Source organism: Pseudomonas sp. NPDC087814, assembly GCF_044742865.1.
GTDB lineage: Bacteria > Pseudomonadota > Gammaproteobacteria > Pseudomonadales > Pseudomonadaceae > Aquipseudomonas.
Genome location: NZ_JBIUVK010000034.1, coordinates 1 through 57,671, shown reverse-complemented (window position 1 = coordinate 57,671; position 57,671 = coordinate 1). Strand labels below are relative to the sequence as shown.

Annotated in this window: 45 protein-coding genes (1 of these 45 running past the window's edge); 26 read left to right on the top strand and 19 right to left on the bottom strand. The window is 63.0% G+C overall.

What is annotated here, in order from left to right:
* Nucleotides 1–671, bottom strand: partial view of a cysteine desulfurase family protein gene (locus ACIOMR_RS21735; protein ID WP_087695274.1) — the 5' portion only. It extends 490 nt beyond the left edge of the window; the window shows 671 of its 1,161 coding nt (coding positions 1–671); its start codon is at nt 669–671; the stop codon falls past the left edge of the window.
* Nucleotides 672–899: 228 nt separating this feature from the next.
* Nucleotides 900–1,169, bottom strand: coding sequence for a hypothetical protein (locus ACIOMR_RS21730; RefSeq protein ID WP_003210133.1), 270 nt, complete (start codon nt 1,167–1,169; stop codon nt 900–902).
* 397 nt (nt 1,170–1,566) lie between these two features.
* On the opposite strand from ACIOMR_RS21730, the gene msuE reads away from it, so the two are divergent.
* From msuE to ACIOMR_RS21710, 4 genes are read left to right on the top strand one after another with little or no spacing between them, the layout of a single operon-like run.
* Entirely contained in the window at nt 1,567–2,130 is a 564-nt protein-coding gene (gene msuE / locus ACIOMR_RS21725) for an FMN reductase (protein WP_003210131.1), read from the top strand.
* Between the two features lie 9 nt (nt 2,131–2,139).
* Complete coding sequence (ssuD, locus tag ACIOMR_RS21720) at nt 2,140–3,285, top strand: FMNH2-dependent alkanesulfonate monooxygenase (protein WP_003210130.1); 1,146 nt, start codon at nt 2,140–2,142, stop codon at nt 3,283–3,285.
* A 47-nt stretch (nt 3,286–3,332) separates the two neighbouring features.
* Nucleotides 3,333–4,520, top strand: coding sequence for an acyl-CoA dehydrogenase family protein (locus ACIOMR_RS21715; protein WP_003210129.1), 1,188 nt, complete (start codon nt 3,333–3,335; stop codon nt 4,518–4,520).
* 11 nt (nt 4,521–4,531) lie between these two features.
* Nucleotides 4,532–5,635 carry a sigma-54-dependent Fis family transcriptional regulator gene (locus ACIOMR_RS21710; RefSeq protein ID WP_003210127.1) on the top strand — a complete coding sequence of 368 codons (1,104 nt, stop codon included), beginning with the start codon at nt 4,532–4,534 and terminating at the stop codon, nt 5,633–5,635.
* Here the strand turns inward: ACIOMR_RS21710 and ACIOMR_RS21705 are convergent.
* Nucleotides 5,627–5,989 carry an antibiotic biosynthesis monooxygenase gene (locus ACIOMR_RS21705; RefSeq protein ID WP_032898632.1) on the bottom strand — a complete coding sequence of 121 codons (363 nt, stop codon included), beginning with the start codon at nt 5,987–5,989 and terminating at the stop codon, nt 5,627–5,629. The genes ACIOMR_RS21710 and ACIOMR_RS21705 overlap by 9 nt on opposite strands.
* A 90-nt stretch (nt 5,990–6,079) precedes the next feature.
* Here ACIOMR_RS21705 and soxR point away from each other — a divergent pair, with 90 nt between their 5' ends.
* Nucleotides 6,080–6,523 (top strand): redox-sensitive transcriptional activator SoxR, encoded by a 444-nt coding sequence (soxR, locus tag ACIOMR_RS21700; protein WP_008430848.1) that lies wholly within the window; start codon nt 6,080–6,082, stop codon nt 6,521–6,523.
* A gap of 146 nt (nt 6,524–6,669) precedes the next feature.
* Here soxR and ACIOMR_RS21695 read toward each other — a convergent pair whose 3' ends face one another.
* From ACIOMR_RS21695 to ACIOMR_RS21685, 3 genes are read right to left on the bottom strand one after another with little or no spacing between them, the layout of a single operon-like run.
* Nucleotides 6,670–7,440, bottom strand: a complete 771-nt coding sequence (locus ACIOMR_RS21695; RefSeq protein ID WP_003210120.1) for a MetQ/NlpA family ABC transporter substrate-binding protein — start codon at nt 7,438–7,440, stop codon at nt 6,670–6,672.
* 29 nt (nt 7,441–7,469) lie between these two features.
* Complete coding sequence (locus tag ACIOMR_RS21690; RefSeq protein WP_008430846.1) at nt 7,470–8,135, bottom strand: methionine ABC transporter permease; 666 nt, start codon at nt 8,133–8,135, stop codon at nt 7,470–7,472.
* 3 nt (nt 8,136–8,138) lie between these two features.
* Nucleotides 8,139–9,362, bottom strand: coding sequence for an SfnB family sulfur acquisition oxidoreductase (locus ACIOMR_RS21685; protein ID WP_177055873.1), 1,224 nt, complete (start codon nt 9,360–9,362; stop codon nt 8,139–8,141).
* Nucleotides 9,363–9,597: 235 nt separating this feature from the next.
* On the opposite strand from ACIOMR_RS21685, the gene ACIOMR_RS21680 reads away from it, so the two are divergent.
* From ACIOMR_RS21680 to ACIOMR_RS21665, 4 genes are all read left to right on the top strand, one after another.
* Nucleotides 9,598–10,059 carry a VOC family protein gene (locus ACIOMR_RS21680; RefSeq protein ID WP_003210114.1) on the top strand — a complete coding sequence of 154 codons (462 nt, stop codon included), beginning with the start codon at nt 9,598–9,600 and terminating at the stop codon, nt 10,057–10,059.
* A 238-nt stretch (nt 10,060–10,297) separates the two neighbouring features.
* The gene (locus ACIOMR_RS21675; RefSeq protein ID WP_008430843.1) at nt 10,298–11,173 is read left to right on the top strand and encodes an alpha/beta fold hydrolase; all 876 of its coding nucleotides are present in this window, start codon (nt 10,298–10,300) and stop codon (nt 11,171–11,173) included.
* A 98-nt stretch (nt 11,174–11,271) separates the two neighbouring features.
* Nucleotides 11,272–12,576, top strand: a complete 1,305-nt coding sequence (gene dctA, locus ACIOMR_RS21670; RefSeq protein WP_003207293.1) for a C4-dicarboxylate transporter DctA — start codon at nt 11,272–11,274, stop codon at nt 12,574–12,576.
* Nucleotides 12,577–12,802: 226 nt separating this feature from the next.
* On the top strand, nt 12,803–13,717 hold the full coding sequence (locus tag ACIOMR_RS21665; RefSeq protein WP_173883068.1) for a LysR substrate-binding domain-containing protein: 915 nt from the start codon (nt 12,803–12,805) through the stop codon (nt 13,715–13,717).
* Between the two features lie 384 nt (nt 13,718–14,101).
* Here ACIOMR_RS21665 and leuD read toward each other — a convergent pair whose 3' ends face one another.
* Nucleotides 14,102–14,716, bottom strand: coding sequence for a 3-isopropylmalate dehydratase small subunit (gene leuD / locus ACIOMR_RS21660; RefSeq protein ID WP_003208984.1), 615 nt, complete (start codon nt 14,714–14,716; stop codon nt 14,102–14,104).
* Nucleotides 14,713–16,134, bottom strand: coding sequence for a 3-isopropylmalate dehydratase large subunit (leuC, locus tag ACIOMR_RS21655; protein WP_003208986.1), 1,422 nt, complete (start codon nt 16,132–16,134; stop codon nt 14,713–14,715). The genes leuD and leuC overlap by 4 nt, the downstream gene beginning before the upstream one ends.
* A gap of 251 nt (nt 16,135–16,385) precedes the next feature.
* Here leuC and ACIOMR_RS21650 point away from each other — a divergent pair, with 251 nt between their 5' ends.
* From ACIOMR_RS21650 to ACIOMR_RS21615, 8 genes are read left to right on the top strand one after another with little or no spacing between them, the layout of a single operon-like run.
* Entirely contained in the window at nt 16,386–17,588 is a 1,203-nt protein-coding gene (locus ACIOMR_RS21650) for a PepSY domain-containing protein (RefSeq protein WP_087695105.1), read from the top strand.
* A complete protein-coding gene (locus ACIOMR_RS21645; RefSeq protein WP_008431660.1) occupies nt 17,585–18,124 on the top strand; it encodes a hypothetical protein in 540 nt (179 codons plus the stop codon). The genes ACIOMR_RS21650 and ACIOMR_RS21645 overlap by 4 nt, the downstream gene beginning before the upstream one ends.
* A complete protein-coding gene (locus ACIOMR_RS21640; RefSeq protein WP_003208992.1) occupies nt 18,121–18,450 on the top strand; it encodes a hypothetical protein in 330 nt (109 codons plus the stop codon). The genes ACIOMR_RS21645 and ACIOMR_RS21640 overlap by 4 nt, the downstream gene beginning before the upstream one ends.
* Entirely contained in the window at nt 18,447–19,007 is a 561-nt protein-coding gene (locus ACIOMR_RS21635; RefSeq protein WP_008431663.1) for a DUF6162 family protein, read from the top strand. Before ACIOMR_RS21640 ends, ACIOMR_RS21635 begins: the two co-directional genes overlap by 4 nt.
* A 26-nt stretch (nt 19,008–19,033) precedes the next feature.
* On the top strand, nt 19,034–19,954 hold the full coding sequence (locus ACIOMR_RS21630) for a metal ABC transporter substrate-binding protein (RefSeq protein ID WP_401196291.1): 921 nt from the start codon (nt 19,034–19,036) through the stop codon (nt 19,952–19,954).
* Nucleotides 19,951–20,697, top strand: a complete 747-nt coding sequence (locus tag ACIOMR_RS21625; protein ID WP_102369603.1) for a metal ABC transporter ATP-binding protein — start codon at nt 19,951–19,953, stop codon at nt 20,695–20,697. Before ACIOMR_RS21630 ends, ACIOMR_RS21625 begins: the two co-directional genes overlap by 4 nt.
* The gene (locus ACIOMR_RS21620; protein WP_003208998.1) at nt 20,694–21,593 is read left to right on the top strand and encodes a metal ABC transporter permease; all 900 of its coding nucleotides are present in this window, start codon (nt 20,694–20,696) and stop codon (nt 21,591–21,593) included. Before ACIOMR_RS21625 ends, ACIOMR_RS21620 begins: the two co-directional genes overlap by 4 nt.
* Nucleotides 21,593–22,540 carry a metal ABC transporter solute-binding protein, Zn/Mn family gene (locus tag ACIOMR_RS21615; protein WP_401196287.1) on the top strand — a complete coding sequence of 316 codons (948 nt, stop codon included), beginning with the start codon at nt 21,593–21,595 and terminating at the stop codon, nt 22,538–22,540. Before ACIOMR_RS21620 ends, ACIOMR_RS21615 begins: the two co-directional genes overlap by 1 nt.
* Before the next feature lie 149 nt (nt 22,541–22,689).
* Here the strand turns inward: ACIOMR_RS21615 and ACIOMR_RS21610 are convergent, their stop codons facing one another.
* The 5 genes from ACIOMR_RS21610 to ACIOMR_RS21590 all read right to left on the bottom strand — a co-directional run bounded on the left by ACIOMR_RS21610 (nt 22,690) and on the right by ACIOMR_RS21590 (nt 27,442).
* Entirely contained in the window at nt 22,690–22,914 is a 225-nt protein-coding gene (locus ACIOMR_RS21610) for an MbtH family protein (RefSeq protein WP_003209001.1), read from the bottom strand.
* A gap of 80 nt (nt 22,915–22,994) precedes the next feature.
* Complete coding sequence (locus ACIOMR_RS21605; RefSeq protein ID WP_087695097.1) at nt 22,995–24,395, bottom strand: aspartate aminotransferase family protein; 1,401 nt, start codon at nt 24,393–24,395, stop codon at nt 22,995–22,997.
* Between the two features lie 150 nt (nt 24,396–24,545).
* A complete protein-coding gene (locus ACIOMR_RS21600; RefSeq protein WP_003209007.1) occupies nt 24,546–25,319 on the bottom strand; it encodes an N-acetylmuramoyl-L-alanine amidase in 774 nt (257 codons plus the stop codon).
* A gap of 123 nt (nt 25,320–25,442) precedes the next feature.
* Nucleotides 25,443–26,762, bottom strand: coding sequence for an ATP-binding protein (locus ACIOMR_RS21595; RefSeq protein ID WP_008431673.1), 1,320 nt, complete (start codon nt 26,760–26,762; stop codon nt 25,443–25,445).
* Nucleotides 26,762–27,442: a response regulator gene (locus tag ACIOMR_RS21590; RefSeq protein ID WP_003209011.1), complete on the bottom strand. Its 681-nt coding sequence runs from the start codon at nt 27,440–27,442 to the stop codon at nt 26,762–26,764. Before ACIOMR_RS21590 ends, ACIOMR_RS21595 begins: the two co-directional genes overlap by 1 nt.
* A gap of 175 nt (nt 27,443–27,617) precedes the next feature.
* Here ACIOMR_RS21590 and dsbD point away from each other — a divergent pair, with 175 nt between their 5' ends.
* The 3 genes from dsbD to dsbG are packed head-to-tail and all read left to right on the top strand — an operon-like array spanning nt 27,618 to nt 30,954.
* Nucleotides 27,618–29,348: a protein-disulfide reductase DsbD gene (gene dsbD, locus ACIOMR_RS21585; protein ID WP_023659271.1), complete on the top strand. Its 1,731-nt coding sequence runs from the start codon at nt 27,618–27,620 to the stop codon at nt 29,346–29,348.
* Nucleotides 29,348–30,217 (top strand): TlpA disulfide reductase family protein, encoded by an 870-nt coding sequence (locus ACIOMR_RS21580; RefSeq protein WP_087695093.1) that lies wholly within the window; start codon nt 29,348–29,350, stop codon nt 30,215–30,217. The genes dsbD and ACIOMR_RS21580 overlap by 1 nt, the downstream gene beginning before the upstream one ends.
* Complete coding sequence (gene dsbG / locus ACIOMR_RS21575; protein ID WP_003209017.1) at nt 30,193–30,954, top strand: thiol:disulfide interchange protein DsbG; 762 nt, start codon at nt 30,193–30,195, stop codon at nt 30,952–30,954. Before ACIOMR_RS21580 ends, dsbG begins: the two co-directional genes overlap by 25 nt.
* A gap of 61 nt (nt 30,955–31,015) precedes the next feature.
* Here the strand turns inward: dsbG and ACIOMR_RS21570 are convergent, their stop codons facing one another.
* The 3 genes from ACIOMR_RS21570 to ACIOMR_RS21560 form a co-directional block, all read right to left on the bottom strand.
* Nucleotides 31,016–33,604 (bottom strand): hypothetical protein, encoded by a 2,589-nt coding sequence (locus ACIOMR_RS21570; RefSeq protein ID WP_401196280.1) that lies wholly within the window; start codon nt 33,602–33,604, stop codon nt 31,016–31,018.
* A 132-nt stretch (nt 33,605–33,736) separates the two neighbouring features.
* Nucleotides 33,737–46,675, bottom strand: a complete 12,939-nt coding sequence (locus ACIOMR_RS21565; protein WP_401196277.1) for a non-ribosomal peptide synthetase — start codon at nt 46,673–46,675, stop codon at nt 33,737–33,739.
* Nucleotides 46,676–46,735: 60 nt separating this feature from the next.
* A complete protein-coding gene (locus ACIOMR_RS21560) occupies nt 46,736–47,494 on the bottom strand; it encodes a thioesterase II family protein (protein ID WP_003209023.1) in 759 nt (252 codons plus the stop codon).
* A gap of 278 nt (nt 47,495–47,772) precedes the next feature.
* Between ACIOMR_RS21560 and ACIOMR_RS21555 the strand changes: the two genes are divergently transcribed.
* Complete coding sequence (locus ACIOMR_RS21555; RefSeq protein WP_003209024.1) at nt 47,773–48,324, top strand: RNA polymerase factor sigma-70; 552 nt, start codon at nt 47,773–47,775, stop codon at nt 48,322–48,324.
* Nucleotides 48,325–48,462: 138 nt separating this feature from the next.
* Here the strand turns inward: ACIOMR_RS21555 and ACIOMR_RS21550 are convergent, their stop codons facing one another.
* The 3 genes from ACIOMR_RS21550 to ACIOMR_RS21540 all read right to left on the bottom strand — a co-directional run bounded on the left by ACIOMR_RS21550 (nt 48,463) and on the right by ACIOMR_RS21540 (nt 51,054).
* Nucleotides 48,463–49,476: a GNAT family N-acetyltransferase gene (locus tag ACIOMR_RS21550; RefSeq protein WP_003209026.1), complete on the bottom strand. Its 1,014-nt coding sequence runs from the start codon at nt 49,474–49,476 to the stop codon at nt 48,463–48,465.
* A gap of 66 nt (nt 49,477–49,542) precedes the next feature.
* Nucleotides 49,543–50,331, bottom strand: coding sequence for an ABC transporter substrate-binding protein (locus ACIOMR_RS21545; RefSeq protein WP_083853176.1), 789 nt, complete (start codon nt 50,329–50,331; stop codon nt 49,543–49,545).
* Between the two features lie 99 nt (nt 50,332–50,430).
* Nucleotides 50,431–51,054, bottom strand: a complete 624-nt coding sequence (locus ACIOMR_RS21540) for a TetR/AcrR family transcriptional regulator (protein ID WP_087695088.1) — start codon at nt 51,052–51,054, stop codon at nt 50,431–50,433.
* Between the two features lie 154 nt (nt 51,055–51,208).
* Here ACIOMR_RS21540 and ACIOMR_RS21535 point away from each other — a divergent pair, with 154 nt between their 5' ends.
* The 5 genes from ACIOMR_RS21535 (at nt 51,209) to ACIOMR_RS21515 (ending at nt 57,491) form a co-directional block, all read left to right on the top strand.
* Nucleotides 51,209–52,987 (top strand): acyclic terpene utilization AtuA family protein, encoded by a 1,779-nt coding sequence (locus tag ACIOMR_RS21535; protein WP_401196271.1) that lies wholly within the window; start codon nt 51,209–51,211, stop codon nt 52,985–52,987.
* Nucleotides 52,988–52,999: 12 nt separating this feature from the next.
* Nucleotides 53,000–53,872, top strand: a complete 873-nt coding sequence (locus ACIOMR_RS21530; RefSeq protein WP_177117221.1) for an SDR family oxidoreductase — start codon at nt 53,000–53,002, stop codon at nt 53,870–53,872.
* A 3-nt stretch (nt 53,873–53,875) separates the two neighbouring features.
* Nucleotides 53,876–55,492 (top strand): geranyl-CoA carboxylase subunit beta, encoded by a 1,617-nt coding sequence (gene atuC / locus ACIOMR_RS21525; RefSeq protein ID WP_003209036.1) that lies wholly within the window; start codon nt 53,876–53,878, stop codon nt 55,490–55,492.
* A 71-nt stretch (nt 55,493–55,563) separates the two neighbouring features.
* Nucleotides 55,564–56,721 (top strand): citronellyl-CoA dehydrogenase, encoded by a 1,158-nt coding sequence (atuD, locus tag ACIOMR_RS21520; protein WP_177081317.1) that lies wholly within the window; start codon nt 55,564–55,566, stop codon nt 56,719–56,721.
* Nucleotides 56,718–57,491 carry an enoyl-CoA hydratase/isomerase family protein gene (locus ACIOMR_RS21515; protein WP_401196267.1) on the top strand — a complete coding sequence of 258 codons (774 nt, stop codon included), beginning with the start codon at nt 56,718–56,720 and terminating at the stop codon, nt 57,489–57,491. Before atuD ends, ACIOMR_RS21515 begins: the two co-directional genes overlap by 4 nt.
* Nucleotides 57,492–57,671: the final 180 nt, after the last annotated feature.

The window sequence follows — 57,671 nt, the reverse complement described above, 5'->3', positions numbered from 1 at the left end:
TGCGCACGTGGGCCGACGTACAACGCGCCGATACCCTTGGGACCATAGAGTTTGTGTGCGGAAAATGACATCAGGTCCACTGGCCATTCGGCCAGGTCAATCTCGACCTTGCCTGCGCCCTGCGCCGCATCCACGTGAAACAGCGCGCCATGCTCGCGCACGCGTGCGCCAATCGCCCGGATATCGTTAAGAGTGCCCAGCTCGTTGTTCACCAGCATCAGCGACACCAGGAAGGTGTCCTCACGCAATGCTTCGCTCACCGCCTCGACACTGATCAAACCCTCGGCGTCCGGCACCAGGTACGTCACGGCAACCCCGGCTTCCTGCAACTGGCGAGCGGTGTCGAGCGTGGCCTTGTGTTCAATCTGGCTGGTGATGATGTGCCCGCCGGCCACGCCGCGCGCCTGGGCAACGCCCTTGATGGCGAGGTTGTTGGACTCGGTGGCACCAGAGGTCCAGACAATCTGTGCCGGCTCGGCGCCGACCAACTCAGCCACCTGGCCCCGTGCCTGCTCAACCGTTTGCCGGGCCTGTTGGCCGAACGCGTGGGAACTGGACGCAGGGTTGCCGAAGTTGGCATTGAAGCCCAGACACTCAACCATCACCTGGATGACCCGCTCATCCACCGGCGTGGTGGCGGCGTAGTCGAAATACAGCGGACGTTTATTCATGACGTTAAAGACTCGCAGAGCAGGTTCCCGAGAACAACGTCTCAGGGGCCGCAATCAGGAAGGAAGATGGTTTACCTGATCCCGTGCCGTTAAAGAAAGACCACTTTATTTAAAAGTGCGTAGGAACGCTCCTGAAATTCAGCTTAACAGGCTCGGGGAAACGGATGGCAAACAAAAAGCCCGAGGTTCCTGTGGGAAACCTCGGGCTTTTCAGACCTCGCCACTGACTCAACTGGGGCGACCGTGCAGCGTCATGCTGCGCTCGGCATTCATCTCGCCCTGACGGTCGAAACCGAAGGTGTTCTGTGGCCGGCCGGTCAGTTCGGCTTTCTTCTGTTGGTATTCATCAAATGACAGGCCTCGACGGCTCAGGGCTTCAAGCGCCAGTTCCTTGCTCTCCTCGGCCGAGTAGCCACGCAGTTCGGGCGACGAATGTGTCGCACAACCGGCAAGGACTGAGGTGACAAGCAATACGGAAATGGCGAGAAAACGGTTCATGGCGAAGGTCCTGCGAAACGGGCTGAAGTCAATGAGTACAGGCTACTCCCGCCCCTGCACGGTGAAAAATCATCAGCCGTGATAGTCGCTATCAACCTTTGCGACACTTCTGATAGTCGCGCCTTATATTCCATGTAGGTCTATAAATATGGAAATACGTTCATTTACGGAATAAACACAACCCTCTATAAATGGCCTCAACACTCACGCCACTGTTCGCCTGGCAACTGTTGCCCAGGCAACAGTCATTCAACAAAACACCAGGCAGACAACACCACCATTTTCCAACACCTGGCACAGAGGCCACGCCAGTCAAGGGCTGCACAGCTTGGTACAGCTCTTGCTCAAGCCCTGCTACTGCTCTTGCCCTGAGCCACTGTTGAAAAAGGAACTGTTGATGACCCGTCCACTGAATGTCGTTGCCCTCTCCGGCGGAACCTGGCGTCCGTCCCGCACCCTGGTGTTGACCCAGGCGGTGCTGGCCGAACTGGCCGATCAATTGCCGATCCAGGCCACCCTGATCGAACTGGGCGACATTGCCCGGCCGCTGGGCGGCGCACTGTCGCGCCAGGAATTGCCCGCCGACGTCGAAGCGCAACTGCAGGCCATCGAACAGGCCGACTTGCTGATCGTTGCCGCGCCGGTGTATCGCGGCTCCTACCCCGGCCTGCTCAAGCACCTGTTCGACCTGGTCGACCTCAACGCCCTGATCAACACCCCGGTGTTGCTGGCGGCCACCGGCGGCAGCGAACGCCACGCCCTGGTACTCGATCACCAGTTGCGCCCGCTGTTCAGTTTCTTCCAGGCCCTGACCTTGCCCATTGGCGTGTACGCCACCGAGGCCGATTTCACCGATTACCACATAACCAGTGAGCCCTTGAAGGCCCGCATTCGCCTTGCTGCAGAACGCGCCGCGCCGTTGTTTGCCGCGCATCCCACCTCTCTGCTGAAAATCGCTTAAGGATTTGTCATGGATGTTTTCTGGTTTCTGCCTACACACGGTGACGGCCACTACCTGGGCACCACCCAGGGTGCTCGCCCGGTCACCCTCAACTATTTGAAACAAGTCGCCCAGGCCGCCGACAACCTCGGCTACCACGGCGTGCTGATTCCCACCGGCCGCTCCTGCGAAGACTCCTGGGTGATTGCCTCGGCGCTGGTGCCGTTGACCGAACGCCTGCGTTACCTGGTGGCGATTCGTCCGGGGATCATCTCGCCAACCGTCTCGGCCCGCATGGCCGCCACCCTCGACCGGCTGTCCAATGGCCGCCTGTTGATCAACGTGGTGACCGGCGGCGACCCCGACGAAAACCGCGGCGACGGCAGCTTCCTCGATCACAGCGAACGCTACGAAGTGACCGACGAATTCCTCAAGATCTGGCGCCGCGTGCTGCAAGGCGAATCGGTGGATTTCGAAGGCAAACACCTGCGCGTGCAGAACGCCAAGGCACTTTACCCACCGGTGCAGAAGCCATATCCACCGCTGTACTTCGGCGGTTCCTCGGACGCTGCCCACGACCTCGCCGCCGAACAAGTCGACGTGTACCTGACCTGGGGCGAACCACCGGCCGCCGTCGCCGAGAAACTCGCCGACGTGCGTGAGCGCGCCGCCCGCCACGGGCGCACCGTCAAATTCGGGATTCGCCTGCATGTGATCGTGCGCGAAACCGAAGAAGACGCCTGGAAAGCCGCGGCCAAACTGATCGAGCACATCAGCGACGAGACCATCGCCGCCGCGCAAAAATCCTTCTCGCGCTTTGACTCCGAAGGCCAGCGGCGCATGGCCGCCCTGCACGACGGGCGCCGCGACAACCTTGAGATCGCCCCCAACCTGTGGGCCGGCGTCGGCCTGGTACGTGGCGGCGCGGGCACGGCCCTGGTGGGCAACCCTCAGCAAGTCGCCGAGCGCATCAAGGAATACGCAGACCTGGGCATCGAAAGCTTCATCTTCTCCGGCTACCCGCACCTGGAAGAGGCGTATCGCTTTGCCGAACTGGTGTTCCCGCTGCTGCCGGAACCCTACGCCAGCCTGGCCGGGCGCGGCGTCACCAACCTCACCGGACCGTTCGGCGAAATGATTGCCAACGACGTCCTGCCGGCAAAAGCCAAGGCCTGACCTGCCGTCTGCCGGGGCACGCCCCGGCACACCATGAGGAATACCGCGTGACAGCCAAACCCAACAGCGTCCTGCCCTCACCCTTGCAGACCGCCAAACTGCTGGCCGCCGAATTTGCCCTCACTGCCGTCGAACGCGACGAGCGCGGCGGCACACCGAAGACCGAACGTGACGCCCTGCGCCAAAGCGGCTTGCTGGCCCTGAGCATTCCCACCCAGTACGGCGGCCTCGGCGCCCGCTGGAGCGAAACCCTGGAGATCGTGCGCGAATTCGCCAAGGTCGACAGCTCCATCGCCCACGTCTTCGGTTTTCATCACCTGATGCTCGCCACCGTTCGCCTGTTCTCACGCCCGGAGCAATGGCAACCCTGGTTCGAACAAACCGCGCGCAAGAACTGGTTCTGGGGCAACGCCCTCAACCCGCTGGACACGCGCACGGTGGTCAAAGCCTACAACGGCTGGCGCGAATTCTCCGGCAAGAAGAGCTTTTGCTCCGGAGCCAGCGACTCGGAAATGCTGATCGCCTCGGCGGTGGATGAAAGCGCCGGCGGCAAGCTGCTGATCGCGGCCATCCCCAGCGGGCGCAGTGGCATCACCCTGCACAATGACTGGAACAACATCGGCCAGCGCCAGACCGACAGCGGCAGCGCCAGCTTCGAACGGGTACGCGTGGAAGAGTCGGAATTGCTCCTCGATCCCGGCCCGCTGAGTACGCCCTTCGCCTGCCTGCGCCCGCTGATCGCTCAACTGACCTTCACCCACATGTTCCTCGGCATCGCCGAAGGCGCGTTTGCCGAAGCCCGGAATTACACTCTGACCGAAACCCGGCCCTGGCATAAATCCACGGTGCAGGACATTCGCCAGGACCCGTACGTGCTCAACCACTACGGCGAATTCTGGGTCGCGCTGGAGGGCGTGCGCCTGCTGGTAGAACGCGCCGCCGAACTGCTGGACCAGGCCTGGGCCAAGGGCCCGAGCCTCAGTGAAAGCGAGCGCGGCGAGCTGGCCATCGCCATCGCCACGGCCAAGGTCGCTGCCACCCGCAACGGCCTGGAGCTGTGCAGCCGCCTGTTCGAAGTCACCGGCGCGCGCTCCACCCACGCCTCGCTGCGCCTGGACCGGCACTGGCGCAACCTGCGCACGCAAACCTTGCACGACCCGGTGGACTACAAGCTCCACGAACTGGGGGACTGGGCGTTGAACCAGTCCCTGCCGATTCCCACGTTCTACTCCTAGAAGAGGTGCCCATGCAGCTTTTAACCTTACCGCCCTCGCCCGCTCTTGCGACCTCGATCCGCGCCACGGCCCAGGTCTTCGAAGACCCCAAATCCCAGGCGCTGCTGGCGCACATCCAGCAAGTCGCGCCCAGCGAAGCCAGCGTGTTGATCATCGGCGAAACCGGCACCGGTAAAGAGCTGGTGGCGCGCCATATCCACAACCTCAGCGCCCGGCGCAACCGGCCCTTCGTGGCCGTGAACTGCGGCGCGTTTTCCGAATCCCTGGTGGAAGCCGAGCTGTTCGGCCATGAAAAAGGCGCCTTCACCGGCGCCCTCAGTGCCAAGGCCGGCTGGTTCGAAGAGGCGGACGGCGGCACCCTGTTCCTCGATGAAATCGGCGACTTGCCGATGGCGATCCAGGTCAAGCTGCTACGGGTACTGCAGGAACGCGAAGTGGTGCGCCTGGGCTCACGCAAAAGCATTCCCATCGACGTGCGGGTATTGGCGGCCACCAACGTTCAGTTGGAGAAAGCCATCAATGCCGGGCATTTCCGCGAAGACCTGTACTACCGCCTAGACGTGGTCAGCCTCGAACTCAGCCCCCTGCGGGATCGGCCCGGTGACATCCTGCCACTGACCCGGCATTTCATCGAAGCCTACAGCCAGCGCCTGGGTTACGGCCCGATCACCATCAGCCGCGAGGCCGAGCAGAAACTCAAAAGCTACAGCTGGCCGGGCAACATCCGCGAGCTGGAAAACGTGATCCACCACACCCTGCTGATCTGCCGCAACGGGGTGATCGAGCGCGACGACCTGCGCCTGTCGAACATGCGCATCGAGCGTCAGGACGACAGCCAGCACGGCACCGACAACAGCGCCGAAGCCCTGCTGGAACGCGCCTTTCAAAAGCTCTTCGAGGAACAGGCCGGGGCCCTGCATGAAAAGGTCGAGGATGCGCTGCTGCGCGCCGCCTACCGCTTCAGCCATTACAACCAGGTGCACACCGCCAACCTGCTGGGCCTGAGCCGCAACGTGACCCGTACCCGCTTGATCAAGATCGGCGAGCTGGCGGTGAACAAGCGACGCCCCGGCGAAAACGTACAGGGCGAGCGCATGCTGCACCTGTCAATTTAGGCGGCAGTGCAGAGCGTTGTCATGGCTGCGCTCGATGCTGCGCAGCACCTGGAACGAACCGAAGGTCACCGCCGTGGCCTGGTGGGCGCGGATCAGCGTCCAGAAATCTTCCTCACCGTGCTCAAAACACTTGAAGGCCGCTTCCCCCTCCTCGCGGGAGCGCCATTGCAGGTAGCTGAGCACCCGGCGTCCATCATCACTGACCTGCACGCTGGCATTGATGAAGCCACCATGGCCCTGGGCCAGGCGCTCGCTTTGCGATGACAGGGCCGCCACCAAAGCCGATTGCTGCTGAGGCTCGATGTGGAATTCGACCATCTGGGTAAAACTCAGACTCTTCTCTAATACCTGCATGAACATTCCCCTCTCACTGTAGGCACAATCTTGCGATTCGATGCCACGCAGGGTAAAACCTCTAGTTAAGTCAAGGTCAAGGGCTTTTTCATGGTCACCAAAGAACTCACCGTCGGCCAATTGGCAGCCCGCAGTGGCGTGGCGGTTACCGCGCTGCACTTTTATGAAACCAAGGGGTTGATCAAGAGCCACCGCAACGCCGGCAACCAGCGGCGCTATCCGCGGGATGTGTTGCGCCGGGTGGTGGTGATCAAGATTGCCCAGCGTTTGGGCATTCCCCTGGCGACGATCCATGACGCGCTGCAAACCTTGCCCGATGGCCGCACGCCCAACGCTGCCGATTGGGAGCGCCTGTCTGCGCTATGGCGTGAGGACCTGGACCAGCGCATCGAAAAACTGATGTTGCTGCGGGATAAACTCAACGGCTGTATTGGCTGCGGGTGCCTGTCGCTGGAGGCGTGCCCGTTGCGCAATCACGACGACGTACTGGGTGAGCGCGGGCCTGGGGCACAACTCTTGGAGCCGTCCACATAATGGCGGGGTAAAACTCGATCAATGTGGGAGCGGGCTTGCTCGCGAAAGCGGGGTGTCAGTCGCCAGATGCAGTGGCTGATCCACCGCCTTCGCGAGCAAGCCCGCTCCCACACAAGCCCGCTCCCACATTTTGATCGCCGTCAGACTTAGAATCCCGGGGCAATCTGGCCTTTATAGCGGGTCAGGATGAACTGGCGCACTTCATCGGAGTTCAACGCCTTGGCCAGTTTCTGGATGCCAGGGTCATTGATGTTGTCCGGGCGCGCGACCAGGTACTCCACATACAGGCTCTTGCCCTTCTCGACGATCAACGCGCTGTTGGTGTCGATCCCCGCTTCCAGGGCGTAGTTGGCAAACACGAACGCCAGGTCCACCTGGCTCACCGAGCGGGCCAGCAACGCACCTTCCAGTTCACGAATTTTCAGGTGCTTGGGGTTTTCAACGATATCCCGCGGCGTGGCCAGGGTGTTGCTCGGGTCCTTGAGCTTGATCAGGCCGGCTTCGTCCAGCAGCACCAAGGCGCGGCCAGTGTTGACCGGGTCGTTGGGGATCGACACTGTCGCGCCGTCTTTCAACTCCGAGATATTTTTGATCTTGGTCGAGTACGCGCCGAAAGGCTCGATGTGCACACCGACCACCGGCACCAGGTTGGTATTCCGGGTCTTGTTGTAGTCATCCAGGAATGGCCGGTACTGGTAGTAGTTGGCGTCGATGTTCTTCAGCGCCAGTTGCTGGTTGGGCTGGATGAAATCGGTGAAGACCTTGATTTGCAGGTCCACGCCTTCCTTGGCCAGCACCGGCTTTACGAACTCGAGGATCTCGGCGTGAGGCACGGGCGTGGCGCCGACGACCAGCGTCTCGTTGGCAAAGGCATTGAAGGACAAGACAGCGGCCAAGATGGCCAGGGATTTTTTCATGGTTGCTCCGAAGGCATTAGTTATAGGAATCAACGGCGGCTGTAATGCGCCACCAAACGGTCACCGGTCATCTGCAGGGCCTGCACCAGCACCAACAGCAGCAACACGGTGACCACCATCACGTCGGTCTGGAAACGCTGATAGCCGTAGCGGATAGCCAGGTCGCCCAGGCCACCGCCACCGATCACCCCGGCCATGGCGGTGTAGTCCACCAGCACAATCGCGGTGACAGTGACCGCTGCCAGCAGCCCGCCCCGGGCTTCCGGCAACAGCGTGTGGCGGATCACCTGCCAGGTGCTGGCGCCCATGGATTGGGTGGCCTCCACCACGCCACGGTCGACTTCGCGCAAGGCGGTTTCCACCAGCCGCGCAAAGAACGGCGTACAGCCCACCACCAACGGCGGAATCGTACCGGCCACGCCCAGGGAGGTGCCCACCAGCAGGGTGGTCACCGGGATCAGCACAATCAGCAGGATGATGAACGGCAGCGAGCGCAGCACGTTGACCACCACCGACAGCGCCCGATACACCACCAGGGTTTCGTGCAACTGGCGCTTGCCGGTGAGGAACAACAGCACCCCCAGCGGCAACCCCAGCAGCACGGTAAAACCCAGGGCCGCGCTGAGCATGCTCAGGGTTTCCAGGCAGGCTTGGCCGATGTCGGCCCAATAGATGTTTTTAAACAGCTCGGCCATGGGTCAAGACCAATCGTGACGCGGTGGCTTGGCGCCGTTGAGCAGCCAGTTGCCCACCACGTGATACTTCCAGCGCACCGGGTCATGCAGGGTATGCACCCGCGCATTGCGCCAGTGACGGTCGAAGTTGTGCTTCTTCAGGGTGGAGCGGGTGCCGCCGAGTTCGAAGAGCTTGTTGCTGGCTTCAATGGCGATTTCAGTGGTCAGTACCTTGGCTCGCGCGACAGCCAGGGAGGCGTGGGCAACGTTGTCTTCATCGGGTGCCGGGCGCGCGGCGTCCAGGGCCTTTCCGGCCCGCTCCAGCAAGGCTTCCGCCGCTTCCAGGCGAATATCCAGCGCGCCGACCTGGATGATAGTCAACGGGTCTTCACTGGCTTTTTCCACCCCGGCATCGATCCATGGACGGGCGAATTGCCGGACGAACTGCACCGTGTCACGCAACGCGGCACGGGCGATGCCGGCATCGATGGCGGCGGTGGTCAATTGAGCGAAAGGCCCGGCCAGGGTCGGCGAATCGTAGGAGCGATGGGTAGGAAACAGATTGAACGCCGGCACCTTCAAGCCTTCGGCCAGCACCGTGCCGCTGGAGGTGGTGCGTTGGCCCATGCTGTCCCAGTCGTCGACCACCACCAGGCCTGCGGTGCCGCGCGGCACGAACGCCAATTGCGCATTCTGCTGTTCATCCAGCGCCAGCACCGCCAGCCAGTGGGCATACAGCGAACCGGTGCAATAACCCTTGCGACCGTTGATCACATAGCCATCGCCTTGCCGGCGAATGGTCGCCTGGATGTCCTGGACGTTCTTGCCGCCGGTTTCCGACAGCGCATTGGCAAACCGATGCCCTTCCAGCGCCAGGCCAAAAAAGTACGCCTGCTGCTCGGGCGTGCCTTGCAGGCGGATATCTTCCAGCAGGCAGTAATGGTTCTGCGGGATTTGCCCCAGCGAAGGGTCGGCCGCCGAGATAATCGCAATCACCTGGGCCAACACCGCGTATGACACCTGGGCACCACCAAACTCGCGGGGCACGCTGATGCCCCACAGACCGCTGTTGGAATACAGGTCGACGACCTCCGCAGGCACCTGGCGGGTGCGATCGCGCTCGGCGTCCTGTTCCAGCAACACGGCAGCGACTCGGCGGGCAACGGCCAGTGCGTGGGCCTCGTCGCGGATCAACTCGGCGTGGGGCGTGTGAATCGGGTAATCGGCAGATACAGGCAGTACAGACATACAACGCTCTCGGGCGAATGGTTTGCCAGAGGCATTGCAGCTTCTGTGCCTGAGGCGCCTGGCCTTCAAACACAAGGGTTTGCTCCCGATATACGCGCGGCAGACCGCCCTTGGCGCAGCAAACTGCCGGTTTGCTGTTGCCTGGGCAACACCTCGTCGGCTGCCCGCAAGCCACGGCGCACGTGGCCTATAGTGAAAAAGCCGTCCCTCCACAACCACCATCAAGGAGAACGATATGAGCGTTAAACCCATTCCCGAGGGCTACCACAGCATCACGCCGTACCTGGGCATCGACAAAGCCGCTGAAGCCATCGAGTTCTACAAACGAGCCTTTGGTGCCACCGAAGTCATGCGCCTGGACATGCCCGACGGCAAGATCGGCCATGCCGAACTGCGCATTGGCGATTCGGCGATCATGATGGCCTCGCCCTGTGGCGAAATGTCGTTCGGCAGCCCGGGAAAAGAACACCCCAGCGTGTGCCTGCATCTCTATGTGCAAGATGTCGACCAACAGTTCGCCCAGGCCATCAAGGCTGGCGGCACGGCGATTTCAGAACCCAAGGATCAGTTTTACGGTGACCGTTCCGGGACGCTGAAAGACCCCTTCGGGCATGTGTGGTTCCTGGCCACGCGCAAGGAGGACTTGACCGAGGCGCAAGTTCGCCAGCGGGCCGAGGCGTTGTTCAAGCAAGGATGAAGTCGCCTGGGCGACGCAACCCAACGGTAGGAACTGGCTCGCCTGCGATGGCATCACCTCGGTGCGACTGATACACCGAGTTGCCTGCATCGCAGGCAAGCCAGCTCCCACCGTTGACCTGCACTGCCTGAAAGATCGGGCTTCAACACACTTCATGAACAACCCCTCCACGCTTTCCCCCTTGCCCCGGGCGCCGTGTGATTTCAGGATGCAGGCAATCATCACAAGGAGTCATTCCATGTTCGCCGGATTCCAAAAAGACCAGCGCCACGTCAACGGTGTGGACATCAGCTACCGCAAAGGCGGCGCGGGTCCCGGCCTGCTCCTGCTGCACGGGCACCCGCAGACCCACGTCATCTGGCACAAGGTCGCCGAGCAACTGGCCGAACACTTCACCGTGGTCGCCGCCGACCTGCGCGGTTATGGCGACAGCAGCAAGCCCGCCGCCATTGACCATCACACCAATTATTCAAAACGTGAAATGGCCCGCGACGGCGTCGAGCTGATGAAAGCCCTGGGCTTCGACGAGTTCTCGGTGCTGGCCCACGACCGTGGCGCCCGCGTCGCCCATCGCCTGGCCCTGGACCACCCCAAGGCCGTGCAGCGCATGGTGCTGCTGGACATCGCACCAACCCTGTCCATGTACGCCCAGACCGACGAAGCCTTTGCCCGCGCCTACTGGCACTGGTTCTTCCTGATCCGCCCGGCGCCGTTGCCCGAGAGCCTGATTGAAGGCAACCCGGAACTCTACCTGCGCAGCGTCATGGGCAGCCGCAGTGCCGGGCTCAAGCCGTTCACCGATGAAGCCTTCGCCGAATACCTGCGTTGCCTGAAACTGCCCGGCACCGCCACCGGGATCTGCGAGGACTATCGCGCCGCCGCCGGCATCGACCTTGAGCACGACCGCGCCGATATCGACAAGGGCAACCACCTGGAGCTGCCGCTGCTGGTGATGTGGGGCGCCGAAGGCACCGTCGGGCGCTGCTTCGAACCCCTCAAGGAATGGCAGAAAGTCGCGACCGACGTACGTGGCAAGGCCCTGCCGGCCGGCCACTACATCGCAGAAGAAATCCCTGAAGTGCTGCTCGGCGAAGTCCTGACCTTCCTTCGCTGAGCCTTTATGAACCGCTGACCTGACCGATCCCGCCCCGCAGGCTTGAAACAGCCTGCGACGGGATCTGCTTGCCCAAAAAACGTCTCGAGATAATAAAAATGACAATCAGAAAACTGCTGGGAACCCTGTATGTGCAGGTGATCATCGCCATTGTGCTGGGCGTGTTGATCGGCAACCACTGGCCTCAGGTGGGCATCGACCTCAAGCCGTTGGGCGACGGGTTTATCAAGCTGATCAAGATGATCATCGGCCCGATCATCTTCTGCACCGTGGTCTCCGGCATCACCAGCATGCACGACGTGAAGCAGGTGGGCCGCGTCGGCGGCAAGGCGCTGCTGTACTTTGAGATCGTCTCCAGCATCGCCCTGGTAATCGGCATCCTCGCCGCGCACCTGCTGCACCCCGGCGTGGGTTTCAATATCGACGTGAAGACCCTCGACACCTCCGCCATCGCCGGTTTTGTCGGCCAGGCCGAACACGGCGAAGGCGTCACCGGGTTCCTGATGCATGTGATCCCCACTACCTTCTTCGACGCCTTCTCCAAAGGCGAAATCCTCCCGGTACTGTTTGTGTCGGTGCTGTTTGGCCTCGGGCTGGTGATGATCGGCGAGAAGGGCCGGCCCCTGGTCGGCGTGATCAACCAGGCCAGCGAAGTGTTCTTCCGCATCGTCGGGATGATCAGCCGCGTCGCGCCGATCGGGGCCTTCGGGGCCATCGCCTTCACCATCGGCAAATACGGCCTGGGCTCGCTGCTGCCGCTGTTGAAACTGGTGGGTACGTTCTACGTCACCGCGTTTTTCTTCGTCGCCGTGGTGCTGGGCAGCATCGCCCGGTATGTGGGGTTCAGCATCTTCAAGCTGCTGACCTACATCAAGGCTGAACTGTTGATCGTGCTGGGCACCAGCTCCTCCGAATCTGCGCTGCCGCAACTGATCCAGAAACTTGAAAGCCTTGGCGCGTCCAAAGGCGTGGTGGGGATCGTGGTGCCCACCGGCTACACCTTCAACCTGGACGGCACCAACATCTATATGACCCTGGCGGTGCTGTTCCTGGCCCAGGCGACCAATATCGACCTGACGCTGGAGCAACAACTGACCCTGCTGGCGGTGGCGATGCTTACCTCAAAAGGCGCCGGTGCGGTGGTGGGCGCAGGTTTTGTCGCGCTGGCCGCCAGCCTCGCGGTGGTGCCGACGGTGCCGGTGGCGGCGATGGTGCTGATCCTGGGTGTGGACCGGTTCATGGCTGAATGCCGCTCACTGACCAACATCATCGGCAATGCCGTGGCGGCGCTGGTGGTGGCGGCCTGGGAAGGTGAACTGGATCGCGAGAAAATGGCGCCCATCGCCCTCAAGCACGGCCGCCATGCACGGGCCGCCGCCCAGGCGAAGATCGCCGCCGAGTAACCCTTAAACACCAATCCCCTGTGGCGAGGGAGCTTGCTCCCGCTGGGCTGCGCAGCGGCCCCAAGATCTTTGGGAGCGCTACGCACTCCAGCGGGAGCAAGCTCCCTCGCCACAGCAAGCTCCCTCACCACAGAAGCTCCCTTGCCACAGCAAGCGCCCTCACCACAGAAACTCCTTCGCCATACCGGTGCTATTCTGGCGGTTCATGCCGCCATGCCTGTTTCTGATGAACAACAAGAAAGATACCGTGCCCCTACCTGAAGACCTGCGGGTATTCCTGACCGTGATCCGCAAGGCCGGCTTTGCTGCGGCTGCCGACGAGCTGGGTTTGTCCCCGGCCTACGTCAGCAAGCGTATCCAGATTCTCGAAACCACCCTCGCCACCCGCCTGCTGCACCGCACCAGCCGCCGTATCGCCCTGACCGAAGACGGTGAGCGCGTGCAGCGCTGGGCCGTGCGGATTCTCGAAGACTTCCAGCAGTTGTCCGACGAGCTTTCCGACGCCCACGACAGCCCGCGCGGCCACCTGCATTTGTGCAGCAGCTTCGGTTTCGGTCGTAACCATGTGGCACCGGCCTTGTCGCTATTGGCCGAACAATACCCGGACCTGGAGATTCGCCTGGACCTGTTCGACCGGGTGGTGGATATCGTCAGCGAGGGTTTCGACCTGGAGATTCGCGTGGGCGACGACATCCCCGGGCAACACATCGGTCGCCGGCTGGTGAGTAACCGGCGGGTGCTGTGTGCGGCGCCCGCCTACCTCGAACGCCGTGGTGTGCCGCAGCACTTGAGCGACCTGGAACAGCACGACTGCCTGGTGCTCAAGGAGCGCGACAACGCGTTTGGCATCTGGCACCTGGAGCGCGATGGCGTGCAGGACAGCGTGCGCGTGCGCGGGCCGTTGTCGTCGAATAACGGCGAGATCGTCTTGCAATGGGCCCTGGACGGGCGCGGCGTGTTGCTGCGTTCGATGTGGGATGTGAAGCCGCTGCTGGAGCAAGGGAAACTGGTGCAGGTGCTGCACGACTACACCCAGAGCGCCAACGTGTGGGCGGTGTACCCGACGCGGCTGGCCTACTCCGGGAAGTTGCGGGCGTGTGTGGAGTTTTTGCAGGAGCACTTCAAGGGGTTGTCGATTTAGCGTGCCGGGTTTGAGTACATATCCGTTGCTGCGGTAACGGCCGCTGACGGTTCTGCTTACAGCGGCCTACCGGCCGGCTTGAGTGTTGTAGAGCAAAAAGCCAAATCAAAAGCGGGCACCGTCCAAATGTGGGAGCGGGCTTGCTCGCGAAGGTCGTTAACGATGACGCTGGCATTCTGGATGAACGCGGCGCTCTCAGGTTTTTCGCGAGCAAGCCCGCTCCCACAGAAAAGCAGATCTGTTTTCGCTCTGGTCTTTGCTTTTGCTTTTAACACTCAAGCCGGCCGGGAGGCCGCTGGGCTCTTGATTTTGATCTGACTGCCCCATCCAGCCCGAGGCCGAACGCAGGCAGTGCGCAGCAGCCAACCTGCAACTACAGCCCCATCACCCGAGCCAAGGATTGGCCGCCAGATGCTCACGCTCAAACGCCTTGATCTGCTCACTGCGCTGCAACGTCGTACCAATAGCATCCAACCCCAGCAACAACGCAGTCTTGCGCAACGTATCGATCTGGAACGCAATCACCTGCCCGTCCGCCAAAAGAATCTCCTGCGCCTCAAGGTCCACACTGATCTGCGCCTGCTCAGGCTGACTCACCATCTGCCCCAACCGCTGCAACACCGCCTCCTCCAGCGTGATCAACAACACCCCGTTACGCTGGCAGTTGTCATAGAAAATCCCCGCAAAGCTGCTGCCGATCAACGCGCGAATGCCCATCTGCTTCAAGCCCCACACCGCATGCTCCCGGCTGGACCCACAGCCGAAGTTCGGCCCCACTACCATAAAGCTCGCGCCCTGCCAGGCCGGCTGGTTCAGCACAAATTGCGGGTCAGGCTCACCCGAGGGCAAAAAGCGCAAATCAAAGAACAACCCGCGGTCCAGCCCGTTGCGGTCGATGCCCTTGAGAAACTGCTTGGGCATGATCACGTCGGTGTCGATATTGGCCGCCAGCATCGGCGCCGCCTTGCCGGTGATCCGAGTGAAGGGTTGCAAGCTCATGTGCGGTCTCCAAAGTGGCGAATATCCGTCAGCCGGCCAGTGATGGCCGCAGCGGCGACCATGGCCGGGCTCATCAGGTGCGTGCGGGCACCCGCACCCTGGCGGCCTTCGAAATTGCGGTTGGTGCTGGAGGCGCAGCGGTCGCCCGGCTCCAGCACGTCGTCGTTCATCGCCAGGCACATCGAGCAGCCCGACTGGCGCCATTCAAACCCGGCGTCGATAAAGATCGCGGCAAGGCCTTCGGCTTCGGCCTGGTCACGCACTTCGGTGGAGCCCGGCACGATCATCGCCCGCACATGGTCGGCCACGTGCTTGCCGCGCACCACGCTGGCGGCGTCGCGCAGGTCTTCGATGCGGGCGTTGGTGCAGGAGCCGATAAACGCGTGGCTGATCACAATGTCGCTCAACGGCATGCCCGCTTCCAGGCCCATGTAGTTCAAGGCACGGCGCATGTCCTGGCGCAGGATCAGGTCGCTGATGTCTTGCGGGTCCGGCACGCGGGCACCGATGGGCGCGGCCTGGTCGGGGCTGGTGCCCCAGGTGACCATCGGCTCAAGGGCGCTGGCATCCAGCTGCACTTCGAGGTCGAACACCGCGTCGGCATCCGAGTGCAGTTGGCGCCAGCCCACCAGGGCGCGTTCCCACAACTCGCCCTTCGGCGCGCGTGGCTTGCCCTTGAGGTAGGCGAAGACTTTTTCATCCGGCGCCATGAACGCTCCACGTGCGCCGGCTTCCACCGCCATGTTGCAAATGGTCATGCGCGCCTCGACGCTCAAGGCATCGATGGTCGACCCACAAAACTCAATGGCGTAGCCGGTGGCTCCCGAAGCGCCGATCTTGCCGATCAGCGCCATGATCACGTCCTTGGAGGTCAGCCCACGGGCCAGTTCGCCGTCCACGGTCACACGCAGGCTTTTCAGACGCTTGTAGACCAGGGTTTGCGAGGCCAGCAAATGCTCGATTTCCGAGGTGCCAATGCCAAAGCCGAACGCGCCCAAGGCACCGTAGGTGGTGGTGTGGCTGTCGCCGGCGGCGATTACCATGCCCGGCAGGATAAAACCCTGTTCCGGGGCGATCACGTGTTCGATGCCCTGGCGCTTGTCGAGGATATCCAACAGCTCGATCCCGAAATCCCGGCAGTTTTCCGCCAGGTACGACACCTGGCGCGCACCGCCCGCATCCGGCATGGTCGCGATGCGCTTGGGCGTGGTGGGGTTCACATGGTCGACCACCGCCAGCGCCGTACCGGGCCGCCACACACCACGGCCCGCCTCGCGCAAGCCGCTGAAAGCTTGCGGGCTGGTGTATTCATTGATCACCTGGCGGTCGATGTACAGCAGCACATGGCCCTGGTCATCCAGGCGGCACACCGTGTGGGAATCGATGTGTTTGTCGTAGAGGGTTCTGGCAGAAGTCATTATGGGGCTCGCTCAACGGTATGACCCCATCATAGGCAGCGCCCCCGCCCCATCAATCCCGCCTTGGTGATGGCTCGGAACATGTTTCGTGTTGCATGAATGCGTATCTGAAACATTTACTTTCATATCCGCCTTAGGGTTTTGTGTTTCTCATCCGTCTTAACTTAGATACAGCCGCTCGCGTCAGCAAAAGCTACGGGTGGCGTTTTCCGGGCCTTTACCGCCTCCCTCCGATCAAGACCCTCATTCACATGTCGAAGAAGTCACGCTCAAAACTCTGGTTTCTCGTGCACAGCTGGCTGGCATTGCCCATCTGGTTCTTTGTGCTGATCGTCTGCGTCACCGGCACCCTGGCGGTGGTCAGCCAGGAGATCGTCTGGCTGGCCAACCCGGACATCCGCGCCAGCAAGCCGTCGGACGATGCCGAACCGCTCACCTACGACCAGGTGATCGGCGCCATCAAGCGCGCCGAACCCCAGGTGATCGTCGAATCCCTGAGCCGCCCGGACGAATCGCACTTCGCCCTCAGCGCCGACCTCAGCTACCCCGACGGGCGCTCGCTGGAGGTCTACGTCAACCCATACACCGGGGTGATCCAGGGCATCAGCCCATCGTTCAACTTCCAGCAATTTACCCGTGCCCTGCATGGCTGGTGGCTGGTGCCTTTCACCAATGGCTACAGCTGGGGCTGGTACCTGGTCTCGCTGCTGGGCTTGCCGCTGCTGGCCTCGCTGGTCACCGGCCTCGTGGTCTACAAGCGTTTCTGGAAAGGTTTTTTCAGGCCGACCCTGCGCATTCGTCACGGTGCGCGGATTTTCTGGGGCGACTTCCACCGGTTGAGTGGCATCTGGTCGATCTGGTTTATCGCGGTGATTTCCATCACAGGCACCTGGTTCCTGATCCAGGCGATCCTGGGTGATAACCAGATCACCATTTCCAGCGAGCCGATCGTCCCGGCGATTGCCCGCGACAAAGTGCCGATGTCCGCCCCGGGCGTACCGGCGCCCATGATTCCCCTGGACGAGGCGATCAACATCGCCACCCAGCGCATTCCCGGGCTTGAGGCCAGCTTCGTGAGCCTGCCCAGCAACGCCTACAGCCACCTGCGCATCGGCGGGCGTGGCTGGTACCCGCTGATGTTCCAGACCGCGGAAATCAACCCGTACAACGGCGAAATCGCCGCCTCGCACCTGCTGTCCGACCGTTCGGCCCTGGAGTTCGTCACCGAATCCATGCGCCCGTTGCACACCGGGGACTTTGGCGGGATCTGGATCAAGCTGATCTGGGCCTTCTTCGGCCTGGTGCTGAGCATGATGGTCTTGAGCGGCTTGCTGATCTGGACCAAACGCACGGCTCTGGCCACCCTCAATGCGCTGAAACGCGAAGCCAAGGCAGCCCGTCAACCGGCGAAAACCCAGGCCTTGCAGGCTGAGACCACGGAGGCCAACCCATGAACAAGGCCATGACGGTTCAACCCCCCTCGCCCCTGCGGGCCTTCTGGCTCAAATGGCGCTTCCACATCAATATCCTGCTGTTGCTGGTGCCCCTGGGCTTCATGCCCAAGTACTTTGCCGACGCGGCACTGTTTCGCGGCGACAGCGGCCTGGGCGAACGGGAGATCGGCGAAGTACAGGTCGGCCCCTGGAGCCTGAAGCTCGCCGAGCTACGCAACGAGCCGCCGCGCCCGGACCCGGCAGGCCCGATGAAATCCTTCAACGCTGCCCTGTGTGCCACGTGCATCGACCAGGTCAAGGCGACCTACCTGCGTATCGGCAAGCCCCGCAGCCTGCGGGCGGCCGGGGTGATTTTCTTTGGCACCCCATACCGCATGGGCGCCGCGTTGCCGATCCCTGAGCGCACCCCGCTGGACGCCGAAGTGTGGATCACCATGGAAGGCTGGGACGGCGCCATGCACCAGGCCTCCATTCCCTTGAGCCAGGCATCGCCGGCCACCATCGACTGGCTGAAAAAACGAGGAGTTAAACCATGACTTTGCCGCAACTGGCCCGCACCGTTGGCGCGCTGATCCTCAGTGCCGGTTTCAGTACCGTCGCCCTGGCCCACAACCCGATGTGCGAATGCAAGGAAATCGCCGGCGAGCAGATCCAGTGCACCGGTGGTTTCTCCGATGGCAGCGGTGCCCCCGGCGTGACCCTGGACGTGATCGGCTACGACGAGACCATCCTGGTGCCCGGCAAGCTGGGAGAAGACTCGAAGCTGACCTTCAAGAAACCCTCCGCCGAGTTCTACGTGCTGTTTGATGCCGGCCCCGGCCACGTGGTGGAAATCGACCAAGCGGATATCCAGCCCCAATGAGCCGTACAACCCAAGTCGTGCGCCCGGCCGGCGCCGGGCACGAAACCCTGTATGTCCTGCTGTTGTGCCTGATCATCCTCGCCGTTGCCGGCACGGTGGTGGCCTTGCGCGGTGAAAACCAGGAGATCGCCGCCGTGCCCAGCCACCAACTGGACGCCCGCCGCGACCTCAGCGCCGCCGAGCAAGGCATCTACGCCGACCTGCGGGTGACCCTGGATGAAATCCACTTGCTGCAGGAGGAACACAGCGCTCTGCCGACGCCTGAACAGCTGGCCGAAGAGGGCTTCGCGCCCTTTGCCCAGGACGCCAGTTCGGTGAGCCGTGGCGACCACCGCTGGCAGTTGCTGGACGCGGCCTATCTGGGCCTGAGCCAGACGCCGGACCTCAGCGGTTCGCTGTTGATGCGCATCCGCGGCGCCGAGCCGGATATCTGGCTCAACCGCAGCGCCCACCTCACCGCCCCCACCGACCTCACTGACCAGGCGCTGATCAGCGCGGGCTGGCAGCAGGTAGTCGCGCAATTCGATGCCGGTGTCACCCGCCAGCATCGTCACTGAATTCACGTTGCAGCCGAGAGAAGACCATGTCTATTTCATCTCCATTATTACGTCTGGTGCTGGTCGGCCTGATCACCGTGCTGCTGGCCCCGTTCGCCAGTGCCGACCCGGCAAAGCGCCTGCGCATCGGCATCACCCTGCACCCGTATTACAGCTACGTCGCCAATATCGTCGGCGACAAGGCTGAAGTTGTCCCGCTGATCCCGGCCGGTTTCAATCCCCATGCCTACGAACCCCGCGCCGAAGACATCAAACGCATCGGCACCCTCGATGTGATCGTGCTCAACGGCGTCGGCCATGACGATTTCGCCGACCGCATGATCGCCACCAGCGAGCGCCCGGACATCCCGGTGATCGAGGCCAACGCCAACGTGCCGCTGCTGGCCGCCACCGGCAACGCTGCGCGCGGTGCGGGCAAGGTGGTCAACCCGCACACTTTCCTGTCCATCAGCGCCTCGATTGCCCAGGTGAACAACATTGCCCGGGAACTGGGCAAGCTCGACCCGGACAACGCCAAGACCTACACCCAGAACGCCCGCGCCTACGGCAAGCGCCTGCGCCAGATGCGCGCCGACGCCCTGGCCAAGCTCACCAGCGCGCCCACCCCCGACCTGCGGGTGGCCACCGTGCACGCGGCATATGACTACCTGCTGCGGGAATTCGGCCTGGAAGTCACCGCCGTGGTGGAACCGGCCCACGGCATCGAGCCGAGCCCCAGCCAGTTGAAGAAGACCATCGACCAACTGCGGGAACTGGACGTGAAAGTGATCTTCTCGGAGATGGATTTCCCGTCCAGCTACGTCGACACCATCCAGCGTGAATCCGGGGTGAAGCTGTACCCGCTGTCGCATATTTCCTATGGCGACTACAGCGCGGAAAAATACGAAGTGGAAATGACCGGCAACCTCAACACCGTGGTGCGGGCGATTCAGGAGTCCGGGGCATGACGGCGGCTGAACACCTCAGTGTGGCCAGCGTTGGCCCGACCCTCGACTTCGATAACGTCGCGCTGACCCTGGGCCGTACGGTGATCCTCGATGCAGTGAGTTTCCAGGTGCAGCCCGGCAGCATCCATGCGCTGGTGGGCCCCAACGGCGGCGGCAAAAGCTCGCTGATCAAGACCCTGCTGGGGCAAACGCCGCACCAGGGCCAGTTGAGCCTGCATTGGCCGGATGCACCCGGCACCATCGGCTACGTGCCCCAGGCGCTGGAGTTCGACCGGGGCTTGCCGATGACCGTCGACGATTTCATGGCCGCGATGTGCCAGCGGCGTCCGGCGTTTCTCGGGCTGTCCAAACATTACGCCGCCGCGATTGGCGACGCACTGGAACGGGTCGGCATGCAGGACAAGCGCAAGCGACGCATGGGTGCGCTGTCTGGCGGTGAACGCCAGCGGGTGCTGCTGGCCCAGGGGTTGATCCCGGCGCCGCAATTGCTGGTGCTGGACGAGCCGATGTCGGCGCTGGACGAAGCCGGGATCCAGGTGTTCGAGCGGCTGCTGAACGACTGGCGCCAGGCCGGGATCACCGTGCTGTGGATCGAACACGACCTGGAAGCCGTCGGCCGCCTGGCCGATCGCGTCACCGGCCTGAACCGCCGTGTGCTGTTCGACGCCACGCCGAAAGAGGCGCTGACCCCGGACCGCCTGCTGACCCTGTTCTCCACCCACCCACGGAGCCCGGCCTTATGAGCTATGAAGCCTTTCGCCTGATGGTCCAGGGCTGGGCGTCTTCCGGGTATCTGCCGGAAGCGCTGGCCTATGGATTTGTAGTCAACGCCCTGCTCGCCGGCCTGCTGATCGGCCCGGTGCTGGGTGGTTTGGGCACCCTGGTGGTGGTCAAGCGCTTTGCGTTCTTTTCCGAAGCCGTGGGCCATGCCGCACTGACCGGCGTGGCCGTGGGCATTCTGCTGGGGGAACCCTACACCGGGCCTTACGGCAGCCTGTTCGGCTACTGCCTGCTGTTCGGGATCCTGCTCAACTACCTGCGCAACCGCACGGGCCTGGCGCCGGACACGCTGATCGGTGTATTCCTCTCGGTGTCCCTGGCCCTGGGCGCGAGCCTGCTGCTGATTCTGGCGGGCAAGATCAACGTGCACATTCTCGAAAACGTGCTGTTCGGCTCGGTGCTGACCGTCAACGGCAATGACCTGCTGGTGCTGGCGATTGTCGGCGCATTGGTGATGGCCCTGGCCCTGCCGCTGTACAACCGCATCATGCTCGCCAGCTTCAACCCGCAGTTGGCAGCGGTGCGCGGGGTGGCGGTGAAGACCCTGGACTACCTGTTCGTGATCCTGGTGACCCTGATCACCGTGGCGGCGGTCAAGGTCATCGGCGCGATCCTGGTGGGTGCGTTGCTGGTGATTCCGGCGGCCGCCGCACGCCTGTTGAGCCAGTCGCTCAAGGGCTTCTTCTGGATCTCGGTGGTGATCGCCACCGTCAGCACCCTGTGCGGGATCCTGCTGCCGATCATCTTCGACCTGCCGATTCCGTCCGGTGCCGCGATCATCCTGGTAGCCGGTATCGCCTTCGCCCTCGCCGCCATCGCCCGCGGCACGGTCCCCAGCCTGAAAGGGAATCTTGGATAATGCGCCCGATGTTTCGACCACTGCTTCTGGCCCTGGCCATTGCCACACCGGCATTTGCCGCCGACGGCGTCAAGCCACTACAGATCACCGCCAACCAAGGCGTTGGCCATGCTGCCTTGAACCAGGCCAAGGCGACAAAACCGGTGAAAGTCCTCGCCGCCTTGCCGATCACCTATGGCTTGGCGCAGGTGTTGCTCAAAGGCACTGATGTGCAGCTTGAGCGCGCGGCACCGGCCAACCTGCCCGGCTCGCGGCAAGTCGCCTATTTCACCGGGCGCGGTGCGCAGGCGCTGAACACCCTGGCGCTGGACGCCGATGCAGCCATCGGCCTGCGCTCGCTGTGGCCCGACGACCCGCTGTACCCGGTGGCCCGGCGCAGCAATATCCGCATCGTCGAAGTCGACGCCGCGCGCCCGGTGGACGGCAGCTTGCCGGGGATTGCCGTGCAGCCGGGCGCCACCGACGGCCTGAACAGCCAGCCGTGGCAAGCCAGCAACAACATGGGGCGCATGGCCGATGTGATGGCCGCCGACCTGAGCCGCCTGGCGCCCGAGGCCAAGCCGCAGATCGAAGCCAACCTGGCCGCGCTCAAGCAACGCCTGCTCAAGCTCACCGCCGACAGCGAAGCGCGACTGGCCAAGGCCGATAACCTGACGGTGGCCAGCTTGAGCGATCACTTTGGTTATCTCGTCAGTGGCTTGAACCTGGAGCTGGTCAGCACCGATGCAAGGGCGGATACCGAATGGACACCCGAGGCGTTGCAGCAACTGAGCGAAGGCTTGAAGGAGAATGAGGTGGCCGTGGTGCTGCATCACCGCAAGCCAAGCGATGCAGTGCAGGCGGCGGTCACGGCGGGCGGGGCGAAGTTGCTGGTGCTGGGCACCGATGGCGCCGACCCGGTGGCGGAACTGGAAGGCAATGTGGATCAGGTGATCAAGGCGCTGTAACGCGCCTCTCACCGGCGAAACACAGTAAATGTGGGAGCGGGCTTGCTCGCGAATGCGGTGTGACAGTCAACACATACGGTGACTGAAACAACGCCTTCGCGAGCAAGCCCGCTCCCACATTTGAGTCGGTGTTATGCCCGAGGTCCGGGTCAGCCGGCAAGTGCCTGGCTATCCATCTTCTGGCGCAGGCTCAGCGGACGCATGTCGGTCCACACTTCTTCGATGTAGGCCAGGCACTCTTTCTTCATCCCGCTCTTGCCCACGGTGCGCCAGCCTTCCGGCACGGCCTTGTAGTCGGGCCAGATGGAATATTGTTCTTCATGGTTGACCACTACCTGAAACAGGATGTCTTCGCGGTCGAATACTGAGGTCATTGCTGTTCTCCGTCGGGGTAAGGCTGGCTGCGCACCACGCACAGCTGATGTAAGAAGGAACGTGCCAGCCCGATAAAAAATTAGAGGCTGGTGACCGACGCCGCCAGGGCGCGACCAAAAATCTCGGCCACACGGTCGATTTCTGCGGCAGTAATCACCAGCGGCGGCAGGAAACGCACGACGCTGCCGTGTCGCCCGCCCAGTTCGAGAATCAACCCGCGCTTGAGGCATTCACGCTGCACCAGCGGCGCCAGTTGGCGATGCACCGGCGGGTGGCCCTGGGCATCAGGCGCACCGGCGGGGTCCACCAGTTCCACACCGAGCATCAGCCCACGGCCACGAATGTCTCCCAACTGCGGGAAGTCGCGCTGCAGGATGCGCAGGTGTTCGCCGAGGCGCTCGCCCATGGCGGCCGCGTGGGCGGGAATGTCGTGGTCCTTGAGGTAACGCATCACCGCCGAGCCGGCCGCCATGGCCATCTGATTGCCACGGAAGGTCCCGGCATGGGCGCCCGGCAACCAGGTGTCGAGCCAGTCGCGATACACCACCACCGCCAGCGGCAGGCTGCCGCCGATGGCTTTGGACAGCACGACCACGTCCGGGACAATGCCGGCATGTTCGAAGGCAAACATCTTGCCGGTGCGACCAAAGCCGCTCTGGATTTCGTCGACAATCAACGCCACACCAGCCTGCTCGGTAATGCGCCGCAGGCCGCGCAGCCAGTCGAGATCAGCCGGGATCACGCCGCCCTCGCCTTGCACCACCTCGACGATCACCGCCGCCGGCAGCAATACACCGGCCTCGGGATCGTTGAGCAGGTTTTCCAGATAATGCAGGTTGACCTTCACCCCTTCCGCGCCGCCCAGCCCGAACGGGCAACGGTAGTCGTACGGGAATGGCAGGAATTGCACGCCATTGCCGAGCAACGCGCCCAGTGGCTTCTTCGGCCCCAGGCTGCCCATCAGGCTCAGGGCGCCCTGGCTCATGCCGTGATAACCGCCCTGGAATGACAACACCGTGCTCCGCCCGGTGGCGGTGCGCACCAGTTTCAGCGCGGCCTCCACCGCATCGGTGCCGGTGGGGCCGCAGAACTGGATCTTGGCTTCCTGCGCCAGCGCCGGCGGCAGCAGGCCGAACAGGTCCTGCACGAATTGGTCCTTGACCGGCGTGGTCAGGTCCAGGGTGTGCAACGGCAATTCATCGCTCAGCACCTGGCGAATGGCATCGATCACCACCGGGTGGTTGTGCCCCAGCGCCAGGGTGCCGGCACCGGCCAGGCAATCGATAAAGCTGCGGCCTTCGACGTCCTCGACATAGATCCCTCGGGCGCGCTTGAGCGCCAGGGGAATGCGCCGTGGGTAGCTGCGGGCATTGGATTCCTGCTGGCGCTGGCGGGCCAGCAGCGGGGTTTCATCGAACTGGTAAAGCGTTTCCGCAGGGACCGCCTGGGTCTCTTCGATACGGCTGGTAGCGACTGACATCTCTCGATCCCTCAATACGCTGATGATGGTGACCAAACTGCCCACCCGTTGGCGCCAGGCCCAAGGGCCGCGCACGGATTTCCTGTTCTGGAAACGCATCAGCGAAGGGAGGATTTACACCTGTGGTCGTTAAAAACAGCTTTAGCGGATTTACCCGGCCACCCCGGTGTATTTTTCATTCAACGCATACAGGATCGCGCAGGTCTGCGCATCCAGCCGCCCACTGTAGTCAGAGGGCCGAAAATGCATCTGGAACGCACGGACACGTTGCTGGAAACCCAGGCGATTTTTCGCCGGAGCATAACCGTAGCGCTGGAACGCCCGCTCCACCTCAACCTCTGGCGGCAGGCCGATGTCGAACCGACGTTGATAGGCCATCTTGGCCACCTCTTCATACCAGGCCCCCACGCCCGCCTCGAACAGGCAGCGCCATGGCAAGCGGGGGCCGGGGTCGCTCTTGCGCCAATAGGCAATGTCGGAATGCCCGAGGATGTCGGTAGGACCGATCGCCGGGTAACGCACCTGAATGTCACGAATCAAGGCGATCAACACGTCAATCTGCTCTGCGCCATACGCCGGGAAGGTCAACACACCGGCGTCATCCCGGGCCTGGTTGACGATTTCAATGCCGATGGAGCGGCTGTTGAGGTTATCGCGCCCGGCCCAGTGGCTGGTGCCGGCGTGCCAGGCGCGTTGCGCTTCGTCCACCAGGCGAAATACCCGCAACTCGTCATAGCCGGCGGCGCGGTAGCTGGCGTCATGGGGGTCGGCCAACAGGTAGTGGGCACTGAAACCGTCGCGGGTCAGTGCACGCAATGACGAGGCAAAGGGCGCGGCGGTGTAATGCACAATCACCTGGCGCACGGCCTGGCCATTGCGCTCATTGAAGTCGTTTGCGGGATACGTGGAATCGATAACCAACATAGGGGCTGTCCTTTTCAACACAGGCCGAGTCATTCAGCCGGTTCAAACACAAAAAAATGACCGCCATCCTGAAGCGTTGCGCTTGAGGATGGCGGTAGCTATGTGTGCTGTGAAAAGAAGGTTTCAGCGCCGCAACGGCATGCCCAGGTCGACGCGCATGCCATCGGCCTGGCTGTCGAATTTCAGAGAGCACGAGCAGCGCTGCACGATGGCCTGGACGATCGCCAACCCCAGGCCGCAACCCGGGCTGTTGCCGTTGCGCCAGAAGCGCTGGGTCAAGTGTTGCAAGTCTTCGCTGGAAATCGGCGCGCCATGGTCACGCACCCGGAACACCACATTGTCGCCAGCGCTGGACACACTCAGCTCCACCCGGGTATCGGCCGGGGTGTGGCGCAACGCGTTGTCCAGCAGGTTGCGCAGGGCCGCGACGGCCAGGCCCACCGGCATTTCCAAAGGTTTTTCGGACAAACCGTCTGCCAGGATCAGGTCAATACGCTGATTGTCGCCGCCGTTGGCATCCTGGATCGCCAGTTGCGCAACTTGCTCGGCACTCGATTGCAGGCCGTCATCAAACGACAGGCTGCCTTCGACCCGCGCCAGCAGCAGCAACTGCTCAAGGGTGCGGTGCAAGCGGTCGGCGCCCTCTTCAGCATGGGCCAGGGACTGGTCACGGGCGGCGCCTTCGGTCATGCGCGCCACTTGCAGGTGGGTCTTGATCGCGGTCAACGGGCTGCGCAGTTCGTGGGCCGCGTCACCGGTCAAGCGGCGTTCGCGTTCGATGGTCTTGGCGATGCGTTGCAGCAACTGGTTCTGGGTGTCGAGCAGTGGCTTGAGTTCGCTGGGCAGCGGGCTGATCTGCAACGGTTCGAGGGAGTCGGCACTGCGGCGCATCAAGGCGTCACGCATGCGGTTGAGCGGCAACAGGCTCTGGCCGATCCCCAGCCACAACAGGCACAGGCAGCCCAACAATGCCACGCCCACCGGCACCGAGGCGGCCAGCAGGATCGACAGGTTCAACGCTTCACGCTCCACCTGCCGGTCGGCGGTGGTGATAAACAAATCGCCACGGGACAGGGTAAAGCTGCGCCAGCCCACGCCATCAATCATCTGGTCGCGAAAGCCGCTCTTGCGCGACTCCAGGCCCTGGTCCGGCGTGGTGTGGCTGCGGGCCAAAACCACGCCGCGCAAGGAACTGACCTGGCACGCCATACCGCCTGGCACGTTCAATTGTTCGGCGCTGAAGTGCGCGCCCTCCCCCGTGCTGGAAAGGCCGGGCATCTGCTCCATCAGGCCCGCCACCATGCGTGCCGACGCCACCAGGCGCTGGTCGAGGGAAAACATCATCTGGTTGCGCAGGTCGTTGAGCATCCACGCGGCGGCCAGGACCCAGATCAGCACGAAGGCTGCGCCGAGCTTGAAGGTCAGCCGCAGGCGCAGGCTCATCACGAAGCGTCCTCTCCACCGTCAGCCGGGCCCAGGCGATAGCCCAGGCCGCGCACGGTTTCGACGATGCCGTTGCCGAGTTTGCGCCGCAGGTGGTGGATGTGCACGTTGAGGGCGTTGCTTTCCAGTTCGTCGTTCAGGCCGTAGACGCTGTCCTTGAGCTGCTCGCTGGAGAGCACCCGGCCGCGGTTCTGCAACAGGGCCTGCAACAGCGCCTGCTCGCGGCGGGACAGGTCCACCGACTCACCGCCCAGCAACGTTTCGCGGCTGCTGGGGTTGTAGGTCAGGCGCCCGTGCTCGATCAGGTTGACGCTGCGCCCAGCCACCCGGCGCAACAGGGTGTGCAGGCGTGCGGCGAGTTCGCGCAGGTCGAAGGGTTTGAGCAGGTAGTCGTCGGCACCGGCCTGCAGGCCGTCGACGCGGTTGGTCACCGAATCCCGTGCGGTCAGGATCAGCACTGGAATCTCCAGACCCTGGCTGCGCAGTTGCTGCAACAGCTTCAAGCCGTCTTCATCCGGCAGGCCGAGGTCGAGTACCATCACGTCGAATTCCGCCACCTTGAGCATCGCCCGGGCAGCCGCAGCCGTGCCGACGCGCTCGACCGTCAGGCCCTGGGCGCTGAGCCCGGCAACAATACCGCTGGCGATCAGCTCGTCGTCTTCACAGACCAGTACGTGCATGGTGAACCCTTTGCAAAATGTGAGGGTGATTAAAAAGGCAGTGGATTAAGCGTGCATTATGCCGCCAACGCCAAGAATCCCGGATAATCCCTTCTTTCTAGGATAGCCCGGTTAATCATCGGTTAATCAACGCCACACATTGTGTGTCCCACTTGCTTCGAACTAAGGCTTGATCATGCGGCATCTGTTTATCTTTCTGCTGGTAGTGTTTGCTGGATTCGCCCAGGCCGCGCCTGGCAACAATCCATTCGAGACCAAACCCGACTTCCTCCCGGTAGGCAAAGCCTTCACCTTTACCTCCGAGCGTCTGGCCTCCGGCGAAACCCAGTTGTATTGGCAGATTGCCGACGGTTACTACCTGTACCAGCAGCGCATGAAATTCGATGGCCTGGCCGAAAAGCCGACGTTGCCCCAGGGCGAAGCCCACAGCGACGAGTTCTTCGGCGAGCAGCAAGTCTATCGCCAGGGCCTGGAAGTGAAGATTCCCGCTGGCGCCACCGGCCAGGTCAAACTCGGCTGGCAAGGCTGCGCCGATGCAGGCCTGTGCTACCCGCCGCAATCGATCACCGTGGACCTGGGCGGCAACCCTGCCGTCGCCGCCACCGGCCAGGCCCAGGACCAAAGCCTGGCCAGCGGCCTGCAACAACGCAGCCTGGGCTGGAGCCTGCTGGTGTTCTTCGGCCTGGGCCTGCTGCTGGCCTTCGCCCCGTGTTCCCTGCCGATGTTGCCGATCCTCGCCGGCCTTGTGGTCGGCAGCGGCGCCAGCCCACGGCGCGGCTTTGCCCTGGCCGCCAGCTACGTGGTGTGCATGGCGCTGGTGTATGCCGCGCTCGGTGTATTGGCTGCGCTGCTCGGCGGCAACCTCGCCGCCCTGCTGCAAACCCCGTGGATCCTCGGCAGCTTCGCTGCGTTGTTTGTGATTCTCGCCCTGCCGATGTTCGGCTTCTTTGAACTGCAACTGCCGGCCTTCCTGCGCGATCGCCTGGACAACGTCAGCCGCAACCAAAGCGGCGGCAGCCTGGTAGGCGCCGGCGTGCTCGGCGCCCTGTCCGGCTTGCTGGTGGGCCCGTGCATGACTGCGCCCCTGGCCGGCGCGCTGCTGTACATCGCCCAAAGCGGCAACGCCTTGCACGGCGGCCTGATCCTGTTTGCCATGGGCATCGGCATCGGTGTGCCACTGTTGCTGCTGGTGACCGTGGGCAACCGCTTCCTGCCCAAGCCTGGCACCTGGATGAATATCCTCAAGGGCATCTTCGGCTTCCTGTTCCTCGCCACCGCCGTGCTGATGATTCGCCCGGTGGTCGGTGAAACCCTGTGGCTCGGCTTGTGGGGTGTGCTGGCGCTGGTCATGGCCTACTGCGGCTGGCGCCTGGCCCGCGATTTCGGGCGTACCGCCATGCTGTTCGGTGCCGGTTCGCTGGTGCTGGGCCTCTGGGGCAGCGTATTGGTGATCGGCGCGGCCGGCGGCAGCGACGACCTGTGGCAACCGCTGAAGGTCTACAGCGGCTCGCGGGTAGCCGGTGCCCCCAGCGCCCACGAAGCCTTCATGACCATCAACGACCCGGCCGTGCTGCAAAGCCAGCTCGACAGCGCCAAGGCCCAGGGCCAATGGGTGCTGGTGGACTACTACGCCGACTGGTGCGTGTCGTGCAAGATCATGGAAAAACAGGTGTTCGGCAAACCCGAGGTACTGGACGCCCTCAAGGATGTGCGCCTGCTGCGCCTCGACGTCACCGCCGACAACGCCGCCAGCCGCGAGCTGCTGGGCCGCTACAAGGTCCCCGGCCCTCCGAGCTTCGTCTGGATCGGCCCCGACGGTGAAGAGCGCCGCGCCCAGCGCATCACCGGCGAAGTCGACGCCGCCGCCTTCCTGCAACGCTGGACCCAAGCCCGGGAAGCCCTCTGATGCTGACACTGACCATCGGCACCTTCGCCATCGCCCTGAATCACTTGCTGCTGATCACGGCGTTGATCCTCGCCACCCTGGTGGGCTGGCGGGTGGCCAAGCGCGGCGGCGAGAACCCCGAGTCGGTGCTGTTCACCCTGTTTCTGCTGGGTATGCTCGCCGCACGCGTCAGCTTCGTATTGATGTACTGGTCGTACTACCAGAATGACCCGCTGCAAATCGTCGACCTGCGCGACGGCGGTTTTCTCGCCTGGCCCGGCGTGATCGTGCTGATCATCGGCGCGCTGATCTACGGCTGGCGCCGCCCGCTGCTGCGCAAGCCGCTGAGCGCCGGCGTGATCACCGGCCTGGCGTTCTGGGCCTTGACCAGCCTGTCCCTGACCCTCTACGAAAAAGGCACGCACCTGCCGGACATTGCCCTGCGCAACGCCAATGGCGAAACCGTGCAACTGGCCGACTACAAGGGCGGCCCGCTGGTGATCAACCTGTGGGCCACCTGGTGCCCGCCGTGCCGGCGCGAAATGCCGGTACTGGAAAGTGCCCAGCGCCAGCGCCCGGACGTGACCTTCCTGTTCGTCAACCAGGCCGAAAGCATGCAAAGCGTCGCCACCTATCTGGCGACCCAGGGCCTGAACCTGGACAACGTGCTGTTCGACGCCAGCGGCCGCCTCGGCCAGGCCGTCGGCTCCATGGCCTTGCCCACCACCCTCTTCTACCAACCTGATGGTCGCCTGATCAACAGCCACCTGGGCGAACTCTCACAGGCCAGCCTGGCCCGCGCCATGGAGCGCTTCGAGCCGACCCCCGCCAAACCGGCCTTGCCGGCCACCACAAGGAATTCGCCATGCTCCGCCTCCGCCACCTGCTGACACTCCTGCCCCTGACCCTGGCCGCCAGCCTGGTCCACGCCGAAGACTGGCCGGCGCCGATCAAGAACATCGAGGCCAAGGGTGCCAAGATCATCGGCAAGTTCGATGCGCCCAGCGGCCTCACAGGTTACGCGGCGCAATACCAGAACCGTGGCATGGCGCTGTACCTGACTGCCGATGGCAAAAGCGTGATTGCCGGCAACCTGTACGACGCCGATGGCAATGACCTGAGCACCGCGCCGCTGGAGAAACTGGTGTATGCGCCGATGGCCAAGGAAGTCTGGGCCAAGATGGAACACAGCAACTGGATCCAGGACGGCAACAAGGACGCGCCGCGCATCGTGTACCTGTTCAGCGACCCGAACTGCCCGTACTGCAACATGTTCTGGGAACAGGCACGGCCGTGGGTGAAGTCGGGCAAGGTACAGTTGCGGCACATCATGGTGGGGATTATCCGCGAAGACAGCCCGGGCAAGTCGGCCGCGCTGTTTGCCGCCAAGGACCCGCAACAGGCCTTGGAAGCCCATGAGTCGGCCGGTAAAGGCAGCAAGTTGCAGGCGCTGGAAAAGATCCCGGCGGATATCCAGGCCAAGCTTGATTCGAATATGAAGCTGATGGACGAGCTGGAGTTGTCGGCCACGCCGGCAATTTTCTATCTGGATGACAAGGGTGGGTTGCAGCAACAGCAAGGAGCGCCGTCGCCGGATAAGCTGGTGAAGATTCTCGGTCCGAAATAATCAGCCCTAGCCTGAAAAGACAATGCCCGCATCGAAGCGGGCATTGTCTTTTCAGCGCGGATTAAATCCCCTCGACCAGGAAATCATCCATGTACCAATCGTTGCCGCTCGTAGCGCCTTCATGGCTATAGATTTCCAGCAGCACGGGAGCGATGGTTGGCGTTAAGGTGAAGCTCAGTGTGTGCCAGTTCAGATCAACCAACTCTTCCACCGGTGTTTGTTGAATGGAGTCTTTGCGCAACGATAACTTGGGCGTCGCGAACGCAACGCTGTACCGTCGAACCCGTACGGAAAACCGGTAAGTAAAACCGCTCTCCAAATCCAAGAAGCGCCGCTGCAGGATCGGGCCGAAACTGTTATTGGTAAATGTGAAATTCCTGACTGCGTAATCGGGCTTGCCGTCAGGTCCCGTCCCCATATATTCAATGCTGATATCCCTGGCATCGGGTGCGCCTGACCCTACGGTCCATAAACCCAAGGTCTGATCGTTGAAATCCGTCAGGTCTCTGTACTGCTTGCGCAACAGCAACATCAGCACAGGGAACACAATTGCTTCGCTCACATGGGAGCTGCCGTCCGCCGTAACCTTGAACACGATGTTCAATACGGACCTGTGGCGAAACTTTTCCAGTTCCTCACGAGGCAGAACGTGCGACAACCCATGGTTTGCCTGCTCTTGCGTGATCGGCTCATTGACCAGCAGCTTGAGGGTATGGGACGACCCGTCGAGCAAGGTTCCCGTACATTCCAGCCAGCCCTTTTGCCCCGCCAGGATGAACCACCAGGCTTGCAGCGTAATCTCGGCATCCCCGGTAAAGGTGCGCAAGTCCAGTGTCCCCTGGCCACCGGGCAATTGAGTGGCCTGCGGCACCTCCGGCGCAGGCAAGCGCTGCGGGACACTGATCTGTAGCTCCAGGTCAGCTGACGTGACGTGCTTGCATGCGCTCGCGACGCTGTAACTGACGGGCACTGTTTTGCCGCTTCCAGCGATTACAGCCTCGCGGGGAATGGTGAAGTCAACGTACTTCGGATCAGTGTTACCCGGCTTGGGTGGCAACGGCAGGCAACTACCGTCCGATTGTGTCCAACACACGCTGATCTCGTCATGAGCACTGATGTGGTCATATTCCACTCGTGCCGTCACGCCATCACGGCCATTCCATACCGTCAACTGCGAGCCCACGGCCTCCCGAATGGTCAAGGGTTTCAGGACCAGGTCTTCCTGATGAATATCCAGGTGCAGCACAGGAAACGGCTCGGCGCTGGCCCTGTCGGACCGGCCATCGAAGTTCACCGCAAAATGCACGTCAAAGCGGCTGCAATCGGCCAGCTTTTGCAGATCGCGGCGGGACAGCAGCGTACTGACGCCCTCCTGCAGCCATTGCTCGGAGAGCGGCTCGCCGTCCAGCACATCGAAGCGATAAGGCGCGCCATCTTCCCGCTCACCGGTTACCCACATCCAGCAGGGCTGCCCCAAGGCGCCGTAGGCATAGGCCGCCACCGTCAGTTGCGCGTCCCCCTGGAACGTATTGAGGTCCAGCGTACTGCCCGTGGCCTGTTCCACCTGCGGCTTGGGCAGGCCGGAGATATTCAGGATTTTTACCGGTCGCGGCAGCGCCGACCAGGTTTGCCCTTCCCGTCGGACGGTGTAGCGGACCGACACCTGCTTATTGAAATTGGCGCTGATGGCTGACGCCGGCACATTAAAATCAACAACGTCCCGATTGTCGGCCTGCTTGCACTCGAGTACCGGAGTGCCTGCCCCGGCAGTCCCTTCCCAGAAGGCGCAAACCCAGTCGCAAGGGCACATATGCTCATAGCTGACCCGGATGGTCGCACCGTCCCGGGTATTGACCGGATTCAATACGAGATTTTCAGGTGTGATTTGCGTGGCTTCCACCACCGTGGGCGCTACGAGATCCAAATGAGGCTCGATGAGCAACGTCAACACCAAACCAGAAATCAGCCGATACACCGGCCTGGAACCCGCACGCGGCAAAAACTCAACGTAGAACGCAATATAAAGCTCACTGTCATGCTCGAGCGTGGCCAGCTCGGCACGGGACAACTTTCGGGTCCAGCCGTGGCGCACGTCCTCCTCTGTTACCGGTGCATCTTCATAAGGGTAGAGACTGGCCTTGGACCCATCAGGGTAAATCCCCCCGATATAGACCTGAGCCACTTGAACCGGGTCGATGAACGGCCAGGCGTCGACATGCAGAACCGGGTCTTCACCGCACAACAAGGACAGGTCCAGAACACCGCCTGAGGCTTGAAAGATCTGCAGTTGCGGCAAATTGGACGGCAACTTGATGAACACGTCGGCAACGGGGGAAGGATGTTCCTCGCCATCGCGGGTAACGACATAGGAAAACAGCGCGAAGTTATCAATGCGCAGCCCTACGTAATACGGGGGTACGTGGAACTCGACCGAGCCCGCTTCGACGCCATCCTGGGAGGCAATCGGCGCGTATTCCCCCGGTGTCGACTCCCAGCGCAACGCAATACTGTCGGTGCTGAGCATCCCTTCGTAAAACACCCGGACAGTAGCCCCCTCCAGCAACTGGAGCGGGTCAACCCGGGGCTCTCCCTCGGCCTCGATCAACTGTGGCTTGGGCAGATCAAGGGTCAACGGTGATGACTTGGGCATGATAGAACTCCATTTCAACGAGTGATGGTGTTGCCCATCACACGCCGAAATGCCCTCCTTGCCTACTGTCAGAATTCACAGTTCGAACCTTAACAACCGCGCCACCCGACGAGTGGCGCGTTGCGATCCGAGTTAAAAACCCTCCAGCTCCGCCATCAAATCACTCAACCGATCCACCTTCTCGGCGCTGATCTCATTCGCCGCCAGCCCGTCGATATACCCCGCCAACGCCTCCACCGTGCTGCACTCGAACATCGCCCGCAACGGCACATCCCGCTGCAGCGTCTTCTGCACCCGTGAAGCTATCTGCGTGGCCAGCAACGAATGCCCGCCCAGTTCGAAGAAGTTGTCCTGCACGCCGACGCGCTCGACCTTGAGCACCTCGGCCCAGATCCCGGCCAGCGTCTGCTCCAGCTCATTGCGCGGCGCCAGATATTCCTGGCTGTGCAACTGGCCGATCTCCAGTGCCGGCAAGGCCTTGCGGTCCAGCTTGCCGTTGGCGTTCAGCGGCAACCGGTCGAGCCACAACCAATGCAACGGCACCATGTATTCCGGTAGCTCGGCCCGCAGGCGTTGCTTGATGCGATCGAGGCGCTCACCCGGGTTGAGCTGCGCATCCGCCGCCACCAGGTAGCCCACCAGATGCTTGCCGTTGACGCCCTCCTGCACGCCCACCGCCGCATCCCGCACTTCAGGCTGCTCATGCAGGCGCGCTTCGATTTCACCCAGCTCGATCCGGTAACCGCGAATCTTCACCTGATGGTCGATGCGCCCGACGTACTCCAACACACCGTCGCTGCGACGGCGGGCCAAATCCCCTGTTCGATACAACCGGTCCGCACCAAATGGATTCGGCACAAACGCTTGCGCCGTGCGCAGCGGATCGCTGACATAACCACGCCCCACGCCCGTCCCGGCCACGCACAACTCGCCAACCGCGCCTTGGGGCACCAATTCCAGCGCGCCGTCCAGCAGGTACAACCGGTTGTTGTCAGTCGGCGTACCAATCGGCAGATAAGTGCCACGGGTCGACGCCAGGTCGACGCGGAAGAACGCCACGTCGTCCGAACATTCCGCCGGGCCATACGCGTTGACCAGGCCAATCTGCGGATAACGCAGCAACCACTGGTGCGCCAGTTCCGGCGGCATCGCTTCACCCGTCGGCAGCATCCAGCGCAAGCCATCCAGGCTCATGCGCTCCTGGGCGAGCATGCCCTGGATCAGTGACGGCACGCTTTCCAGCACGGTAATGCCCTGGGCCTGGACGTGAGCGAGCAAGCCTTGCGGATCATGGGCAATGGTATTCGGCACAATGTCCACCCGCGCCCCGAACAGCGGCGCCGCAAGGAACTGCCACACCGAGATATCGAAACTTTGCGAGGCGGTCTGGGCGATCACATCGTGCTCAGTCAGTTGCAGATACGGCACCTTGCTCAACTGGTTATTGAGCATGCCGCGCTGTTCGACCATCACGCCCTTGGGCAGGCCAGTGGAGCCCGAGGTGTAGATCACGTAGGCCAGGTTATCCGGCGCGCTGTAGATGCCCGGGTTCTGCTCTGAACCCACCAGCTCCTCCCACACCAGCAGCCTCGGTCGCGAGCCACAGGCAAACTCTTCCAGCAACAGATCCGCCTGTTCCCGACAAGCCTCGGTGCACACCAGCAACGGCGTACGACTGAGGTCGATGATCCGGCTCAAGCGCTGGGTCGGCAGCCCCGGATCCAGCGGCAAGTAACCCGCGCCGGCCTTGAAGCTGCCGATGATCATGCCCAGCAAATCCAGATTACGTTCAGCCAGCAACGCCACCGGTTGGTCCAGCCCGACACCCGCGGCAATCAGCGCATGACCCAGGCGGTTACTGCGCCGGTTCAGCTCAGAGTAGGTCCATTGCTGATCCAGGCAACTGGCGGCAATCCGCTGTGGATGCTGTGCCACCTGGGCTTCGAACAGCTCGATGTAACTGCGCTCCAGCGGATACTCATGCTCGCTCTGGTTGCAGCCGTCCACCAGGAACTCACGCTCCTGCTCGCCAATCAGCGGCAAGTCGGCCATGTCGCCATGGAAGCCCTGCACCAGCGCCAGCAGCAGCCGCTTGAATTCAGTGAGCATGCCTTGCACGGTGGTTTCATCGAAATAACGCTGGTCGTAGGACAGGTGCAAGCCCAGGTCATCGCCCGGGTAGCACACGGCCGTCAGCGGGAAGTTGGTGTGGGTGCGACCGGAATCCGAGGTGGCATTCAGGCTTTGCGCACGGTCCAGTACCGAGACTTCCACCGGGGCGTTCTCGAACACGAACAGGCTGTCGAACAGCGGCTGGCCTTTCGGCAGTTCGCTGTGCTCCTGGATGGTCACCAGCGGCAGGTACTCGTACTCGCGCAGTTGCATATTGCTGTCGAGCAGGCCGCTCAACCATTGGCGCACGCTGCACTGCTGATCGTCCTCCGGCAGCTTGACCCGCAAGGCGATACTGTTGATAAACAGCCCGACAGTGCGCTGCATCTCGGGCATTTCTACCGGGCGCCCTGCCACGGTGACGCCGAACAGCACGTCGCGATCGCCACTCAAGCGCCGCAGCACCAGGGCCCATGCCGCCTGGGCGAAGGTGTTCACCGTCAATTGATGAGCCTGGGCCAGCTCGCGCAATTGCGCGCCGTCGCGCACATCCAGGCGGGTGTAGCAGTCGCCTACCACCATGCCGCCGCTGTGGCCGGCATGCTCGCGCAGGAACGGCCGGTCGCTCGGAATCGGTGTGGTGCGTTCGAACCCTTGCAGGTTCTGCTGCCACCACTGGCGCGCCTCGGCGAGGTTCTGGCGTTGCAGCCAGGCGATGTAATCGCGGTAACGCGGTGGCGTCGCCAGTTGCGCTTCGCGACCTTCGCCGAGGGCCATGTAGATGTCGAAGAAATCGTTCATCAGCAGCGAGCGGCACCACGCATCGATCAGGATGTGGTGGTTGCTCATCATGAACCAGTAGCGGGCTTCGCCTACGCGGATCAGCCGCAGGTGGAAGGGCGCCTGGTTAAGCAGATCGAAACCGGCTTCACGCTCGTTTTTCAGCAACGCTTGCAGGCGCGGTTCCTGCTCGCTTTCCGGCTCCTGGCTCCAGTCGAGGTACTCGATCGGCGTGCTGCCGGGCTTGTGGATAACCTGCAACATGTCTTCGCCGACGTTCCAGCAGAACGAGGCGCGCAAGGCTTCATGACGGGCGATCACCGCCTGCCAGGCCTGGGCGAAACGCTCGGGGTCCAGGGCGCTGTTGATGCGGTAGCGGTCCTGCATGTAGTAGAGGCCGGTGCCCGGTTCCAGCAGGGTGTGCAGCAGCAAGCCTTCCTGCATCGGGGTCAGCGGGTACACGTCTTCGATGGCATTGGCCGGCACCGGCAGCGCATCGAGTTGCCCCTGGGTCAGGTGCGCCAGCGGGAAGTCCGACGGCGTAAGGCCGCCCGCGTCTGCCTTGAGGCAATGTTCGATCAGGCTTTGCAGTTCCGCCAGGTAAGCGTCCGCCAGTTCAGCGATGGTCTGGCTGTGGTGACGCTCGCGGCTGAAGGTCCAGCGCAGCACCAGCTCACCGCCGTACACCTGGCTGTCGACACTCAGCGCGTTGGGCAACGGCGCGTCCGGGTCGTGGGCGATCCCGGCGGACTCGTCCAGCGGGTGGAACAGTGCGTCGGCGCCAAAGCTCTGGTCGAACTGGCCGAGGTAATTGAAGGTGATACTAGCGCTCGGCAACGCGGCCATGGTCTGGCGGCACAGGTCGTCGGCCAGGTAGCGCAGCACGCCATAACCCAACCCTTTGTGGGGCACGCCGCGCAGTTGCTCCTTGATCGCCTTGATCGAGGCGCCCTGCCCGGCGGCCTCTTCGATATGCAGCGGGGTCAGGCGCAGCGGGTAGGCGCTGGTGAACCAGCCGACGCTGCGGGTCAGGTCGATCTCGTCGAATAGCGGTTCGCGGCCGTGGCCTTCCAGCTGGATCAATGCGGATTCATGGCCACTCCAGCGGCACAGCACACGGGCCAGGGCCGTCAGCAGCAAATCGTTGACCTGGGTGCGGTAGGCACTTGGTGCCTGCTGCAACAACTGGCGGGTGCGCTCGGCATCCAGGCGCACGCTGACGGTATCGGCGTCGCGATTGCGCAGCGAACCCTGTGGGCGATCCACCGGCAATTCGACGGCAGGGCCGGCCAACTGTTGCTGCCACACGTGCAGCTCCTCACGCAGGGATTCGCTGCCGGCATACGCCTGCAACCGCGCCGCCCAGTCGCGCAAGGCGCTGGTCTTGGCCGGCAGGTTGACCGGCTGGCCGTCGCTCAACTGGCGATACACGGTTTGCAAATCTTCGAGCAATACCCGCCAGGAAACGCCGTCCACCACCAGGTGATGGATCGCGATCAGCAGCCGGCGCTGGCCTTGCGGGCCGTCCACCAGCAACGCGCGCAACAACGGGCCATGGGCAAGGTTGAGGCTGCGCTGGGTGTCGGTGAACAGCGCGCTGCACTGCTCCATGTCCGCTACCTGGGCTTGCAACAGCAGGCCGCCTTCCGGCACCGCCAAGTGTTCGGCGTGCCATTGGGCGTCGCGCTGGGTGAAGCTCAGGCGCAGGGCGTCGTGATGTTCCAGCACCGCCAGCAACGCTTGCTCCAGGCGATGAGGTTCCAGGGCCTGAACCGGCTCCAGCAGCAATGCCTGGTTCCAGTGTTGGCGCTCCGGGATGTCGGTGTCGAAGAACCAGTGCTGGATCGGCGTCAGCCCGGACGTGCCGGTCAACACGCCTTGTTCGGCGCTGACCTGCTCGCTGCGGGTCGCCACGGCGGCCAGGGTTTGCACGGTCTGGTGCTGGAACAAATCACGCGGGCTGAAATGAATCCCCGCCTGCCGGGCCCGGCTGACCACCTGGATCGACAGGATCGAGTCGCCGCCCAACTCGAAGAAGTTGTCGTCAAGGCCTACCTGTTGCACGTTCAGTACCGCGCACCAGATGGCCGCCAGGGTTTGCTCCAGCTCGTTGCGCGGCGCCACGTACTGTTGACGATTCGCCTCGGGGTCCGGCTGCGGCAAGGCGCGGCGGTCGAGTTTGCCGTTGGCGGTCAGCGGCATGCTGTCGAGAACGATCAGGTGCGCGGGCACCATGTAGTCCGGCAGCTGCGCTTTCAGATGCGCCTTTAGGGATTCACGCAGCGCGCCCTGCTCCTGGTCGCTGACCAGATAGGCCACCAACTGCTTGCCGCTCGGAGAGTCCAGCGCCAACACCACCGCTTCACGCACCGCCTCGTGTTCCAGCAGGCGGGTTTCAATTTCTCCCAACTCGATGCGGAAACCACGAATCTTCACTTGATGGTCGATACGACCGAGGTATTCCACCAGGCCATCGGCACGCTGGCGCACCAGGTCGCCGGTGCGATACAGGCGACCGCCGTTCGTGGCAAACGGATCCGCGACAAACCGCTCCGCCGTCATCCCCGGACGCTGGTGATACCCCTGGGCCAGGCCGGCACCGCCGACGTACAACTCACCCGTCGCGCCTTGCGGCACCAGCGCCAGATCCGCATCCAGAATGTAGGCCACACGCGCGCCGATGATGCTGCCGATCGGCACGCTGCCGGCGCCCTCTTCCAGGGCTTCCGGGGCCAGGCTGGCCAACGGCATCACCACGGTTTCAGTCGGGCCATAGGCGTTGAAAAACAGCGCCGGCTTGAATGCCGCACGAATGCGCTGCAAGTGTTCGCCGGTCAGGGCCTCACCGCCGGTGATGCACATGCGCACCGCCAGGGTCTGGTCTTGCGTGGCCAGCCATTGCGCCAACTGGCTGCCATAGCTTGGGGTGAAGCCCAGGATATTGATGCGGTGCCGACGAATCAGCCCGCAGATTTCTTCCGCGTCCCACTGGCCCTGGGCCCGCAACACAACCTGCGCGCCACTGAGCAACGGCACCAGCAGACGCTCGGTGGCAGCGTCAAAGTTGATGGAATAGAAGTGCAGCTCGCAGTCATCCGGGCGCATGCCGAAGCGTTCGATCACCGCCTGGCAATGCATGGCGATTTCGCCGTGGGACACCACCACGCCCTTGGGCTTGCCGGTGGAACCGGAGGTGTAGATCAAGTAGGCCTGATGTTGCGGCAGGCTGATGAAAGGCAACTCGCTTGCCGGGTAGTCCGCCAGGGTCGGCAGGTCATCTTCCAGGCACCAGCGGCCGACACTCTCAGGCAGTTCGCCCAATGCGTCGAACATCGCGGCATCGCTGAGCAACAGGCCGATGCCACTGTCTTCGATCATGTAGTGCAGGCGGTCCAGCGGGTATTCCGGGTCCAGCGGCACATAGGCGCCGCCGGCCTTGAGGATTGCCAGCAGGCCAACCACCATCTCCAGCGAACGCTGCAACGCCAGGCCGACCCGCACCTGCGGGCCCACGCCGCGCTCGCGGAGCATCCAGGCCAGGCGATTGGCACGGCTGTCGAGTTCGCTGTAGCTCAGGGTCTGCCCGGCAAAGGTCAACGCCGGTGCATCGGCACGGGCCAGGGCCTGCTCGCTGAACAGGTGATGGATGCACTGGTCGAGGCGATGCTCGCCAGCCTCAATGCCGAGGCTGTCTCGCAGGGCGCGCTGTTCGCCAGCCTCCAGCAACGGCAACTCACTCAGGCGCTGTTGCGGATCGGCGAGCAAGGCTTCCAGCAGGTTTTGCCAATGCGCCGCCATGCGCGCAATGCGCGGCTCGTCGAACAGGTCGGTGCTGTAGGTCAGGCAGCAACCCAGGCGATGATCGAGGTCAGTGACTTCCAGGTTGAGGTCGAACTTGGTGGCGCGGGCATCGTTGGCCAGGTATTCGACGGTCATCCCGGCCAGGGTCCGGCTCTGCTGGAACTCCCAGCGCTGCACGTTGCACATCACCTGGAACAGCGGGTTGTACGCCGCGCTGCGGGGTGGTTGCAGGGCCTCCACCAGATGGTCGAACGGCAGGTCCTGATGGGACTGGCCTTCGATCACGGTGTGGCGAACCTGGTCAAACAGTTCGCCGACACTCATCTGCCCGTTGAGCTGGCAACGCAGCACCTGGGTGTTGAGGAATGCGCCAATCAGCCCTTCGCTTTCCGGGCGAATCCGGTTGGCCACCGGCGCACCGATGCGCAGGTCGGTCTGGCCGCTGTAACGGTAGAGCAATACCGCGAGGGTGGCGGTCATGGTCATGAACAGGGTCAGGCCGCGTTCGGCGTTGAAGGCACGCACGCGGGCGGCGAGGTCATCGCTCAAATCGAAACGGTACAGCTCGCCCTGGTGACTTTGCACCGGCGGACGCGGCCGGTCGCCCGGCAGTTCCAGCAGCGGATGTTCGGTGCCCAGTTGCGCGGTCCAGTAATCCAGTTGGCGCTGGCGTTCGCCGGACTCCAGCCACTGGCGCTGCCACGCGCTGTAGTCGAGGTACTGCACCGGCAATGGCGCCAGTGGCGATTCGCGGTCGTCGATGAACGCTTCATACAGCGCGCTGAGTTCACGGGCAAAGATGTCCATGGCCCAGCCTTCGGTGACGATATGGTGCAGGGTCAGCAGCAGGTAATGTTCCTGCTCGCCGGCCTTGACCAGGCAGGCGCGCAGCAGTGGACCGGTCTCCAGATTGAACGGCGTGTGGGCTTCATGATCGGCCAGTTGCTGCACACGCCGTTGCCGCTCGGCCTCACTGAACGCCGAGAAATCCTGCCAATCCATGCGCACGCCGGTTTGCGCCGCAACCTTCTGTTGCGCCACGCCATTAATGCTCGGGAACGTGGTGCGCAGGGTTTCGTGACGCATGATCAAGGCCTGCAACGCCGCCTCGAAACGGCCCACGTCCAGCACCCCACGAAAGCGCGCCATGCCGCCGACGTTATACGCCGGGCTGTCGGGCTCCATCTGCCAGAGGAACCACATGCGCTGCTGGGAATAGGACAGTGGCACCGGTTGGCTGCGGTCGACCTTGCCGATGGCCAGCTGTTGGTTACGTTGCCCGGCGGCCTGGATCAGCCGGACCTGCTCGGCGAAAGCCCCCAGCTCGCTGGCGTCGAACAGCGTGCGCAACGGCAGTTCGACGTCACAGGCCTGGCGGGTGCGGGAGATGATTTGCGTCGCCAGCAACGAATGGCCGCCAAGGGCGAAGAAGTCGTCCCGCAGGCCGATGCGTGGCAGCGCCAGGACTTCACGCCAGATCGCGGCGATTTGCTGTTCCAGCGCTGTTTCAGGTTCGACGTGCTCACGTACCTGCCACACCGGTTCCGGCAAGGCGCGGCGATCCAGTTTGCCGCTTGGGCTCAGGGGCATCGCGTCCAGGCGCATCAATTGCGCCGGGACCATGTACTCCGGCAGCTCGGCGGCCAGGGCGGTTTTTACGTCCTGTTCATCCAACGGTTCGCTGGCGGTGTAGTAACCGATCAACTGCGCACCGGCTGCGGTTTCCCGCACCAGCACCACCGCTTGGGCGATGCCGTCGAGAGCCAGCAGGCGGGCTTCGATTTCTTCAGGCTCGACACGGAAGCCACGCAGTTTGACCTGCTGATCCAGGCGCCCGAGATATTCCAGCACACCGTCGGTGCTCCAGCGCACGCGGTCACCGGTGCGATACAGGCGTGCGCCCGCCTCACCCAGCGGGTCGGCGACAAAGCGTTCGGCGGTCAGCCCCGCACGCCCGAGGTAACCCCGGGCCAGGCCGATGCCACCGATGCACAACTCACCCGGCACACCCGCCGGCAGCGGCTCGAACTGATCATCCAGCACCCGGCAAATCACATTGCCCAGCGGCCGGCCAATCGGCGAACGCTCGCCGTCCTCGGCCTGGCAATGCCAGTGCGTCACGTTGATCGCGGTTTCGGTGGGGCCATACCGATTGTGCAACTGCACCGCCGGCAACTGCGCCAGCACCCGGTTGCGCAACTCGGCAGGCAGCGCTTCACCGCCGGAGAACAGGCGACGCAGGCTGGTGCATTCGGCAGCCAACGGTTCGTCGACAAACAGCTGCAACAGCGGCGGCACAAAGTGCAGCGTGGTCACGCCGTGCTCCTGCACCAACTGCGCGATGCGATGGGGATCGCGATGCTCGCCGGGGCCGGCCAGCACCAGGCGGCAACCGGTGATCAGCGGCCAGAAACACTCCCACACCGACACGTCGAAACTGATGGGCGCCTTTTGCATCAGCACATCGGTTTCATCCAATTGGTAGGTGGCTTGCATCCACTGCAAGCGCTCGGCCAGCGCGGCATGGGTGTTGCCCACGCCCTTGGGCTGGCCGGTGGAGCCGGAGGTGTAGATCACATAGGCGAGGTTGTCGCCATTGAGGTGCAAACCCGGCGCGTGGGTCGGCCAACTGTCGAGCTTGAGGCTGTCCATGGCGATGACGCACACGCCTTGCGCCGTGGGCAGTTGTTCCAGCAGTGAAGTCTGGGTCAGCAGCAGTTGCACGCCGCTGTCCTTGAGCATGTAGGCCAGGCGTTCGGCGGGATAATCCGGGTCCAGCGGCACATAGGCGCCGCCGGCCTTGATGATTGCCAGCAGGCCGATCAGCAGTTGCGGCGAACGCTCGGCGGCGATGGCCACGCACACGTCCGGGCCCACGCCCTTGTCCCGCAGGTAATGGGCCAGGCGGTTGGCCTGGGTGTGCAATTGCGCGAAGGTCAGGCTGCCGTCCTGCCACACCACTGCGGTGCGTTCCGAGACGTATTGGTTAAGTTGTTCCGGCAGCCAGCGCTGCGCCGGTGTGCACGGCGCAGCGCTCCACTGCTGTTGTTGGCGCTGCTCGTCGACGTGCAACAGCTTCAGGTCGCCGATGGCCTGTTGTGGTTGCTCGCAAATGGCTTGCAGCAGGTTGATGAAGTGCCCGGCCAGGCGCTCGATGGTGGCGGCGTCGAACAGCTCATCGGCGTAGTCGAAGGACAGGCTCAGGCGCCCGTTGCGGTCTTCTTCAGTGTGCAGTTGCAGGTCGAACTTGGCTTCGCGGCTGTGCCATGCCAGCTCGTCGGCAAGCAGGCCCGGCAAGCGGCGCAAGGCGCCGAGGTCACGTTGCTGGTGGTTGAACATCACCTGGAACAGGCCTTGTTCCCGAGCTTGGGGGAAGGCTTCCAGCAGTTGTTCGAAAGGCAGGTCCTGATGGGCCTGGGCACCCAGCGCTGCGGTGCGGGTTGCCGTCAGCAACTCGGCGAAGGGCAGGCGCCCATCCAGTTCGGCGCGCAGTACGAGGGTGTTGATAAAGAACCCGATCAGGCCTTGGGTTTCCTGGCGCGGACGGTTGGCGTTGGGCACACCGATGCGGATATCGCGCTGGCCGCTGTAGCGATAGAGCAGGCTCTGGAACGCCGCGAGCAACAGCATGAACGGCGTGGATTCGTGGCTTTGGGCAGTCTTGCGAATGGCTTCGCCGAGGCTCGCGCTCACACGCACACTGTGACGCGAGGCACTGCGCAGGTGCTGCGCCGAACGCGGGTGATCGGTGGCCAGGCTCAGGGTTGGGTGCTCGTCGCCCAGTTGTTGTTTCCAGTAAGCCAGTTGCCGCTGGCCCTCGCCTTCGGCCAGCCACTGGCGCTGCCAACTTCCGTAGTCGGCGTATTGCAGGGCCAGCGCTGGCAGCTCCAGGGGTTGGCCCTGGGATGCAGCGGCGTACAGTCGCGAGAATTCGTCGATCAACACGTTCAGCGACCAGCCGTCCGCGATGATGTGGTGCATCGTCACCAGCAGTTGGTGGTCTTCGTCATCCAGGCGTACCAGCGTTACCCACAGCAGCGGGCCTTTCTCCAGGTCGAACTGGGTGCGGGCTTCGTCTTCACGAATCTGCTTGGCGCGGGCTTCCCGCTCAGCGGCAGGCAAATCGCTGAGGTCGATGACTTGCAGGTCGAAATCAGCCTTGGCGTCGACCCGCTGGAAGGCCTGGCCATCGCGCTCGAAGAAGCGCGTGCGCAGGGCTTCGTGGCGCTGGATCAGTTGCTGGAAGGTTGCGCGCACCGCGTCTTCATCCAGCTCGCCGCGCAACCGCAAGGCGCCGGGAATGGTGTAGGCGCTGCTGTGCGGGTCGAGTTGCCAGGTGATCCACAGACGGTTTTGCGCGAGGGATTGCGGCAGGTCTTCCTGGCGCGACAACCCATGGATTGCGCCTTGGGCCACGCCGCCGTCCTGCTGCAATTGCCCGACGCTGGTGGCGAAGGCAGCCAGGGTGGGCGCTTCGAACAACAGGCGCAGGTTCAGTTCCAGGCCGAGGGTTTCCCGCAGCCGGGCGACGACCTGGGTGGCGCTGATGGAGTTGCCCCCCAGCAGGAAGAAGTGATCGTCGGCGGCGACCTGCGTCACCTGCAATTGCTCGCACCAGATCGCGGCAATCCGGCTTTGCAGCTCGGACGCCAGCACCGCATCACCCGCCTGCGCTTGCACGCCAGGGAACTGCGCATAACTGTCGAGGCTGCCGTCCGCCAGGCGTGTGCGGCAGGCCGAGCGCTGCACCTTGCCGCTGGACGTTTTCGGCAAGCCACCGGGGTTGAGCAGCACCACCACGCTCGGCGCTTCCTGGCAGGCTTCGGCCACCGCCTGGCGAATCGCTTTGATCAGTGCCTCCGGCGGCAGGATTTTCTGCACGCTGCGGCTGATTTCGGCAGCAATACCGATGCCTTCCAGGCCCTGGTCATTCACCGCGAACGCGGCGACCCGCCCCTTGCGCACCACTTCCACTTCACGCTCGATGGCTTGCTCGATGTCTTGGGGATACAGGTTGTGGCCCCGCACGATCAGCAGGTCTTTCAGCCGGCCGGTGATGAACACTTCACCTTCGCGGATAAACCCGAGGTCGCCGGTCCGCAGCCAGGTACGGCCTTCGTGCTGGACGAAAGTCTTGGCGGTGGCTTCAGGGTTGCGCCAGTAGCCGTGGGCGATGCTCGGGCCGGTGGCCCAGATTTCACCGACGGCATTGTCGGAGAGCGTCGCCAGGGTGGCGGGGTCGGCAATCAGCACCGCGTGCTCGGGCTGGCTGGTGCCGCAACTCATGATCGCCGCGCCCTGCCCGGGCTCGGCGCGGTTGGCGGCGAGGGCCTGTTCGTCCAGGCGCAGGGCCGGGATGCCCTGGCCACGAGTGCCGCCGGCAACGAACAAGGTGGCCTCCGCCAAGCCGTAGGAGGCGAAGAAATTGTTCGGGGTAAAACCGCAGGCGGCGAACTTCTCGGCGAAGCGTTCGAGGGTGTCGAGGCGGATCGGCTCGGAGCCGGAATACGCCACGCGCCATTTGCTCAGGTCCAGGCGTTCCAATGCCGATTCGCTGACTCGCTCGCTGCACAAGCGATAGGCGAAGTCCGGCCCGCCGCTGATGGTGCCGCCGTATTCGCTGATCGCTTCGAGCCAGCGCAATGGCCGGCCAAGGAAGTACGCCGGCGACATCAATACGCACGGCACACCGCTGAAGATCGGCTGCAGCAGCCCGCCGATCAGGCCCATGTCGTGGTACAGCGGCAACCAGCTGACGATCACGTCGTCGGGGTTCAGGTCGATGCCGAAGCCGCGACGGATCAGCAATTCGTTGGCCACCAGGTTGCCGTGGGTCACTTGCACGCCCTTGGGCAACGCAGTGGAGCCGGAGGTGTATTGCAGGAAGGCGATGTCATCGTCCTGCAAGTTGGGCGCGATCCAATTGCCCGCGATTTCAACATGGAGACTGTCAACGCACAGCAACTGCGGCGCGCCTTCGAGTTGCGCCAGCGAATCACCGAGGCTGGACGTGGTCAGCAGCAACCGCGGCTCGGCGTCTGCAATGATCGACAGCAGCCGCTCCTGATGATGGCGGCGGGCGGACTCCGGCGGATAGGCCGGCACCGCGATGACCCCGGCGTACAGGCAACCAAAGAACGCCGCGACGTAATCCGGCCCGCTGGGGAACAGCAGCACCGCACGATCGCCCAGCCCGGCGTCGGCCTGCAAGGCGGCGGCAATGGTGCGGGCGCGCAGGTCGAGGTCGCGGTAACTGAGGACAACGCTCTGTTCGGCCGTCTCGGCAAGGAAGCGCAACGCCAGTCGATCCGGGGTTTGCGCGGCGCGGCGTTGAAGGGACTGAACCAGGGTGCGGGGAAGTTCGAAGGCGTCCATCATGGGGTTCCTGCCTGAAATCGGCTTACTGGGAAATCGGGGAATGTGTGGCCGGGGGCTTGTTCAGCCGGTTGCCCGGGCCATCTGCCGCGCGGCGTCGTTGCGCCAGCGGGCCAGGTGTTCGTCGGCGTAACGCCGCACACAGCGCAGTACGGAACTCTCGTGCTGCACCAGGAAGAAGTGGTGACCGTCGAACATGTCGAGGGAGAAACCGCTGGCGGTGTCTTGCTGCCAGTCCAGCAGTTGATCGGCGCGCACCGTGTCCTGCTTGCCGCCGAATACATGGATGGGCAGGCTCAGCGGCTCACGCTCGCCGTATTCGAAACTGCCGCACAGCAGGAAGTCGGCCCGCAGGATCGGCAGCATCAACTGCATCAGTTCGGCGTTGGCCAGCACGTCTTCGCCCGTGCCCTTGAGTTCTCGCAGGCGGGCGATCAGTTGTTCGTCGTTTTTCTCGATGGCGTATTCGCTGACATCGCGACAGGCCGGGCCGGCGGTACCCGAGGCAAACAGCGCCAATGGCGGCGGCGCGCCCCGTTCGCGCAGGGCATGGGCCAGTTCGAAGGCCAGCAGGCCGCCGAGGCTGTGGCCGAACAAGGCGTAGGGGCCGTCCAGCTCGGCGCGGATCTCATCAGCCAGTTGCCCGGCCAGGTTTTTGATATCGCGCTGCAACGGCTCGTCCATGCGCATGCCGCGCCCCGGCAACTCCAGCGGCCGCACCTGCAACCACTCCGGCAGCGCCCGTCGCCAGCGGCTGTAGACCATGGCGCTGGCGCCGGAGTAAGGCAGGCAAAACAGGCGTAATCGAGCCGGCGTGTTCATTTCAGACCACTCCCGCTCACACGATAAAAACCCATTTTGTCCTCCTCCAGGCGCTGATCCTTGGCCGGTTTGTTAACTGGCCTTTCACCCATGAGAACGGATGGCACCGGGAAATAATTAGTCAGCGAGACGCCGTTCACACCTCTCGATAAAGCATAAGATTAGTTCGTCTTCTCATTTGACAATCATTATCATTAAGCATAATTTGTTGCCCGATGTGTAGGAGGCCTCAGCAAGGACGCCCTCCCCCAACCTTCTCTTGCAACAAGGTGATTTCCATGACGGAACAAGTATCCACAGGCAGGTGCGACTCACCCCTACTCCAGGCCTTCGTCGACAATCGACTGATCCTGGTCAAGATCGCAGCGCGTATTACCGGCTGCCGATCCCGCGCCGAAGACGTGGTGCAAGACGCCTACTTCCGGTTGCAATCGGCCCCCACCATCACGTCATCGTTCAAGGCGCAGCTCAGTTACCTGTTCCAGATCGTGCGCAACCTGGCTATTGATCACTACCGCAAGCAGGCGCTGGAGCTGAAATATTCCGGCACGGAAGAGGAAGGCTTGAATGTGGTTATTCACGGCGCTTCACCTGAGACCTCGCACATCAACTTTTCGACGCTGGAGAACATTGCCGACGCCTTGACCGAGTTGCCTCAGCGCACGCGTTATGCGTTTGAGATGTACCGGCTGCACGGGGTGCCGCAGAAGGATATTGCCAAGGAGCTGGGGGTTTCACCGACGTTGGTGAACTTTATGATTCGCGATGCGCTGGTGCATTGCCGGAAGGTTTCCGGGACCCATAGCGACACGTTTGCGCGGCGGGCCTGACGCGCCACACATCCCCTGTGGGAGCGGGCTTGCTCGCGAAAGCGGTGGATCAGTCACACATGCATTGACTGACACTGCGCTTTCGCGAGCAAGCCCGCTCCCACATTTGATCTTCGTGCACTCAGATTTTTTGCTCAGTCAAACCAACCCACACCGCTCAAAAAACCGCTCCCGCCCCAGAATCATCAACGCCGCCCGCTTATGAGGAAAATCAAACTCCTTCTCACAGTGGAAACACTGATTCTGCATATGCCCAATCATCTTCCCGTTATCCGCCCGAGGCTCAGCCACCACACGCTGCGTACGCGGATCATCGAGAAACAAGTAATGCACCAGCGCCGACAACCAGCTCGCTACCTTGTGCGGACCACGGTGGTGCTCTTCGCCCACCAGCATATGAATCCCGCGATCGTAATCCGCCGCGTCATAAAACGGCGCAATCCGATCCTCCTTCGCCCAATACGCCTCGAAATAAGCAAACGGCTCATCATCGAAACAGCCAATCAACGTCAACGCATGGGGATCCGCTTCCAGCTTGTCCAGATACTCCCGATGCTGTTCCAGGCTGCCGGTTTCCTGCCAGAAATTCGCCACCCGCGCACTGTTCTGCCAACGATTGAAGCGCGCCAGATCAACATCAATCTCCACCGTACGCAGTGAAATCCACGCCCCCAGCCGCGCATCAAACCGCCGATACACCTCGCCCCGCGGCTTCGGCGCACGGGCAGGATGACGCTTGCCACCGCTGATGATCATCTGCTGCGGATAAGTCCCCGTGAGAGATTGCCCCAGCCACGGTTGCGGCAACTGCCAGAACAACGTGCGCTCGCAATGAAACTGCCCGGCAACCCCGGTCGCCACCAGCAACCCACTGCGCAAGGCATCTTCCGGCGCATGCTCAAGACACCAGACCAGTCGCTGACGCCCGGGCTCCCTGGCAAACAGCCAATAACACGCCGCCCACAAGGCACGGGCAGCCGGCACACTGGCGGGCTCCTGCAAATGCACCTGCACCTCATCACCCCGCTCAAGGCGCAGGCGAATCAGCGGCTGGCCCTCAAGGGTGAGGCTCAGGCGGCTATCAGTTTCATCAGCATTCAGGGCGGGTCCCGCCGGCAAGGGCAGCACTGACAGGTCATTCAGATTGGACATGGGATGGGCTCACGAATCGTCGACAGTTCAACAAGTGACGTGAGCCGAGGGCAAAAATTTAGACGATCACGGTACCGGCATTACATCGATGCGGTAAGGCTCGAAGATCTTCAGCAACTGGCCGTTGTCCCTCAGCTGCTTGAGCAGCCCGGCGAACGCCGGCCCCGTGATCGGCGCCTTGGGCCGCAGCAACGCATAGTGGTGGTACACCTGGTCGATCCGCTCGGACACCAGGAACTGCCCCGCCGTATCGGCATTGCGCACCAGGAAATCACTGAGGTAGGAACGTGTCACCAGGGCGATGTCGGCCCGGCCCCGGGCGACCATCAGCAGGTTGCTGTCGTGGGAATAGGTCAAGGTGGCGTTGAAGTGCTCCGCCATGTACTTGGGGTCGGGGTTGAAGTTGGCGAACGCGTAGTGATAGCCGCTGAACACCGCCAGGCGCTTGCCGGTCAGGTCGGCGAAATACGATTGGTCGCGACCGGGCTCCTGCTGGGCCACGAAGATTTCCGCATCCTCCAGGCCCATGTCGACATCGGTGTGGGCAATATCCTGCCAGCCCCACTTGGGGTTTTCGAAGATCGCCATGTCCACCCGACCTTGCTGGAAGTCGCGAAAACGCCGGGGAATCGAGGTGGGTACCAGCACAAACTGGTAGTCGGTTTGCAGGGCGTTCAAGGCTTCCACCAGTTGCGGCAGCAACCCGGTGTCGGCGCCCTGCTCCGGGCGCACGGTGTATGGCGGGAAATGCGCAGCACCGACCCTCACCAGTTGGGCGGCCGAGGCAGGCATCAGCCACAGTGCGCCAAGTGCCCATATTGAGAGTCCTGCAGCCAATCGCCAAGGCGAAAACATCAAGGCACACACCGTCGAAAACTTTGATCCCGCTAAGCTAGGCGTTTTTGTCTATCGAGACAACTTTCTGCCACACAATTAATAGCTTGCGCGAAAGGGCTAGTCAGCTTTCAACACCATCAGCAAGGCTTCGTCGGCCAGTTGCTCCAGGGTCATGCTGCCCTGGGCGCGAAACCAGGTGGTGGTCCAGGACAAGGCGCCCGTCAGGAAACGCCGCGTGATAAACACATCGCCCTTGATGTAACCGGCGTTTTTCGCCTCCCCCAACACCTGCAACCAGATCTCTTCGTAGATATCGCGCAAGGCCAGCACCTGGGCCTGGCCCTCGGCCGACAGGGAACGCCATTCATACACCAGCACCGCCATGGCCTCGCCACTGCCGCCCATGATCGACTGCAATTCGCAACGAATCAGCGCCAGCACCCGCTCGCGCACGTTGCTCGCCTCGGCCAGGGAAGCGCGCATCAGGGCGGTGTTGTAGTGGATGGTTTCCTCCATCACCGCCCGCAGGATTTCGTCCTTGCTCTTGAAGTGATGAAAGATGCTGCCGGACTGGATCCCGACCGCGCCGGCCAGGTCACGCACGGTGGTGCGCTCAAAACCCTTGTTGCGAAACAGGTGGGCCGCGGTTTGCAGCAGCTTGCCACGGGCACTGTCGGGGTCGGTCAATTGGCCGGCGTCGACCATGGTGCGCATCACCCGCAGGGCTTTTTGCTCATCCATGCTGCTCTCCTTAACTTCTGGTTACGTCTTGGGCGGCAATTTAGGCCGTGGCAGCCAACCAAGCAAGCGCTTGGGGCAAAGTTATGACCAGAGTTTACAAACCAAGCGCTTGCTTGGTAGTGTGGGTGCCAGCAAACCAGAGGAAGGACGCCCCATGAACAAGACGGTACGCATCGGCTGCGCCAGCGCCTTCTGGGGCGACACCTGCACCGCCGCTGCGCAGTTGGTGCACGGCGGCACGCTGGATTACCTGGTGTTCGACTACCTGGCGGAAGTCACCCTGTCGATCCTCGCCGGAGCGCGAATGAAAGATCCCCAGGCCGGCTATGCCACGGATTTCGTCGAGGTGCTGACGCCGCTGCTGGCGGATATCCAGCGCCAGGGCATCCGCGTGATCAGCAACGCCGGCGGGATCAACCCCCAGGCCTGCGCCGCCGCGTTGCAGGCGGCCTGCGACCAGGCCCGAATCCCGTTGAAGATCGCCGTACTGCTGGGGGATGACCTGCAACCGCAGTTCAAGCAACTGCAAGGCGTCACCGACATGTTCAGCGGCGCGCCCTTGCCGCCGATGTGCGTATCCACCAACGCCTACCTCGGCGCGCCCGGTATCGTGCAGGCGCTGGAGCTGGGTGCCGATATCGTGATAACCGGCCGTGTGGTGGACAGCGCGGTGGTCAGCGCGGCGCTGGTGCATGAGTTCGACTGGTCCTGGCAGGACTACGACCGCCTGGCCCAGGCGGCATTGGCCGGGCATATCATCGAATGCGGCGCGCAGTGCACCGGCGGCAACTTCACCGATTGGCGGGAGGTGCCGGACTACGAACACATCGGTTTCCCGATTGTGGAGGTCAGTGCCGACGGCCAGTTCACCGTCAGCAAGGTCGAGGGCACCGGCGGACTGATCAGCGAACTGAGCGTCGCCGAGCAACTGCTGTATGAAATCGGCGACCCGCGCGCCTACCTGTTGCCCGACGTGATCTGCGACTTCAGCCAGGTCAAGCTCCGGCAACAAGGCAAAAACCGCGTGCACCTGCACGGCGCCAAAGGCCTGCCGCCCACCGACCAGTACAAGGTCAGCGCCACCTACCCGGATGGTTTTCGCTGCACCGCCAGTTGCCTGATCGCCGGGATCGACGCGGTGGCCAAGGCCGAACGGGTCAGCCAGGCGATCATCAACAAGACCTCAGAGCTGTTCAGCCAGCGCGGCTGGGCGCCCTACACCGACATCAACATCGAACTGCTGGGCAGCGAAGCCACCTACGGCCCCCATGCCCAACGCCAGGACTGCCGCGAAGTGGTGGTGAAACTGGCGGTGCGTCACCCCAGCAAACAGGCGCTGGTGCTGTTCGCCCGGGAGATTGCCCAGGCGGCCACCGGCATGGCGCCGGGGCTCACCGGGATCGTCGGCGGGCGACCCACGGTGTACCCGCTGATTCGGTTGTTTTCATTCCTGATCGATAAAAGCGCCTGCCAATTGCACGTCGACTTCCTTGGCGAACGGCATGCCTGCGAATTGCCCGTCACCAAACCGCTGAACACCTCGATCGCATTGATCGACCCGCCCAAACCCCAAGGCCGCGCCGACGCCAACGTGCCGCTGGTCAAGCTGGCCGTCGCCCGCTCCGGCGACAAGGGCAACCACAGCAACATCGGGGTGATCGCCCGCGAGCCCGACTACCTGCCGTGGATCGCCGAGGCACTGACGCCCGAAGTGATCGTCGACTGGATGAGCCACGTGCTCGACCCGATCCACGGCCGCGTCGAGCGCTGGTATTTGCCCGGCAGCCACAGCCTGAACTTCCTGCTGGAAAACGCCCTGGGTGGCGGCGGGATTGCCAGCCTGCGCATCGATCCCCAAGGCAAGGCCTTCGCCCAGCAACTGCTGGAAATCCCGATTGCCGTGCCGCAGCACATTGCCGATCAATTCACTTAAAGGACCCGCGCAGTGGCCTTCGACTCGATCTTCAAAGCCGACCTGTTCCAGGGGCAGACCATCATCGTTACCGGCGGCGGCAGTGGCATTGGCCGTTGCACCGCCCACGAGCTGGCAGCCCTCGGCGCCCATGTGATCCTGGTGGGACGCAAGCCGGAAAAACTGCAAACGGTGGCCGCGGAGATCAGTGAGGACGGCGGTCGCGCCAGCTGGCAGGCCTGCGATATTCGTGATGAAGACGCGGTCAAGGCGCTGGTCGGCCAGGTCCTGCAGGAGCACGGCCCGATCCATGGCCTGGTGAACAACGCCGGCGGCCAGTACCCCTCGCCGCTCGCGTCGATCAACCAGAAGGGCTTTGAAACCGTGTTGCGCACCAACCTGGTGGGCGGTTTCCTGATGGCCCGGGAAGTGTTCAACCAGAGCATGAGCAAGCACGGCGGATCCATCGTCAACATGCTCGCCGACATGTGGGGCGGCATGCCCGGCATGGGCCACTCCGGTGCGGCACGTTCGGGCATGGACAACTTCACCAAGACCGCCGCCTTTGAATGGGGTTACGCGGGGGTGCGGGTCAACGCCGTGGCGCCGGGCTGGATTGCCTCCAGCGGCATGGACACCTACGAAGGCGCATTCAAGGCGGTGATCCCGACCTTGCGCGAGCATGTTCCGCTCAAGCGCATCGGCACCGAATCGGAAGTCAGCGCGGCGATTGTGTTCTTGCTCAGCCCCGCCGCCGCGTTCGTCAGCGGCAGCACCTTGCGCATCGACGGCGCCGCCAGCCTGGGCAGCCGCGCCTGGCCGCTGCACAAGGCGCAACCGCCGAGCGTGTCCTTTAATGGTTTCCACCGGGCTTACTTGCCGGACGTGCTCAAGGAGGAGAAATAAGCCATGCCGGTGATCGACTCGCAACTCGACGCCCACAGCCCGCAATTCGCGCAGAACCGCGAAGCGATGCTCACGGGCGTCAATCAATTGCGCCAGCTGGAGCAAAACCTGCTGGGCAAGGCCGCCGAAGCCAAGGCCAAGTTCGACAAGCGCGGGCAACTGCTGCCACGGGAACGCCTGAATTTATTGCTCGACCCCGGCGCGCCGTTCCTCGAACTGGCGAGCCTGGCCGGCTACAAACTGCACGATGACAAGGACGGCAGCGCCGCTGGCGGCGGGTTGATCGCCGGCATCGGCTACGTCAGCGGCGTGCGCATGCTGGTGGTGGCCAACAACAGCGCGATCAAGGGCGGGACCATTTCCCCCTCGGGCCTGAAAAAATCCCTGCGCCTGCAACAGATCGCCATGGAAAACAAACTGCCGGTAGTGACGCTGGCAGAAAGCGGCGGCGCCAACCTCAACTACGCCGCCGAGATTTTCGTCGAAGGCGCCCGCAGCTTCGCCAACCAGGCGCGGATGTCGGCCATGGGCTTGCCGCAGATCACCGTGGTGCATGGCTCGGCCACGGCGGGCGGCGCGTATCAGCCGGGCCTTTCGGATTACGTGGTGGTGGTGCGTGGCAAGGCCAAGCTGTTCCTGGCCGGCCCGCCGCTGCTCAAGGCCGCCACCGGCGAAGTCGCCACCGATGAAGAACTGGGCGGCGCCGAGATGCATGCACAAACCGCCGGCACCGCTGAATACCTGGCGGAAAACGACGCTGACGGCGTGCGCATCGTGCGTGAGATTGTCAGCCTGTTGCCGTGGGATGACCGCTTGCCGCCTGTGCCAAAGCGCGCTTACAGCGAGCCGCTGTACCCGATTGACGAGCTGTTGGGGCTGATCCCCGACGATCCGAAAAAGCCCTACGACGTTCGCGAAATCCTCGCGCGGTTGGCGGACGCTTCCAACTTCCTCGAATTCAAGGGCGAGTTCGACCCGCACACCGTCTGCGGCCACCTGCATATCCAGGGCCGCGCCTGTGGCTTTATCGGCAACAACGGGCCAATCACCCCGAAGGGTGCGAGCAAGGCCGCGCAATTTATCCAGCTGTGCGACCAGAGCCAGACACCGCTGCTGTTCTTCCACAACACCACCGGCTTCATGGTGGGCACCGAGTCGGAACAGCAAGGCGTGATCAAGCACGGCGCGAAGATGATCCAGGCGGTGGCCAATGCCCGGGTGCCGAAACTGACCATCGTCGTCGGCGGCTCCTATGGTGCCGGCAACTATGCGATGTGCGGCCGTGGGCTCGACCCGCGTTTCATCTTCGCCTGGCCCAACAGTCGCACCGCCGTGATGGGCGGCGCCCAGGCGGGCAAGGTGCTGCGGATCGTCACCGAAGCCAAGCAACTGAAAGACGGCCTGGTGCCCGACCCCAAGGTGCTCGACATGCTCGAACAGGTCACCGCACAGAAACTCGACAGCCAGTCCACCGCCCTCTACGGCAGCGCAAACCTATGGGACGACGGGCTGATTGACCCACGGGATACACGAACCTTGCTCGGGTTTCTGCTGGACATCTGCCACGAGGCCGAGGTGCGGCAACTACAGCCCAACAGCTTTGGTGCAGCGCGGTTTTGATGATCGTTCCCACGCCCCGCGTGGGAATGCAGCCCGGGACGCCCCGCGTCCCCATAGGGAGAACAATAAAAATGATCTTCACCCAGGAACACGAAGCACTGCGTCGCACCGTCCGTGGCTTTGTCGAGCGCGAGATCAACCCGCATGTGGATGAGTGGGAAAAGGCCGGACGCTTTCCGATCCACGAGATCTTCCGCAAGGCCGGCGACCTCGGTTTGCTGGGTATTTCCAAGCCGGAAAAATTCGGTGGCATGGGCCTCGACTACAGCTACTCGATCGTCGCCGCCGAAGAGTTCGGCAGCATTCGCTGCGGCGGCATCCCGATGTCCATCGGCGTGCAGACCGACATGTGCACCCCGGCCCTCGCCCGCTTCGGCTCCGATGAATTGCGCGAAGAATTCCTGCGCCCGGCCATCAGCGGCGAACAGGTGGGCTGCATCGGCGTTTCGGAAACCGGCGCCGGCTCCGACGTGGCCGGGCTGAAAACCCATGCCCGCAAGGACGGCACTGACTACGTGATCAACGGCAGCAAGATGTGGATCACCAACTCACCGAGCGCCGACTTCATCTGCCTGCTGGCCAACACCTCCGACGACAAGCCGCACATCAACAAATCGCTGATCATGGTGCCGATGAACACCCCCGGCATCAGCGTCAGCCCGCCCCTGGAAAAGCTCGGCATGCACAGCTCGGAAACCGCCCAGGTGTTTTTCGACGACGTGCGCATCCCCCAGCGCAACCGCATCGGCCATGAAGGTGCGGGATTCATGATGCAGATGCTGCAGTTCCAGGAAGAGCGGCTGTTCGGCGCGGCCAATATGGTCAAGGGCCTGGAGTACTGCATCGACAGCACCATCGAGTACTGCAAGGAACGCAAGACTTTCGGCAAGGCGCTGATCGACAACCAGGTGATCCACTTCCGTCTGGCCGAACTGTCCACCGAAATCGAATGCCTGCGGGCGCTGGTGTACCAGGCCACCGAGCAGTACATCAAGGGCCAGGACGTGACGCGCCTGGCCTCCATGGCCAAGCTCAAGGCCGGCCGCCTGGGCCGGGAAGTCAGCGACAGTTGCCTGCAATATTGGGGCGGCATGGGGTTCATGTGGGACAACCCGGTGGCCCGGGCTTATCGCGATGTGCGGCTGGTGTCGATTGGTGGTGGGGCGGACGAGATCATGCTGGGGATCATCTGCAAATTGATGGGCACCCTGCCGGGGAAAAAGTCGTGAATACCTTGCTGCTGGAACCGCATAACGGGGTGCTGCATGTGACCCTCAATCGGCCGGACAGCCGCAATGCCATGAGCCTGGAAATGGTCAACGAACTGCGTGCGGTACTGGCCGATGTGGCTGGGGACAAGAGCGTGCGGGCGTTGGTTATCAGCGGCGCGGGTGGGTATTTTTCGGCCGGTGGCGATGTGAAGGACATGGCTCGCGCGGGAGCCGCGGGTGGCTTGCAGGCGTTGAACCGGGCGTTCGGTACGCTGTTGCAGGAAGTGGAGGCGCTGCCGCAAGTGGTGATTGTGGTGCTTGAGGGTGCCGTGTTGGGCGGCGGGTTTGGGTTGGTGTGTGTCAGTGATGTGGCGATTGCGGATCATCAGGCGCAGTTTGGGTTGCCGGAGACCGGCCTTGGGTTGTTGCCGGCGCAGATTGCCCCGTTCGTGGTGAAGCGTATCGGGCTGACCCAGGCGCGGCGGCTGGCTTTGACGGCGGCGCGGTTTGATGGGGTTGAGGCGCTGCGGTTGGGGTTGGTGCATTTTGTGGAGCACGATCCGCAGGCGTTGGCGGAGCGGCTGGATGAGGTGTTGGGGCAGGTTTTGCGATGTGCTCCGGGGGCTAATGCGCGGACCAAGGCGTTGCTGCTGGCCAGTGGTGAGCAGGCGTTGGGGCCGTTGTTGGACCAGGCTGCCGAGTGGTTTGCCGAGGCGGTTTGTGGTGAGGAAGGGGTTGAGGGGACTCAGGCGTTTGTGCAGAAGCGCAGGCCGGGGTGGGCGCGATGAATCGGGGGCATATCCGTTATTTTTGTAATGGCGACTATGGGTTCCGCTCTTACAGCGGGTCACTTTTGAAAAGCGCAAAAGTAACCAAAACGCTCTTGCCCCACCACTCGGCACCTCGCCTAGGCTCGGTGTGCCCTCACTCCGGCTTTGGACCGTGGGCCGCCGTCATGGGCCATCCTT

What these genes read in the sequence shown, in the direction of transcription:
- ACIOMR_RS21730 (WP_003210133.1), bottom strand. Translation starts at nt 1,169, where the DNA reads ATGAACCGTTTTCTCGCCATTTCCGTATTGCTTGTCACCTCAGTCCTT.
- msuE (WP_003210131.1), top strand. Translation starts at nt 1,567, where the DNA reads ATGACCCGTCCACTGAATGTCGTTGCCCTCTCCGGCGGAACCTGGCGT.
- ssuD (WP_003210130.1), top strand. Translation starts at nt 2,140, where the DNA reads ATGGATGTTTTCTGGTTTCTGCCTACACACGGTGACGGCCACTACCTG.
- ACIOMR_RS21710 (WP_003210127.1), top strand. Translation starts at nt 4,532, where the DNA reads ATGCAGCTTTTAACCTTACCGCCCTCGCCCGCTCTTGCGACCTCGATC.
- ACIOMR_RS21705 (WP_032898632.1), bottom strand. Translation starts at nt 5,989, where the DNA reads ATGCAGGTATTAGAGAAGAGTCTGAGTTTTACCCAGATGGTCGAATTC.
- soxR (WP_008430848.1), top strand. Translation starts at nt 6,080, where the DNA reads ATGGTCACCAAAGAACTCACCGTCGGCCAATTGGCAGCCCGCAGTGGC.
- ACIOMR_RS21695 (WP_003210120.1), bottom strand. Translation starts at nt 7,440, where the DNA reads ATGAAAAAATCCCTGGCCATCTTGGCCGCTGTCTTGTCCTTCAATGCC.
- ACIOMR_RS21690 (WP_008430846.1), bottom strand. Translation starts at nt 8,135, where the DNA reads ATGGCCGAGCTGTTTAAAAACATCTATTGGGCCGACATCGGCCAAGCC.
- ACIOMR_RS21685 (WP_177055873.1), bottom strand. Translation starts at nt 9,362, where the DNA reads ATGTCTGTACTGCCTGTATCTGCCGATTACCCGATTCACACGCCCCAC.
- ACIOMR_RS21680 (WP_003210114.1), top strand. Translation starts at nt 9,598, where the DNA reads ATGAGCGTTAAACCCATTCCCGAGGGCTACCACAGCATCACGCCGTAC.
- ACIOMR_RS21675 (WP_008430843.1), top strand. Translation starts at nt 10,298, where the DNA reads ATGTTCGCCGGATTCCAAAAAGACCAGCGCCACGTCAACGGTGTGGAC.
- dctA (WP_003207293.1), top strand. Translation starts at nt 11,272, where the DNA reads ATGACAATCAGAAAACTGCTGGGAACCCTGTATGTGCAGGTGATCATC.
- ACIOMR_RS21665 (WP_173883068.1), top strand. Translation starts at nt 12,803, where the DNA reads ATGAACAACAAGAAAGATACCGTGCCCCTACCTGAAGACCTGCGGGTA.
- leuD (WP_003208984.1), bottom strand. Translation starts at nt 14,716, where the DNA reads ATGAGCTTGCAACCCTTCACTCGGATCACCGGCAAGGCGGCGCCGATG.
- leuC (WP_003208986.1), bottom strand. Translation starts at nt 16,134, where the DNA reads ATGACTTCTGCCAGAACCCTCTACGACAAACACATCGATTCCCACACG.
- ACIOMR_RS21650 (WP_087695105.1), top strand. Translation starts at nt 16,386, where the DNA reads ATGTCGAAGAAGTCACGCTCAAAACTCTGGTTTCTCGTGCACAGCTGG.
- ACIOMR_RS21645 (WP_008431660.1), top strand. Translation starts at nt 17,585, where the DNA reads ATGAACAAGGCCATGACGGTTCAACCCCCCTCGCCCCTGCGGGCCTTC.
- ACIOMR_RS21640 (WP_003208992.1), top strand. Translation starts at nt 18,121, where the DNA reads ATGACTTTGCCGCAACTGGCCCGCACCGTTGGCGCGCTGATCCTCAGT.
- ACIOMR_RS21635 (WP_008431663.1), top strand. Translation starts at nt 18,447, where the DNA reads ATGAGCCGTACAACCCAAGTCGTGCGCCCGGCCGGCGCCGGGCACGAA.
- ACIOMR_RS21630 (WP_401196291.1), top strand. Translation starts at nt 19,034, where the DNA reads ATGTCTATTTCATCTCCATTATTACGTCTGGTGCTGGTCGGCCTGATC.
- ACIOMR_RS21625 (WP_102369603.1), top strand. Translation starts at nt 19,951, where the DNA reads ATGACGGCGGCTGAACACCTCAGTGTGGCCAGCGTTGGCCCGACCCTC.
- ACIOMR_RS21620 (WP_003208998.1), top strand. Translation starts at nt 20,694, where the DNA reads ATGAGCTATGAAGCCTTTCGCCTGATGGTCCAGGGCTGGGCGTCTTCC.
- ACIOMR_RS21615 (WP_401196287.1), top strand. Translation starts at nt 21,593, where the DNA reads ATGCGCCCGATGTTTCGACCACTGCTTCTGGCCCTGGCCATTGCCACA.
- ACIOMR_RS21610 (WP_003209001.1), bottom strand. Translation starts at nt 22,914, where the DNA reads ATGACCTCAGTATTCGACCGCGAAGACATCCTGTTTCAGGTAGTGGTC.
- ACIOMR_RS21605 (WP_087695097.1), bottom strand. Translation starts at nt 24,395, where the DNA reads ATGTCAGTCGCTACCAGCCGTATCGAAGAGACCCAGGCGGTCCCTGCG.
- ACIOMR_RS21600 (WP_003209007.1), bottom strand. Translation starts at nt 25,319, where the DNA reads ATGTTGGTTATCGATTCCACGTATCCCGCAAACGACTTCAATGAGCGC.
- ACIOMR_RS21595 (WP_008431673.1), bottom strand. Translation starts at nt 26,762, where the DNA reads ATGAGCCTGCGCCTGCGGCTGACCTTCAAGCTCGGCGCAGCCTTCGTG.
- ACIOMR_RS21590 (WP_003209011.1), bottom strand. Translation starts at nt 27,442, where the DNA reads ATGCACGTACTGGTCTGTGAAGACGACGAGCTGATCGCCAGCGGTATT.
- dsbD (WP_023659271.1), top strand. Translation starts at nt 27,618, where the DNA reads ATGCGGCATCTGTTTATCTTTCTGCTGGTAGTGTTTGCTGGATTCGCC.
- ACIOMR_RS21580 (WP_087695093.1), top strand. Translation starts at nt 29,348, where the DNA reads ATGCTGACACTGACCATCGGCACCTTCGCCATCGCCCTGAATCACTTG.
- dsbG (WP_003209017.1), top strand. Translation starts at nt 30,193, where the DNA reads ATGCTCCGCCTCCGCCACCTGCTGACACTCCTGCCCCTGACCCTGGCC.
- ACIOMR_RS21570 (WP_401196280.1), bottom strand. Translation starts at nt 33,604, where the DNA reads ATGCCCAAGTCATCACCGTTGACCCTTGATCTGCCCAAGCCACAGTTG.
- ACIOMR_RS21565 (WP_401196277.1), bottom strand. Translation starts at nt 46,675, where the DNA reads ATGATGGACGCCTTCGAACTTCCCCGCACCCTGGTTCAGTCCCTTCAA.
- ACIOMR_RS21560 (WP_003209023.1), bottom strand. Translation starts at nt 47,494, where the DNA reads ATGAACACGCCGGCTCGATTACGCCTGTTTTGCCTGCCTTACTCCGGC.
- ACIOMR_RS21555 (WP_003209024.1), top strand. Translation starts at nt 47,773, where the DNA reads ATGACGGAACAAGTATCCACAGGCAGGTGCGACTCACCCCTACTCCAG.
- ACIOMR_RS21550 (WP_003209026.1), bottom strand. Translation starts at nt 49,476, where the DNA reads ATGTCCAATCTGAATGACCTGTCAGTGCTGCCCTTGCCGGCGGGACCC.
- ACIOMR_RS21545 (WP_083853176.1), bottom strand. Translation starts at nt 50,331, where the DNA reads ATGTTTTCGCCTTGGCGATTGGCTGCAGGACTCTCAATATGGGCACTT.
- ACIOMR_RS21540 (WP_087695088.1), bottom strand. Translation starts at nt 51,054, where the DNA reads ATGGATGAGCAAAAAGCCCTGCGGGTGATGCGCACCATGGTCGACGCC.
- ACIOMR_RS21535 (WP_401196271.1), top strand. Translation starts at nt 51,209, where the DNA reads ATGAACAAGACGGTACGCATCGGCTGCGCCAGCGCCTTCTGGGGCGAC.
- atuC (WP_003209036.1), top strand. Translation starts at nt 53,876, where the DNA reads ATGCCGGTGATCGACTCGCAACTCGACGCCCACAGCCCGCAATTCGCG.
- atuD (WP_177081317.1), top strand. Translation starts at nt 55,564, where the DNA reads ATGATCTTCACCCAGGAACACGAAGCACTGCGTCGCACCGTCCGTGGC.